Raw genomic sequence first — 57,671 nt, 5'->3', positions numbered from 1 at the left:
CTGTCCTGCCCGCGGGTGCCAGCGTGGTAGTAACCACCGGCCCGGCCTTCACCGGCACTGCCCTGACGCGCAAAGTAATTGCCCGGGACGATATCCGGGATGCTGCCGGCAGCGGCAAGCAGCTGTTTACCCTCACGGCCTCGCCTTACGTCGCCCTGTACGGTCGTACGAACAATGGCAAAGCCTGGCGTGACGTATACAACCAGGCCAAGCCGTCGCTGCCCCCAACCATCGACCTGCGTACTTTCCTCCTGTTGAGCGGTATTGACACGACCAAGGCTTTCGGCGCCAGCAACGAGAACCCCATGCCCAGCACCATCGTGCTCGACGACCTGGAGCAGCCCGGCATCCTGGCCCGGACCACGGCGTTCAACGACGCTCTGAAAAGCAAGGCTAACGCGAAGAACCTGGCTATTTTCGACGCCAACGCCTTCTTCCGCGGTATTGCTGCCAATGGCTTCTCCATCAACGGCACCAACAACTCGGCAGGCTTTATTTCCGGCAACCTGTTCTCCCTGGACGGCGTGCACCCCACGCCCCGCGGCTACGCCGTAATTGCCAACGAGATGATCAAGGTGATTAACACCAAGTATGGTTCGACCCTGCAGACGGTAAACCCTAACGCTTACCGGGCAATTATCTTCCCGTAAGCTACTGCACTGGGCTACACCAGTAAGAAAAGCCTCTTCCGTTCGGGAGAGGCTTTTTGCTTTTTCAGCCCGTCTGGTATCAACCAGTAGCGGGCTCTGGGGCGACGGTACTGTTGGCTTCCTCCCGCTGAAGCGCTGCGAAGGGCAATTCCAGAGTACATGTTAATGTGATGCAGAAAAATAAAGGAATAATTACAGGAGGGTTACTGCTTCGGGCCATAGTCGCTAAATCATGTGACGCGGGCTTTTTGCAGGCTGGGGAGGGGCGGTTATACCTTTGTTTTACGCTGAAGGACAAGTAATTGTCCTGGCTGAAACCGAGTGATTTTCCAACCCAACCCCCAATCTGCGCGCTATGAAAACGCACTTCCGCTTCCCCCTGCTGGCCCTGTTTGCCACCACTGTCCTGGTGTCGTCATGTAAGAAAGAGAACGACAGTGAGCCCGGCCCCAAGGCTCAGACCAAAACCGAACTGCTGTCGGGTAAAGACTGGGTAATGACCGCCCAAACCGTGGACCCGGGCCTGGTGGACGATAACGGCAAGGTCGTTACCGACCTGTTTCCCTACCTGAACGCCTGCGACAAGGACGATTTGATGCGCTTCGAAACCAACGGCAGCTGTACCCTGAACGAAGGCCCTTCGCGCTGCGACCCCAGCAGCCCGCAGCAGTACACCGGCTCCTGGTCGTTCGACAGCAACGAAACCGTGCTGAAAACGACCCTGCAGGGCATGGGCAGCAGCAGCTACAACATCGTCGAGCTGAGCGACAAAACGCTGAAGGTGAGCGGCACCCGAAACCTGGATGGCGACAACTACCGCTTCACCTACACGTACGCCAAAAAGTAGCGGCTGGTCGAGGACTCCGCATCACCAAAAAAGGTGCTTCTGCCAGCAGAAGCACCTTTTTTTATTGGCCGGCAACGCTTTGCTTTATCCTTGGGACGCCGCAATGCGGGCGGCAATGACGGCGGCGTGGTGGCGCCCGTTTTCGATAAACCAGCGGCTGGTATTCAGGCCGCCGCACACGGTGCCGGCCACGTACACGCCCGGGCGGTTGGTTTCGAAGGTTTCGGCATCGTGGGTGGGGGTGCGGGCCGCGTCTTCTTGGCAGGCCACGCCCAGCGCCGCCAGCAGGGAATAGTCGGGGCGGTAGCCGGTCAGGGCGTAGATGAAGTCGGCGGGCAGGGTTTCGGGGCCGTCGGGCGTGAGGACCTCCACGCCGGCCGGGCCGATGCGCTGAATGGTGGTGTGAAACAGCGCCCGGATGCGGCCCTCGGCAATCCGGTTGAGCAGGTCGGGCCGAATCCAGTATTTCACCGACTCGGACACGGCCGCGCCGCGCACCACGAGCGTGACCTGCGCCCCGGCCCGCACGAGCTGCAGGGCGGCTTTGGCGGCCGAGTTTTTGGCCCCGACCACCACCACATGCTGGCCCACGTGGGCGTAGGGCTCCTTGTAATAATAGCTCAGGTGGGCCGCCTCTTCGCCCGGCACCCCGAGGCGGTTGGGCACGTCGAAAAAGCCGGTGGCAATGATAACGAAGCGCGTGGCCAGCCGGCCTTTGTCCGTCACGACCTCGTAGGCGCCGGGCTCCCCTTCCAGGCGGAGCACCCGCTCGTAGAGACGCAGCGTGAGTTTTTCGGACTGCGCGACGCGGCGGTAGTAGTCGAGGGCGTCTTCGCGCAGGGGCTTGTAGTGGGCGGTGGGGAAGGGGTAGCCCCCGATTTCGAGCAGCTCAGGCGTCGAGAAGAACTCCATGTTGGTGGGGTAGCCGACCAGGGAGTTTACCAGCGCCCCCTTATCGACGACGGCCACGCGCAGGCCGCGGCGCTGCACCTCCAGGGCGCAGGCCAGCCCCACGGGGCCCGCCCCGATAACGACTACATCGACGGGGGCGGCAGCGGCAGCAGCAGAATTGGTGTGTTCACTCATAGTGGCTACTATACCATCGGGCACGACTTATGGTTTGGAAGAAACCGGGCGCCTTCGGGCCGAAACACTTGGTTGCTAGGTAGAAAACGCCTTAACTTGCTCCACACTTTTTCAACCCCATTACTTGCATGCAACGTTCTTCCCTTATTGCATTATCTCTATTACTGGCCGGCGCGCTGGGCGCCTGCAAAAAAGACAACACCGAAACCAAGCAGGATATGCTGGTCGGTAAGAACTGGCAGATCAGCGCGGCTACCACCACGTATTCGGGCTCCCAGTCCGGAACGGAGGACGTATACGCCGAAATGCTGGCCTGCGAGAAGGATAACTACATCCGGTTCGAGTCGAACAAGACGCTACAGGTAAACGAGGGCAAAAACGTGTGCCCCGACAGTGAGCCCATGGCGATGGGCAGCTGGGACATCAATGCCGACCAAACCAAGCTCTACATCAACGCGCCGGAGCTGGGCAACAGCGCCGCCGCCCAGTCCGACATCGTGGAGCTGTCGTCGTCGAAGCTGGTGCTGAAAAACGTCATCGTGCAGCCCGACGTCATGGCCGTTACGACGACCACCTTCACGGCCCAGTAAACTGCTTTGCCGCCCTAAAAAAAGGCCGGAACCCGCTCAGGGTTCCGGCCTTTTTAGTTTTAGTGGGCCTGCAGCCAGTTCTGGCCGGTGCCCACTTCCACTTCCATCGGCACGCTCAGGGGCAGGGCCCCAATCATGAGCTCCTTGATGCGGGGAATGATGTAGTCAACCTCCTCTTTGGGCGCGTCGAACACCAGTTCGTCGTGCACCTGCAGAATCATCCGGGTGCCCAGGTTTTCCTTGTCCAGCCAGTCGTGGATGCGGATCATGGCAATCTTGATGATGTCGGCGGCGGTGCCCTGAATGGGGGCGTTGATGGCGTTGCGCTCGGTGAAACCCCGCAGCGTGGCGTTGCGGGAGTTGATGTCGCGCAGGTAGCGGCGGCGGCCCAGCAGCGTCTCGGCGTATTCCAGCTCCCGGGCCTTGTTGATGCTGGCGTCCATGAACTGCTTCACGGCCGGAAACTCCTCGAAGTAGGCGTCGATGATTTCCACGGCTTCCTTGCGGCCAATGCCCAGGCGCTGGGCCAGGCCGAAGGCCGAAATACCGTAGATGATGCCGAAGTTGACGGTCTTGGCCTTGCGGCGCATTTCCGAGTCGACCTCGCTCAGCGGCACCTTGAACACCTTGCTGGCCGTGCTGCTGTGAATGTCGATGCCCTGGCGGAAGGCTTCAATCATGGTGGCGTCCTGCGAGAAGTCGGCCATGATACGCAGCTCGATTTGGGAGTAGTCGGCCGCTACCAGCACGTGGTCGGCGTCGCGGGGCACGAAGGCCTTGCGGATTTCCCGGCCCTTCTCGGTCCGAATCGGAATGTTCTGCAGGTTGGGGTTGGTGCTGCTCAGGCGGCCGGTGGCCGTCACGGCCTGGTTGAAAGAGGTATGCACGCGGCCGTCGGCCTCGCACACGAGTTGGGGCAGGGCTTCCACGTAGGTGCTGCGGAGCTTGGTGAGCTGGCGGTGCTCCAGAATCAGGGCGGCCACGGGGTTTTCGGCGGCCAGCACGCTGAGCACTTCCTCGCCGGTGGCGTACTGCCCGGTCTTGGTTTTCTTGATTTTGCCGCCCCCGAGCTGGAGCTTGTCGAACAGGATTTCGCCCAGCTGCTTGGGCGAGCCAATGTTGAACTCCTGCCCGGCCGCCGCGAAAATCTGCTTTTCGATATCGGTGATGTAGCCTTGCAGTTCGGCCGAGTACTCACCCATGGCGGCGGAGTCAATCCGGACGCCTTCGTATTCGACATCGGCCAGCACCGGCACCAGCGGGTTTTCGACCTCGTTGAGCAGCTTGAGCAAGCCCAGGGCCGCCAGCTTGGGCTCGAAAACGTGCTTGAGCTGCAGGGTCACGTCGGCATCCTCGCAGGCGTAGTCCGAGACTTCGGCGGGCGGAATGTCGGCCATCGTCTTCTGCTTTTTGCCCTTGGGCCCGATCAGCTCGATGATGGAGATGGGCGTGTAGTGCAGGTAGGTTTCGGCCAGCACGTCCATGTTGTGGCGCATGTCGGGCTCCAGCAGGTAGTGGGCCAGCATGGTGTCGAACAGGGGCCCGCCGATGCGGATGCCGTAGTGCTTCAGAATGGTCAGGTCGTACTTGATGTTCTGGCCAATCTTAAGGATGCCCTCGTGCTCCAGAAACGGCCGAAACTCGTCGACCAGCGCCTGGGCCGCCTCGGGGTCGTCGTGGGGCACGGGTACGTAGTAGGCCTCGCCGGGCAGCCAGCAGAACGAGAGACCCACCAGGCGGGAGGTCATCGTGTCGAGGCCGGTGGTTTCGGTGTCGAAGCTGACTTCCTTTTGCAGCAGCAGGAACTTGAGCAGGTCCTGGCGCAGGGCGGGCGTGTCGATAAGGTGATACTGGTGGGGCATGTCGGCCAGGGTGCGGCGGGTGGTGGGCAGCGCGTCGGCTTCGTTGTCATCCTCGATAAACTCGGTGATGCCCACGGGCGCGGCAAACAGCGACGCCTGGTGGCCAGCCCCGGTCGGCACCAGGCTTTTCTTGCCCTTGGCCGGACTGATGGGCGTAGCGGAGGTGCGGGCCGGACTGGTTTTGAGCACCCGGGCCGCCAGCTGCCGGAACTCCAGCTCGTCGAACAGCGCGGTGAGCTTCTCCTCGTCGGGCGCGGAGCAGCAGAGCTGCTCGGGCTCGAAGGGAATGGGCACGTTGACGTGAATGGTAGCCAGCTCCTTGCTCATGAGGCCCTGCTCGGCGAAGTTGCGCACGTTTTCCTGCTGCTTGCCCTTGAGCTGGTCCACGTTGGCAATCAGGTTTTCGACCGAGCCGTACTGCTTGATCAGGGCCTTGGCGGTCTTCTCGCCGATGCCGGGAATGCCGGGAATGTTGTCCGAAGCGTCGCCCTGCAAGCCCAGGATGTCGGTCACCTGCTCCACCCGCTCAATTTCGAAGCGCTGGAGCACGTGGGCCAGGTCCAGCACCTCGGCCGAGTTGCCCATGAAGGCCGGCCGGTAGATTTTCACCTTCTCGGTGACGAGCTGACAGTAGTCCTTGTCGGGCGTCATCATGTACACCTCCTCGAAGCCGTGCTCCTCGGCCCGCTGGGCCAGGGTGCCGATGACGTCGTCGGCCTCGAAGCCGTCCATAATCAGAATCGGGATGTTGAAGGCCTCGATGATCTTCTTGATGTAGGGAATGGCCGTGCCGATGTCTTCGGGCATGGCCTGGCGCTGAGCCTTGTACTCGGCAAACTGCTCGTGGCGGAAGGTCTTTTTGGCCGCGTCGAAGGCCACGCCGATGTGGGTGGGCTTTTCCTTTTGCAGCACTTCCACCAGCGTGTTGGTAAAGCCCAGCACGGCCCCGGTGTTCATGCCCTTGGAGTTGATGCGCGGGTTTTTGCTAAAGGCAAAGTGGGCCCGGTAAATCAGGGCAAAGGCGTCGAGCAGGAAGAGCTTTTTGCGGGATTGGGCAGTGTCGGTCATAGGCTACGAAGGTACGCAAGGCGGCCTGAATGGGATGCTGAAGCCGACAAAATACGCCGCGCCAGCGGCGGCAGACCAGCTCCCGGTTTGCAAAAAGATGGTGCGTGCCCGCTTGGTTTTGAAGCTGGATAATACCTATATTGTATTAGTTATTTCTGTTAAGCATCCCGGTCTGCCCGGCTGCCGATTTACGGTGGTTGGGTTGTGTGTCCTATCGTTATGTATCCCGTGGAAGTATTGCTCCACCCGCGCCGCCACGCCGCGCCCGTCTCTTGTTTCTATCCCCGGCTACTCGCGTCGCCGCCCCGTGTTGAATGCGCCCTGCCAGGTGCTGACGAGCGTTTCCAATACGTTGGAAACGTCCGCCAACGTATTGGAGAAGGCTTCCAACGCATTGGAAACACCTTCCAACGTATTGGAAACGTCCGCCAACGCATTGGAAACGCCTTCCGATGCGTTGGAAACGCCCGACAACGCATTGGAAACGTCTTCCAATGCATTGGAAACACCCGCCAACGTATTGGACACGCTCTGCTACGCGTGGGCAGCTCCCGCCACTACGTGGGAGCTGCCGGCCTACGCGGTGGGCCGGCACTTCCGGGCGTGGTGGCCCGGTACCGTGGGCGGCGGGGGGCCGTATGGCGACGAAGAAACCGGGTGCTTCGCGGCCAACTGGCCTTTCTTTCTCGTGCGTACTTCTTTGCTCATTTTTATCATGCCATCCCGTAAGCTTATCATCAACTTCGACAACGTTCCGAAAATGGACGTGGGGGCGCTAGCCCAAAACTGCCTGACCAACATGAGCGGCAATGCCCGCTTTCCCGAGGCCAAGGCGCAGACCGACGCCTTGCAGGCGGCCCTTACGCCGTATGTGGCGGCGGCCAGTATCCTGCACCCCACGCCCACCCAGACGGCCCAGCTTCAGCAGCTGCGCACCACCCTGAACCGCGCCCTGGCCGGGGTGGCCCAGCTGGCCAACGCGCAATACCCCGATGACGAGGCGGCGCTGCTCTCGACCGGCCTGGCCCTGGGCAAGGAGCGGGAGCGGCATACCACGCTGGAGGCCCCCTCGCGCTTCCAGCTCGTCGATGGGCCGCAGCCGGGCACGCTGTGCGCCAAGGCCAAGCGCCCGCCCCACGCGGTAGCCCTCAAGTACCTCTACACCCTGGACGCGGCCAAGCCCGACAACCAGTGGCTGACGGTGGTCGTGCGCGACGGCGACGCGCTGCTCACGGCCTGCAAAACCGGCGAACGGGTGCACTGCAAGGTGGCCGCCGTGGGCGGCGACACCGATCAGCAGCCTTTCACGGACGTGCTGAGCCGCATCGTGCAGTAAGCCTGAGCTGACCCTGGCCGGCCCAGGGTAGCGTTGGAAGCCGCCGGCCCGCCTGGGTCGGCGGCTTTTTTGGGTGCGCCGGGCCGCCCGGCCGCCGCGAAACCCGACCGGCGCGGCCGGCGCAAGAAAGGGGGCAGGGCTCGGGCCACCGCTAGCCCGCCGAAAACGGCCTGCCCACCGCTGGAAATTGCCCGAAAACCGCCGCTGCAAACAGGAATATCGCCGGCTGGTCAGTAGCTTTGTTGTAGATACACCCAGAAATATATGAAAAAACTAATACGCTTGCTGGTCGCGCTGTCCGTCGGACTGACCCATTATCCGGCCGCCCTGGCCCAGACCCTGGACCCCAGCTTTGCCCCCGTGAACGTGCAGCGCCCGGGCGTGGTGACGGACGCCCTGGAGCAGCCCGACGGCAAATACCTGGTGAGTGGCACCTTCAGCCAGATAAATGGCACGGCGGCCACCGGCCTGGCCCGCCTCAACGCCGACGGCACCCTGGACGCGGCCTTTACGGCCGCCGCCGCCGGCCGGGCCCGCATTGAAAAGGTGCGGCTGCTGCCCAACGGGCAGGTGCTGGCCTTTGCCTACGCGGTGCTGGTGGGCGGGCGCACCTTCAACACGGTAGCCAAGCTGAATGCCGACGGAACCGTGGCGGCCGACTTCAACGTGGGTACCGGTGCCTCAGCCTTCATCAGGAGCGTGGCCGTGCAGCCCGATGGCAAGTTCCTGCTGGCCGGCGACTTCTACCAGTTCAACGGGGTGAAGTCGCCGGGGCTGGTGCGGCTGAACGCCAACGGCTCGGTGGATCAGGCGTTTTCTACGGCGTTGGGCAACGGCTTCGTGTCGGGCCCGGCGGGTCTCAGCGTGAACATGGGGGCCGTAGTCGTGCAGCCCGATGGCAAGATCGTGGTGGGCGGACGCTTCGAAAACTACCAGGGCACGGGCCGCGCGGGCCTGGTGCGGCTGCTGGCCGACGGCTCCCTGGATACGTCGTTTAATCCGGTGCTGCGCACGAATACTACGTTTCCCAACCCGATTATCTACGCCCTGGCCCTGGACCCGCGCACCAATAACATTGTGGTGCGCGGCAACCGCTACGCGCTGAATACCCGCGAGTTTGTGCGCCTCCTGCCCTCGGGGCAGCTCGACAATACCTTTACGTCCAACATCTTGCCCGAGTGCAGCACCTCCGAAAACGAGACGCTGGTGGTCGACGGCCAGGGCCGCATCACGTACCAGAGCTGCTTTGCGGGCACTGCGGCCGTGTCCGGCAACGACTACCTGTTTCGGATGCTGCCCTCGGGCCAGCTCGATACCCAGTTTGCCGTGCAGCGCCAGCTTGATGGCCGCGTTGCCAGCCTGCGGGCCCTGGCCGACGGCAACATCCTGATTGGGGGCGAGTTTCAGCGCTACGGCACCCTGCGCAACGTGTGCCTGGTGCGCCTCAACGACCAGGCCCAGGCATCGGCCACGTTCCGCCCCGTCATTACTCAGCCCGGCACGATTAACGCCCTGAAAGTGCAGCCGGACGGGAAAATACTGGCCGGGGGCAACTTTTCGCTGATCAATGGCCAGAGCATGGGCAACCTGGCCCGCTTCAACGCCGACGGCACCCTGGACGCGGGTTTCCGCGGCACTGGGGCCAATGCGGAAGTAACGCAGGTGCTGCTGCAGGCCGACGGCCGGATCGTGGTGGGTGGCCCGTTCACCGCCGTCGACGACCGGGCCTGCGCCCTGGTGGGCCGGCTGCTGCCCGATGGCAGCGCCGATGCCTCCTTTACCACGACGGCCAGCGCTACCACCAATGAGCCCGTGCTGGCCCTGGCCCAGCTCCCCGACGGCAGCCTGCTGGTGGGCGGCGGTCCGGCCACGTTCAACAACATCACGGGCCCGCTGCACCGGCTCTCGACGGCGGGCGTTGCCTTTTCCTCCTACAACACGGCGCTGGCGGGCGGCCCCACTTTCCCCGGCTCCAGCCCCATCGTCTACGATCTGGCCGTGCTGGCCGATGGCCGGCACTACGTAGCCGGCTCGTTCCGGCAGTTTGCCGGCGTGACCACCTCGGCCCTGGTGCGGCTCAACGCCACCGGCAGCCGCGACAATACCTTCTCTGCCACCCTTGGCGAGATTCCCGTGCCCCGCGTGGAGCCGCTGCCCCAGGGCCAGGTGCTGATCGGCGACGTGCAGATTAACGGTGAGGGGGGCCGGGTGGCGCGCCTGGGCAACAGCGGCGCCCTGGACCCCTTCTTTGCCCTGACCCTGAGCAACACCGCCATCAAGGCCCTGCATCTGCTGCCCAACGGCCGCATCCTGCTGGGCGGCAGCCGCATCGGGCGCGGCGCGCTGGGCCCGGTGGCGATGCTCGAAGCCACTGGCTCGCCCGTGGCCGGCTTCAGCACCCAGAACCTGCTGACTCCCTACGAAACCTACGTGAATACGCTGGCCGTGCAGCCCGACGGAGCCTTGCTGGTGGCCGGTACCTTCACCCAGGTTGGCGGCACGGCGCGCTCCGGCCTGGCCCGCCTGACTTCGCCCGCCATTCTGGCGGTGGGCAGCCAGCAGCTGGCGGCCACTACCCAGGCCTGGCCCGTGCCCGCCCACGGCACCTTGCACCTAAGCCTGGATGCGGCGGCCCAGCCCCGCACCGTGCAGCTGCTCGATGCCCTGGGCCGCGCCGTGCTGACCCAGCCCGTGACCAGGCCGCAGATGCTGCTGCCCCTCGCCGGATTGCGGGCCGGCGTTTACTTGCTACGCGTGGAGTATGACGCCGGCCCCGTGACGCGCCGGGTGGTGGTGGAGTAGGGGTCGGGTAGTGCGGTCGGCAACGGCTTGTCTTACAAACTGTTTATGTTGAACTTGCCGCATAGCGTATCATCGAGGAGCAGCCAAGAGCAGCAGGTGCTATTGGCTGCTCCTTGAATCCTTAACCCTCTTTTCTCTATTTCTTATTCCATGAAACACCTTTTACCTAGCCTTTTCCTGTGGCTGCTGTCGTGGTGCATCGTGCCCCAGGGCCGCGCCCAGAGTCTCGACCCGACCTTCCTGGCCCCGAGTCTGTACCAGACCGCCATTATTACGGCGGCGGCCCAGCAGCCCGACGGTAAGTACATTGTCAGCGGCAACATCGTGCGCGTGAACGGGGCGGCCACGGCGGCCATCGTACGCCTGAACAACGACGGAACGCTGGACCCCAGCTTCGCGACCAGCAGCAGTACCTCGGCGGCCCGGCTGGAAGTGCTGCCCGGCGGCCAGGTGCTGGCTTTCTCCATCGGGCCGTTTCTGATCAACGGGCGCGTTTATCCAAATCTGGTGAAGCTGAACCCGGATGGCTCGGTGGCCAGCGGCTTCAGCGCGGGCAGTGGCATTGCGGGCGGGGCCCTGCGCTCTATGCTGCTGCAGCCCGACGGCAAGATCGTGCTGGCCGGCGGCTTCACCAGCTTCAACGGCACCCCCACGCCGGGCCTGGTGCGCCTGAATCCGGACGGCAGCATCGACCAGGCATTTGCTGCGGCCATTGGCACGGGCATCAACGGGGGCGAGGCGTTTGTCGTGGCCCGCGAACCGGCCGGCACCCTGCTGGTTGGGGGCAGTTTCACCGGCTTCAACGACCGCGCCACGGGCAAGATCGTGCGCCTGCTCAGCACCGGAGCCCACGACGCCAGCTACGTGCCCCCGGTTTCGTCGTCCGCCATCTATGCCCTGGGCATCGACCCCGTAACCGGGCAGGCGCTGGTGCAGGGCCTGCAGAGCGAGCTGACGCGCCTGAACCTCGACGGCTCCCTCGACACCTCGTTCCGGACCACAACCTCTTCGTACTGCTTCACTACTTCCATTTATAGCAACACCCGAATTTTTGTGGACGAGAGCCGCCGCGTGCTGCTGGCCCGCAGCTGCGTCAGTGGCAACATTCCGCCCGGTAACTACTACCTGACCCGCTTTCTGCCCAACGGCGACGTGGACCCGCAGGTAAACGGCAATGGCTTGCTCAACAATACCGTCAACGTGCTGCTGCCGCAAGCCAACGGGGAGCTGCTGGTTGGCGGCAACTTCACCCGCTTCGGCACCGCTGCCAATAAGTCGCTGGTGCGTCTCACTTCGGCTTTCCAGGTTTCAGCCGGCTTTCAGTCGGCGCTGGACGGCTACGGCACCATCACGAAGCTGGCACCGCAGCCGGATGGCAAGCTGGTGGTGGCCGGCAGCTTCCGGGAGATAAACGGGCAGGCCGCCACCAACCTGGCGCGCCTGAACCCGGACGGCACCCCGGATGCTACCTTCCGCCTGCCGGTGGTCGATGCCGCTATCAACACCCTGGATCTGCAGCCTAGTGGCCGTATCGTCATTGGCGGTCTTTTCACCACCGTCAACGGCAACTCCTCGCCCAGCATCGCGCGCCTGCTAACTGACGGCAGCTTCGACGGGTCGTTTATCAACCAGGTTTCCGGCACGCCATTCATCAGCGTCATCGCCGCCCAGGCTGACGGCGGCCTGCTGATTGGGTCCACTGGCGCGGGGGCTACGTTGGGTGGCCGGACCTCCTACCTGCACCGTCTGCTGCCCAATGGCCAGCTCGACGGCACCTACATGCAGGCCATTGGCTCGGGGCCATCCAGCGCCGTATCCACCATTTCCACGCTGCCCGATGGCCGCCACTACGTCGGTGGAGGGTTTTCGCGGTTCAACAATACGCCTACCGAAAGCGTGGTGCGGCTGCTGCCGGCCGGCGGCTTCGACCCCAGCTTCGCGCTGTTCGTCCCGGTCGGGGGCAACCGCTCAATTACCAAGCTGGTGCCCCTGGCGAATGACGCCCTGCTGGTTGGCGGCATCTTCAGCAGCTACGGCGGCGTGGCCCGCAATAACCTGGTGTGGCTGAACGCCAACGGTAGCGTGAATACCACGCTGACTACCGGCCTGGGCAGCGGGGCCATTGCCGAGCTGGCGGTGCAGCCCAATGGTCGTATTCTGGTGGGAGCCTCCGGCGGACAGCTGGTCGGCGGCGTCAACCAGGGCTCGTTGTTCCGCCTGCTGGCCGATGGCACCCTCGACAACAGCTTTGTGGCTGGCCCGGAACTGGTAACGGGTACCATTCGCTCCATCGTGGTGCAGCCCGACGGCAAGTTTGTAATTGGGGGCAGCTTCGCGCAGGTTGGCCCGCAGGTGCGGCCGGCCATAGCCCGCCTGACGGCCTCCAACGTGCTGGCCGTGAGCAGCCAGCAGCTGGCGGCCACTACCCAGGCCTGGCCCGTGCCCGCCCACGGCACCCTGCACCTAAGCCTGGATGCGGCGGCCCAGCCCCGCACCGTGCAGCTGCTCGATGCCTTGGGCCGCGCCGTGCTGACCCAGCCCGTGAGCAGCCAGCAGCTGGCGCTGCCCCTGGCCGGGCTGCCCGCCGGGCTGTACGTGCTGCGCGTCGATTACGCAGAAGGCACTGTGACGCGCCGCGTGGTGGTCGAGTAACCCAAGCATGTCGGCTAAGCTCCGTAGGTTTGCCGCCGCACCCTTCCGGTGCGGCGGCTTTCTTTTTTCGAGTGTTCTATGGCTAAGAAATACGGATTGACTTTGATGGTTATGGTCGTGCTGACCGCCGCCGGCTTTGCCCAAAGCCCGGTGCGCCTCACGCCGGCGGCCCATGCCGAGGCTGTGCTGGCCTTTCAGCAGGAGCTGAATGCCGAGTACCGCGACCCGGCCCGCACGCCGCTGCCGGCCGAAGCCCGCGGCGCCTTCCAAGGCCTGCCGTTCTTTGCGGCCGACTACCGCTACTACGTGGAGGCCACCTTCGTGCGCGACTCGACGTCGGCCCCGTTCAAGATGAAAACCACCGGCCTGCGGGAGCCCGAATACCGCAAATACGGCGAGCTGCACTTCACCCTGAATGGTAAAAAGCTCCAGCTGAACGTGTACCAGGGCCTGGACCTGATGCGCAAGCCCGGCTACGAGGATTACCTGTTCGTGCCCTTCACCGACCCCACCAACGGCCACGACACCTACGGCGGGGGCCGCTACCTCGACTTCCGCATTCCGAAAACCCGCACCGTGTGGCTCGATTTCAACCGGGCCTACAACCCCTACTGCGCCTACAATACCAGTGGTAAGTACTCGTGCCCGGTGCCGCCGCCCGAAAACCGGCTGTCGGTGCCCGTGCGGGCCGGGGTGCGCGCCGACCACTAAGCCGCCAGGCAGCGGCCCGGGCTCCGGCCTCGTATAGCAGGCCACTATGCGCTACGTTTCCCTCGACCTAGAAACCACCGGCGGCAACCCCGACCGGCATCAGATTATTGAACTCGCCGCCGTGGTGGAAGATACCAGGCGCGTGCTGCCCCTGGCCGAGCTGCCGGCGTTCCGGCGCTGCGTGCGCCACCCCGAGTACGTGGGCACGGCTGGCGCCCTGGCCCTGAATGCCGGGTTGCTGGAGGAGCTGGCCCGCAAGGATGCCAACCCCGAGCGGTGCACGCCCGCCGAGCTGGTGCCCCAGCTGCGCGAGTTTCTGCAGCAGCAAGGCTTTCGGGCCGACAAGCACGACTGCGTGGTGGTGACGCTGGCCGGCAAGAACATCGGGCCCTTCGACGTGCCGTTTCTGCGCCTGCTGCCGGGCTGGGGCACGCTGGTGCGCCACGAGCCGGCCCTGCTCGACCCCGCCGCCTTCTACCTGAACTGGCGCAAGGATACCCGCCTGCCCACCATGAGCATCTGCAAGGCCCGCGCCCACTTCGCGGACGATACCGTGGCCCACCAGGCCCTGGCCGACGCCCTGGATGTAGTGGTGCTGCTGCGGCCGTTTTATGAGCTGCCGGTTTATAAGCAGGTGGGTCAGATGTGAGTTGAACGGGGGCAATCCTTGGTTAACAAGCCTCTATGAGCAGGAATGGGTGGTATATTGCATCCTTTTTTACCCAACCTATACTTCATGAAAGTACGTTTACACCGGTTGCTGGCCTGCTGGCTCATGACCTTTGCGGCGCACGCAACCCAGGCCCAGGCCTTGGACCCCAGCTTTCAGCCTATTACCCTCTATACGCCGGCAGCAGTAACTGCAGCCGTGCCTCAGCCTGATGGAAAAAGGCTTGTAGTCGGCAACTTCGGCCGAACGGACGCTGGTGGCAGCACATTTTTGGTGCGCTACAATGCTAATAACACCGTCGACCAGGCTTTCGCAACCACTGTCGCCGGCTTGCAGGTCACTTCCTCTACTACCATCTCCAACGTGCGGGTGTTACCCTCGGGCAAGCTGCTGCTTGTCGGTGACGGAACCATTACGTTTAATGGCGTAACGCGCCAGGACCTGATGCTACTCAATGCCGACGGTACGCTCGACGCTAGCTTCGATGCAGGTATGGCCAGCGGTACCGGGCTGGCCCGCGCGTCGGCGGTGCAGGCAGATGGCAAAATTCTGCTGGGAGGCACGTTTGCCAGTTACAATGGGGTCGTACGCCGCAACTTGGTTCGGCTGCTGGCTAGTGGTGCCGTAGATACATCCTTCGATCCGGGTACTGTATTCAATACCACCGTCGCCGACATTACCCTGCAGCCCGATGGTCGTATCCTGGTAGGAGGTAGCTTCGATGCGCCGGCGGGTGTGGCGCGGCTGCTAGCTACCGGGGCCCTCGACGCATCTTTCGCCTCGCCCTTTACAACCAGTGCCGCCGTAACGATGGTGGGGCTGCAGCCCGATGGCAAAATCTTGCTGGGGGGCGAGCTAAAGTTTCTGAATAACACCAATTTGTCTATTGGCCGTCTATTGACCAACGGTGCCCAGGACCCGTCGTTTTCTGATAACGCCGGGTACCGCCTTTCCATCACCAATCGGAACGATGTCACGGATTTTGTGGTGCAGCCTTCCGGGAAAATTGTGGTGCCCCTTACCTATAGCCTCTACCAGACAAAAGAACTAGTGGCGCGCTTCAACCCCGACGGTACCCCCGACGCTACTTTTAGCGCGCCTAGATCTTTGGGATCCGTAAATTCGCTCCAGCAACAGCCCAACGGCCAACTGCTGGTAGGCGGTTCCTCTTTTATGCTGCCCAACCGCCGCGGTTCGGTCGTGTTGTTAGCCCCTGATGGAGCTATTGATGCGGATTTCAATCCGTTATTACTCAGGAGTGGTTCCCTGCAAAGCATCGTGCAGCAGCCCGATGGCAAGGTGCTGGCAGCTGGTGTGTTCGATGAGGTAAACGGAGTTCGGGCCAACAACATAGCCCGGTTCAATACCGATGGAAGCCTGGATGTCAGCTTCGCGGCAACGACTAACCCGCTGTTGAGTACGCAAAAGATAGTCCTGCAGCCTGATGGTAAAGTGCTGGCTGTGGGCCAGGCAGCTGGCACAAACAACAGCTTGGTCCGGTTGCTACCCAACGGTTCCCTCGACAACACATGGGTAGGACCGCAGGGTGTTTATGTGCGCAGCTATGTAACTCAATTTGCACTGCGAAGCGACGGAAGGATCTACGTAACAGATGGGTTTGGGGTGGATTTATTGCTGGCTACTGGACAGACCAGCCCCGATTTCTATCCTTTTGAGGGTGGCGGTCATATCGTAGCCTTGCTGCCCCTGCCCGATGGTAAACTCCTGATAGGAGGAGCTGGCCAGCTAGGTCCTGGTCCGATAAAGCATAATGCTTTGATGCGTTTGCAGGCCAATGGCCTGTTGGACCCGACTTTCTCTTCGCCTATCCAATCCGTGCCCGATGCGTATGTGGAGGAGTTGCGGCTGCAGCCCGACGGTAAAATCGTGGTAGGCGGCCTCACCAATACAGGTTACCCAAGCTCTTTGCCCTATGGCCTGTTTCGCTTGCTGCCCACCGGTGCAGCCGACAATACATTTACTCCCAACCTGCCAACCAACGGCGCCTTTGGCTGGGTAGAAGCCCTAGCCTTGCAGCCGAATGGTCGCATACTCGTTGGAGCGTACGGTAATGGCCTGCTGCGCAAAATGCCTGACGGCTCGGCTGATGCTACCTTTGGTAATGCTGGGGTCAATTCGGACATAGAGGACATCATATTGCAGCCGGATGGGAAAATTCTCATTGCAGGCTATTTCAATATGGTCAGTGGCCAGGCAACTACGGGCCTGGCGCGCCTGACCGCCCCCAACGTGCTGCACGTGCGCAACTCCCAGCTCGAAGCCCGCACCCAGGCCTGGCCCGTGCCCGCCCACGAAGCGCTGAACCTCACCCTGGATGCAGCCGCCCAGCCCGAATCCGTGCAGCTGCTCGACAACCTGGGCCGCGCTGTGCTACGGCAGGAAGTCACGCAAGCCGAATTGACCTTGCCCCTGCGGAAAGTAAAAGCCGGGGTGTATCTGTTGCGCGTAAACTACGCCGCGGGCCCCGTCACGCGGCGCGTGGTAGTTGAGTAACAACTCAGATATAAACCAAAAGGCCTGAACCGCTCCGGTTCAGGCCTTTTTTATTTGGGAATGGAAAAGCTGCTTACCAGCTGCCGCTGGCCCCGCCGCCGCCCGAAGAGCCGCCGCCGAAGCCACCGAAACCACCACCGCCGCCACCGCCAAAGCCGCCCCCGCCGCCGCCGAAGATGCCGCGGCCGCCGCTGAAGTCGCCGAAGATGATGGGGGGCAGCATGCCGCCCCGGAACCCGCCGCCCCGGCCGCCGCCCCCGCCGCGGCTGCGCATCAGGATGAACAGCACGATGACGCCAATGATCAACCAGAACATCCAGCCCGAGCCGCTCGTGTCCCGGCGGCCGCGCTGGGACGGTGGGGCCTGGTCGGCCTGGTACTCGCCTTTGGCCAGGGCAATCAGCTGGCTGGTGGCCCGGTCGAGGCCCTCGTAGTAGCGGTCCTCGCGGAAGGCGGGCACGATGGTATTGGAAATGATGCGCTTGGCCAGGGCATCCGGAATGGCACCTTCCAGGCCGTAGCCGGTCTGGATGCGGGCCAGGTGCTCCTGCTGCGCCACCAGCACCAGCACGCCGTTGTTTTTGCCTTTCTGCCCGATGCCCCAGCTTTCGTACAGCTGCTGGGCGTAGTTGGCAATTTCGTCGTCGCCGAGGGTAGGCACCGTGACGATGGCAATCTGGGAGGAAGTCGAGTCGTTGTAGCTCACCAGCTTCCGCTCCAGGGCCTGCTCCTCGTCGGGGCGCAGCATGTCGGCCAGGTCATTGACGAGGCGGGGCGGATTGGGGCGGGGTGGAAGCTGCTGGGCGTAGCTCAGGCCACTGAGGGCCAGCCCAACCAGCAGCAGAAAAACGCGGAGCCAGTGCCGCAGCACCAGCACGGGGGAGAGGTTGCTCATACGCGAGGCGGCGCAGGGTCGCCAAATGAGATAGAGTCGTCGAGCTCGTTTTTGTCGGTCTTGGCGTCGTAGGGGAAGTAGCGCTTGAGCTGCTCGCCCACCATGCGCACGCCCCGCTCCAGGCCCACCACGTACTTGCCGGCCCGAAACTGGTCGAGCACGGTTTCCTTCGTGACTTCCCAGAAATCGTCGGACACGGCCGCGTTGATGCCCGAGTCGCCGATGACGGCGAACTGCCGGGTTTGCCAGGCCAGGTAAAACAGCACGCCGTTGCGCTGGGCGGTGTTGTGCATGCCCAGATCGGCAAACACCTGGGCCGCCCGGTCCAGGGGCTCGGGCGTGGGGCAGGTATCTTCCAAATGCACCCGAATTTCACCGGAAGTGGTGATTTCGGCCTGCCGGATGGCCGCAACCAGCACGGCTTCCTGCTCCGGGGTAATAGGATTGGTCATGGTAGTGCTTAGTGCGTGGTGCTTGGTGCTTAGGTGGATGGGCGGGTTCAGGAAGAAATTCCTAAGCACCAAGGACTAGGCACCAAGCACTAAAAGCATTAAAACTGAACCGTAGGCGCTTTCTGAGCCGAGGCGTCGGCTTCGAAGTAAGGCTTCTCCTTGAAGCCGAACATTCCGGCAAACAGGTTGTTAGGAAACGACTTGATGTAGCCGTTGTAGTCGTTGGTGACGGCGTTAAACTTGCCGCGCTCCACGTTGATGCGGTTTTCGGTGCCCTCAATCTGGGCCTGTAGCTCCTGGAAGTTGGCGTTGGCCTTCAGCTCGGGGTAATTCTCGGACACGGCCAGCAACCGGCCCAGCCCGGCGCTTACCTGGCTCTGGGCTTCCTGAAACTGCTTGATGTTTTCGGGCGTCAGGTTGTCGCCGGACAGTTGCACGCTGGTGGCCTTGGCCCGGGCATTGATAACGTCGGTCAGCGTTGACTTCTCAAAGTTGGCGGCGCCCTTCACGGTGTTCACCAGGTTCGGAATCAGGTCGGAGCGGCGCTGGTAGCTGTTTTGCACGTTGGCCCACTGGGCTTTCACGGCCTGGTCTTTCGACACCATGCTGTTGTAGCCGCAGGAAGATTGAGACAACAGCACTATCAGGCCGACCAGGTAGAGAAAAAGACGTTTCATGAGCAAAAGGGTAGGGGAGTGAAAGGAAAAGGGGAAGAATGGGGGAAATGTAGCAGTTCAGATTGGAAACTAACTGCCCGGGCAACGGTTGCCGCCGGGTTGCAAGTACGAATTCAACTCATTGCGGTTGTTCTATGGTCCGCTCCCGCAATGATTCACTATTTTGCGGACTTACGCTTGTTTCATACTGCATGAAAGCTGTTATCCCTGTCGCCGGTATCGGGTCCCGTTTGCGCCCGCACACCCACACTCAGCCCAAGTCGCTGGTGCCCGTGGCCGGCAACACGATTCTGGGGCATATCATCGACCGGCTGCAAGATGCCGGCATTGAGGAGTTTGTGTTCATTATCGGCTACCTGGGCGAGAAAATCGAAAGCTACGTGCGCCGCTACTACCCGCAGCTGCGGTCCACCTTCGTGGTGCAGGAGCCGCGCGAAGGAATCGGGCACGCGCTGTGGCTAGCCCGCGACACCTTCCGTCACGACCAGGACGGCGTGCTCATCATGCTCGGCGACACCATCGTGGACGTGGACCTGCGCGAAATGCTGGGCCGCGAAGGCAACGTGCTGGCCGTGAAGGAAGTAAAGACGCCCTCTATCTTCGGGGTGGTCGAAACCAATAATAGTGGCCGCGTCACCAAAGTAATTGAGAAGCCCCGCATTCCGAAGTCGAACTACGCGCTGGTGGGCCTCTACAAGATTGCCGACCCGGCCTGGCTGGCTTCGGCCCTGGAGCGCATCATCGAGCAGGATCTGCGTACCCACAACGAGTTCCAGCTCACCGACGCGCTGATGCTCATGATTCAGGACGGGGCCCAGATGACCACCGCGCCCGTCGACCACTGGTTTGACTGCGGCCGCAAAGATTCGTTGCTCGAAGCCAACGCCAAGCTGCTGAACCGGCCCGAGTTTCTGGGCAACAAGTACCCCGAGTTTCCCGACACCATCATCATTCCGCCGGTCAGCATCGGCAAGGACTGCCAGATTTCGCACTCCATCATCGGCCCCAACGTGGCCATCGGCGACCGGACCATCGTGAAAAACACCATCCTGAGCGACTCCATCATCGGCTCCTATTCCGAGTTGCGCCAGGCCGTGATGCACGACTGCATCGTGGGCTCGGACGCCTCGTTCCGGGGCCTGAACCACAGCCTGAACATCGGCGACAATACCGAAATCGACTATAGCTAAGCCATTTTAGACCGTAAAAAATCAGAAGCCCCGGCGCCGCAGTTGTAGTGGCGCCGGGGCTTTTTGTCTGTAGGCCACGTGGGCCAGACTAGCCCTGCGGGTACTTCGGGGTAAACAGCCGGTAGCGCAAGGCACCGCTTTGCGTATCGACGTATAGCGTGAGCCGCTTGCCTAAATCCGTGTTGAGGTGGAGTTGAACCTCGGTGGGCCGTTGCGGAGCGGCAAACTTAGGTAGCTGGCGTAGGCGGATAAGCCGGTGCCCGAGCGGCTTGTCGCGCGGAATCAGGCGGAGGGTGTTGTCATTCTCATCGAACAGATAGTACGTGCCGGTTGACGCCAAGTAGCGGTAATTCAGCTCATAGCCCATTTCGGCGGAGGTGCCGTGGAAGCGGAAACGGCCTATTTCCTGACCGTTGAGGGTAAGCAAATGAGCGTTGACGCCAATTTTGCGGTTCGTTATGCCGCCATCGGCCGCAACGTACTGGGCTCCTTCGTACACGGCCAGAATAGTATTGTCGTTGAGCAGCAGCGTGCCGGCTACTTCTTCGTCTTTGCGCGCCAAGCTCACGGGGCGACCGTTGGCGGGTATTATTTCATAGCTGGTGAGCAGCGTGCGGCCGTTGGTAGTAGAAGTCACTTTATCGGAGGCCCCAAAGGCCCAGCTCTGTGGCCCCACGTGGCGCAGCTTGCCAGTAGTAGCATCCAGCAGTAGGAGGGCTTCGCCACCGTCATCAGAGTCGTGTACATACAGCGGCACTTGAAACGCTAAGGCGTTGAACCCAGGCAGGTAGCCATAGAATTCGGGGTCATCGGCAAAGGACTCGTTGACATGTTCCTGGCCCATAGCGGCGGCAAAGTCGGCCTTGTGCAGGGTGGTCGTAAACTTGGGCGTACCGTTGGCCGCTACCAGGCGCACGGTATACGTCACGTCGTAGCCATAACTGCCCGCTAAGGCTATGGCCTGATCTTCGGCCGTGGTTACCTGGGTCGAGTCGAGCGGATCGTGGGGCACGGACAGGCGGCGGGTTGGGTCGGTGGTGGCACTAATCAGCACCCGGTACTGCTGGCTACCGAGCGTGACAGTCGGAATCTTGCCCGCAGAATCAGTGGCCAGGCGTAGCGTAGCAAAGGGCGCGACGGTATCGGCTACGATGGGGGCGGGAGCAACTGCTGGGGCGGAGCTGGCGGCGGGGCGCGCACTCGAAGCGGCCGGCTCAGCCGGTGCCGCCGCCGTAGTGGGCCGGCGCGACTCACAACTGAGCAGTGCAGTACTCAACAAGGTAATCCAGAGTAGGGAGTTAGGCATGGCAAACCGTAGCGTAGCCCACCGATGAGCTAGTGCAAGATGCGTAACCGTCGGCAAACGGCCCGCCGCTATACTTGTACTTTACCGCTTTGTGTGCGGCCTAACGCAGTTTTAAGCCGCTGAGGCGCATGGTCTTGGTCGAGGGACCGGGTGTATATGCGGTTTTTGCCGTAAAATTTTATAGCCTTACGTACGTTCCACCCACAACCTGCCGGCCGTGCCGGCAGTACGCAGAGGGCGGCGCACCGTCGACGGCTCTTAATTTGTTCGAATGCATTTGACCAGTTCTTTCCGTCTGCTTCCGGCTCTGGCCCTGGGGCTGCTGCTCTTGCCCGGCTGCTACTCCCGCAAGGATATCAAGGAGGAGGCCGGGGCCGAAACACCCACCGAGGTACCGTCTGCGGAAGCTCCCGCAGCTGCCGCGCCCCAAGAAACTACGGCTTCGCCCGCCGGTGTGTCTGCTGCGGTGGCTGGCCCCTTAGCTCAGGTCAACGTATTTCTGGAGGTGTCGGGCTCGATGGAGGGCTTCATGCCCAAAACCGGCACCAGCGGCACCAATACCCGCTTCCAGCAGCACGTGGCGCAGTTTCTGTCAGAAGTAAACCGCAGCTCGGCGGCCCGCAAAAATTTCCTGCGCATCAAGGAGAAGCCCTACCGCGACTCGTACCAGCAACTGTCCCAGACCGTGCGCGGCGGGATTCAGCAGCCGGCCAGCAGCACCGATATTCCTACGGTGCTTGACACGCTGGTGGCCAATTACTACGCGCCCAACTCGGTCAGCGTACTGATTTCGGACTTCATCTATTCCCCGAAAAACGCCGGGGCCATTCCCTACATCAGCACCGATATTACCGACGCCCTCAACCGAGCCCAGCAGCCGGACCTGGCCGTGTCGGTGTACGGCTACACCTCCGACTTCCGCGGTACCTACTACCCGGCCCTGACCTCGAGCGTGAAGCGCATCAACAGCTGCTGCGACACCGATATTCCGTACTATTTCTGGGTGATTGGCCCGGCCGACGCCGTGCGCCGCTTTGATAACGCGCTGCTCGAAAAGCAGTCCGCCCAGCAGGCTCACTTTGGCGTGAAGTACCCGGTGCCGGCTTCGTCGTTGCTCAGCCGCTTCCAGAACGTGGGCTCCTGGTACTACGGCGAGAAAGATGCCAGCAAGCGGACCGCCGGGGCTTCCTACCATACGGTGGCCGTCAGCAGCGTGTCGGCCAAGGAGCCGGTGGAGTTCGTGGTGGGCCTGGATTTGAAGCAACTGCCGGGCCTGTTTCGGGACGTGAAGTACCTCAAGCCCAACATGAAACTGCAAGCTCAAGACACCGACGCGAAGATCATCGACGTATTTGCGGCCACCGACCAAACTAAAAACAGCAGCGGAGCCGAAAACCAGTACACGCATTTCGTCAAAGTGCGCGTTACCAAGCTCGGTAAGGCCGCCCGCCCGCTCCAGCTCGTGCTCCAAAATCAGCGCCCGGCCTGGGTCGGGCAGTGGACCACCAAAAACGACAGCAACATCAACCAGGCCGGCGCCAAGACTTTTGCCCTCAGTTCCCTGCTCGACGGCGTGGAAGCCGTAACGACTGCCGGGCCGGGTAAGGCCCCGATTTTCACCATTCCACTCACCCTGCAGCCGGCAGATTAATTTAAAAGCTGATTGCTGATTGCGAGTTGTTAATTGTTGAGGTTTTAACAATCAACAACCAACAATCAACCGCCTGACAACCAGCATTCAACTCTCAACAATCCCCCATGAAAGGCTTCTTCCGCTTTATCTACGAACTCATTGGCACGCCCCAGCCCCCGTCCGAAACGCCGGTGTACCGGGAGGTGATTTTCCCCAACGTGGGTCTGCTCACCATCGGCCTGTCGTTGGCTATGGTGCTGATTTTCTACTACCTCATCAACCGGGCCATGGGCGTGGCCACATTTAATAAGGTGCGGCACTGGGTGATTTTCCTGGTCATCAACGCCCTGTTGGCCTTCATCATCGGTATCTGGCAGGCCAATTCCCAGGAAGTGGCCTCGCACTCGTATATCTACTGGATGTCGACCTGGAACGCCATTCTGGGCTTGTTCTGGTTTTTCCTGTTCTCCGTCATCCTCAAGCGCGGCTCCACCAACGCCAGCACGACTCCTTTTTAAGCGTTAAGTCAGGGTATGCAACCTGCTTTTCCCATGCTAGTCTTCGGCCAGACACCTCAGGAGTCCCTGTGGATTGCTAAGGTCCCGGAGAAAATGCAGACGGTTTCATTACTTGTTCTGCAACGGTCGAAACCGGGAAAAGAAGTGTTTTTTGATTCGGCCAATCGGGTCTGGCACCGGCAAGTGGAGGCGGTGAAGCCATTGGGAGTTGTCACGAAGCTGTTGGCGTACACCTTCTACAATCCGAAAAGCATAGTTGTCAGAAGCGAATGGCTGTTGCAAAGGAATTTCACTTTACCCGAACTCAAGAACCGCGTGAAGGCGTGCGTTGAGGCAGATGATGACGTTCTCACGCAATTCAGCGACGCAGAAGCACTAAATACTCTGCTTGACAAGGCTTCCTCATTTGAGGAAGTGGTCAGAATACTCACTAAGCCGTTTGATGAGGAATACCACTAGTCAAACTCTGCTTCCTACATCTCAAAGCAGCCGCGCCAGTAGCGGCCCAACCATACCAGCAGCCTCAAACTGCATCATCCCCGCATCATCTACCCCGGGGAGATTCGCCAAACTTTAACTCCAACATGGCTAAACTGTTCATTTTCGGCATTGGCGGCACCGGCTCCCGCGTGATTCGGTCCCTGACCATGCTGCTGGCTTCGGGCGTGAAGCTGGCCAACTGCGACCGGGTGGTGCCCATCATCATCGACCCCGACGCCCACAACGGCGACATGAACCGCACGGTAGATATGCTCAAAAGCTACCAGCAGATCTACCAGCGCCTGGGCCCCCGCGAGGACGGCTTCTTCCAGACGGATATGAGCACGCTCAGCAGCATCTCGTCGGATACCAACGGCGGGGTGAAGGATACGTTCGTGTTCGACTTCGGCGGCATCAACCAGAGCTTCCGCCAGTATCTGAGCTACGACCAGCTGTCGGTGGACTCCAAGGGTCTCGTGGAGCTGCTCTTCACCCAGGACAACCTGGAAAGCCCGCTCACTATCGGCTTCCGGGGTTCGCCCAACGTGGGCAGCATCGTGCTGAACAAGGTGGTGGAGTCGCCGGAAATCCGGTTTTTCGCCGACAACTTCCAGGCCGGCGACCGGGTGTTCTTCATCTCCAGCATCTTCGGCGGTACGGGCGCGGCGGGCTTCCCCCTGCTGCTCAAAAACCTGAAGGACCCCAACACCCGCCTCAGCAACGCCGGCTACCTGCGTAGCGCCCTGACGGGTGCCGTCACGGTGATGCCCTACTTCGCCCTGCAATCGGAAGATAACTCGGTTATCGACTCCAACTCCTTTCTGACCAAGACCAAGGCCGCGCTCAGCTACTACGAGCACAACCTGCAGGGCCTCGACGCGCTGTACTACCTGGCCGACACGCCCGACACGCCCTACGAAAACCAGCCCGGCGGCACGGCCCAGCGCAATAAGGCCCACCTCATTGAGCTGCTGGCCGCCCTGAGCGTGGTCGACTTCATGCAGTACTCCGACGCCGAGCTGCGCAACGGCGCGCCGCACTTCCACGAGTACGGCCTCGGCACCGACACCCAAGACCTCAACTTCAGCCACCTGCCCGACGAAAGCCGGGAGCTGATTGCCAAGCACCTAACCCAGCTGCTCTACTTCTCGCGCTACCACAAGCAGCACCTGCCTACCGATAAGGCACCCTACCACGACAACCTGAACCTGACCCACGCCCTGCGCAACGAGCCCATCTTCAAGGAGCTCAATAACTTCCTCCACAGCCCCGAGTACGGCGTCGACGAGTGGCTCAAGGAGCTCAGCCAAAACCGCCGCAGCTTCCGCCCCTTCGACCTAACCACCGACGACTTCAACGCCATGATTGCGGGCAAGCCGGTGGAAAAGAAGTGGAACGACTTCTTCAACAAGGGCCTCAGCCAGAACTACTTCCTCAACCAGCTCAACGACGCGGCCAAGTCCATCCATGAGCCCGACAGCTTCCGCAAGCTCGTCGCCCTGTTCGATAGAGTGACGGATAAAGCCTTTGAGGAAAAGGTGAAGGTGGTGTAGCGGACCCCTCCCCAATCCCCTCTCCTTCATGCGGAGAATCCTCCGGGAGAGGGGCTCTAGTTGTAGCTCCTAGATTTCAATCTAAAAACAAACTCCCCAAAAAATCGTCTGGCTCCCCCTCTCCCGGAGGGGAGGGGGCCGGGGGGTGGGGTCCACGATATGCCCAAAGTCCTTCGTCTTCATAACAACGGCTCCCAGCAGGTGCAGGGCTGGCAGAAAACCGCCCCCATCACCAGCACCGAAATCAATACCGTCACCGACCCCACGGGCGGGCGGGCCAAGAACGTGGCGGTGAGCATCCCGACGCCGTTTGCGCGGATGCACCTGTTTGAAACCGCCTTTGATTTCCTCGCCCGGGAAGGGCAGCGCAACCCCGGCTCGGTGTATCACGAGCTGGTGTCGCACTTCTGGGACCTGTTCGAAATCCTCTACAACTACAACCTCTACACCCAGGCCGGCCGCAAAATCACCCTGCGCCGCTGGAACGTGGAGGCCGAGCTGCGGCGGATGCAAGGCGACGAAGGCACCCGCCTGCTGGGCGAAACCCTGCGCCTGTTTCTGCAGGACGAGCGGTTCCGGGACTTCTCGGATATGTACCTCGTGTTCTACGAGTCGCCGAATATGCCCGGCGGGCCTCAGCTGCTCGGTGGCACTTCCCCGTTGACGCTGCTGTTCACCGCCCCGGCCGTGCGCCAGCTGGATCTGGAGCGCGCTCAGGCCCGCGGCCACTACTTCGACAACCAGGTGGTGCTGCTCGAAGACCGTTCCCCGGCCTTCCGCGACTTCGTCTACGAGTTGTTCCTGGCCTATCCGCAGCTGCAGCGCCGGGAGTTTGCCGGCAGCGTGTTTGCCGGCCTCGACCGTAACCGCATCAACCAGATGCAGATGCAGGGCGACCACACGGCCCAGCAGTTTGCCACCAAGTACCCCGCCATTGCCGACTTCCAGGGCAACCTGGCCAGCGTGAAGCACGTGCCCCTGCCCAGCCGCGCCGACCAGTCGGCCGTGACCAGCTCGGATTTGTTCATCGCGCCGACCCGGCAGACCAACCAGAGCCGGCCCACCCCGCTGGTGCTGCGCCCCAACCTGACCATGCAGGGCGCCAATTATCTCAACGGCCAGCCCTGGGACGACCGCACCCCGGTGCCCTACGCCGACGAGCTGGCCCTGGAAAACCGCGTGCTGCCCGGCAAAGGCTTCAAGTACCCGTACCTGACCGTCGGCGACTTCCTGGAAGATGCCCTGGTGGAGCTGCCCTACGAGTTGAACGCCCAGCGCTTCCACACCGGCAAGGTCACGTTCCAGTACGGGGCCGACACCCAGGGCCGGGCGCGCTTCCCCTACCTGTTGCCCCTGCGTCAGACGTTCTTCGAGTACTTCTCCGACCACGACTTGGCCGAGCTGCTCACCTTTACCATTGACCTGAACCACGTGCGCATCGCGCTGCGGATTCCGGTGCAGGGCGGCCGCTTCATCACCTTCGAGCGCAGCTACTACCAGAACCCCCAGAATCCGAAAGACGCGCAGGGCCGGGAGATTCCCGAGAAGGGCCGCATCGTGAAGGCCAACATCGGCCTGGGCGTGTTCCCGTTCTACAAGATGCGCGCCCAGCCCGAGTACAACGACTTCTACAAGGTCATGCTCGTGGACGCCGACAACTCGCCTACGATGCTGCAACGCCGCTACGACCTGACCTTCTTCGTGGGCGGCGAGCGGCTGACGGACCAGGGCGCGTCGAAGCGGGCCACCAAGTTTGAGCGGACCCAGAAAAGCGTGTCTACGGCCGGCAGCACCTACTACGAAATCACCGGCACCCACTTCGACCTGGCCGAGCTGACCTGCCCGCCGGCCTTCCACGGCGCGCCCCCGGCCCGGGGCCTCATCGTGCCGCGCTGGCGGGAGCTGGACCGCGGCACCCGCCGCTTCACCTTCGCGGTGGACTTCGGCACCAGCAACACCCACATGGCCTACGCGGACGGTCCGTCGGCCCACCCGCGCCCGTTCACCATCGGCGAAAGTGACCTGCAGATGGAGCTGCTCAACGCCCCGCTGCCCGACACCGGCTACTCGGCCTACCAGCGCTACATGCGCGGCCCCGGCCAGCTGTTCGACATTCCGCTGATTCAGAACCGCGAGTTTGTGCCCAGCATCATCGGCGAGGCCGGCTCGGTGTATGAGTTTCCGATTCGGACCGCCGTGTGCGAGACGAACTCCTACGCCAACGAGCCCAGCAAGGTGCTCAGCAACATCAACATCGGCTTCAGCATCAACACCGAAACCGGGCAGCCGCCCCAGAACCGCTTCGTGACCAACCTGAAGTGGAGCGCCGAGCTGGACCCCCAGGGCGTGAACCGCATTGCGGCCTTCTTCAAGGAGATTCTGCTGCTGATGAAGCACAAGGCAGCCATGCAGGGCGGCATCCTGGAAGACACCCGCGTGGTGTGGTTTGCCCCGCTGAGCTTCGATATGTTTCTGCGCAACCAGTTCCAGCAGGTCTGGGACGAGGCCTTCCAGCAGATTTTCCGGGCCCGCCGCCCCACCCAGTGCATTTCGGAGTCGGTGGCGCCGTACTACTACCTCACGGCCACGAACCAGGTAGTGCCCAACCGCGACGAAAACGTCATCAACATCGACATCGGCGGCGGCACCACCGACCTGCTGATCTTCGCCGACCAGAAGCCCGCCTTCAGCTCGTCCTTCCGCTTCGCCGGCGACGACCTCTGGGGTGACGGCTACGCCCGCGTCCAGGGGGCGCCCAAGCAGAACGGCCTGCTCCGCCTCGGCGTGCAGTACGTGGAAAGCCTGCCCGACTCGGAGGAAAACCAGGAGTACAAGGGCTACCTGCGCGCCGCCCTGCAAAACCCCGACTTCGGCTCGGCCGACGTGACCAGCCTGTTGTTCACCTACAATGACGCGCTGCGCTTCACCCAGAGCCTCGGCCTGGGCAAGGGGCGGCAGCTGCGGGTGCTGTTCTACCTGCACTACACGGCCATCGTCTACCACGTGGCGCAGCTCGTGCAGCACCTCGGCCTCAAGCCCCCGCGCTACCTATGCTTCTCGGGCAAGGGCAGCCTCTACCTGCGCCTGCTCAGCGGCGGCGCCAGCATGGCCGCCATTGAGAAGATCAGCAAAGCCGTGTTCAAGGCCGCCACGGGCCAGGAAGCGCCCCAGAACTTCCGCGTCATCCTGGCCGACAACCCCAAGGAGGCGACGACCAACGGGGGCGTCCTGTTTGAGGAAAGCGCCACCAGCGCCGCCGACTTCGACCAGATTCGCACCGTAAAGCTCAACGGCGCCGCCGAGGGTCAGGACATTGACACCAGCCGCCTCAAGCTTCCACAGGTGGATGCCGACCTCAAGCAGAGCGTCATCGACAACACCAAGCGCTTCCTGGAAATCGTGCTCGACAACGACGACGTGGCCCCGCTCATGCGCGAGGTCGGTGTGGACGTGGACCGCACCCGCATCAAGGAAATGCTGCTGCGCGAAATCGAGGATAGCCTCAACCTGGGCCTGCACCAGATTGGCCGCAACCTCGGCCAGGGCGAAACCCTGCCCGAAACGCTGTTCTTCTACCCGCTCAAGCAGGCCCTGTATAACCTGAGCCGGGAGCTGATGACGAACGGGTAATGATAGATCAGGAAGCAACCTTCTTGGCGGAAGTTCTGGAGTTAATACCGCAGGACTCGGTATTCGGCTTTTTTGCCAGCTACGATGAGTTGCTTCCTGACCTGGAAGCTGCTGGAGTTTCTCCAACTGAGCCCCGGACGTATAAGATACCGCTGACCGAAAAGCTGATGCTACTGGAGTTAATCCAACTCAAGCGGCTTCACAGACGAATTGACCATTTCGATATCATGCTCGGTCAAGACTATCTACTCCAGGCTTACGACCACATGATGTCTACGTGGCTTTCCAAGAAGGTCAACGTAAGCCAGGCTTTCATTGAGCAATACAGTTTAGAGTCTGAGCCAAAAGGTGAATTTTGGTCGGTTGGGGAGTTTCCCGAACTAGACGAATAGAAAGGCTTCTGCCTCGCTGTTAGAATAATTTCTCATCCTCAATACCCCACCTTCATGAGGATTTTCCTTTCCTGCGCCTTGCTGCTTGCCGGGCTGTTGTCTTCGACGGCCACCCACGCCCAAACGCCCCTGGGCCAGCCCACGCTCGATGAGCAGAAGGTGCAGATCTGGTGCGCCACGGTGCGCTACGTGTACGATGACAACAACCGCCCCAACCTGAAAAGTAGCCTGAACTGCGGCGGGTCGTTGCCGGACTTCGTGACCAGCATCAAGGCTGACAGCCAGAAGGTGTACAGCATGCTCTACCAGCCGCTTGAAGGCAAGGGCACGATGTATAAGGGCCTGGGCACTGATAAGTCGCGCTTGCAGAAGCTGACTACAGAAATCATCAATAAGCTCAGCGCTTCCCCAACCCGCAAGGCTGACGCGGAGCGTATGGCCCGCCTCAAAACGCTTAAGGGCCAGCTCGACGCTTACGTGACCAACGGCACCCCGCCCGCCGACCCCAACGGTGACGTAACCGCCGGCGCGGCCGATACCGAAGACACTGCCGTAGCGGACGAAGCAGCCTTGGCTGGCTCGGATGCCGGGGTAGGGCAGGGCGCTTTAGCCGCCGATGCTGCGGTTCCTCGCCAAGCCGCGGGCAGCGAGAGCCTGATGAGCAAGCTGTTTGCCCCGCTGGCCTTGATTCTGTCGTTGCTCAGCATCTTCCTCTACGTGATGCTGCGCCGCAGCATCAGCGCCCTGGGCACCCGCGCCGACCGCCACCGCAGCGAATTGGAATCGGTGAAGGCGGCGGCGCTGACCAGCAGTGCTCCGTCGGCCGGCGTGGTGGCCGCCGCTGCCGCGCCCAAGCGCCTGACGCCGGAGTTACAGCGCGAGATTGAGCGCATCGTGCAGCAGCGCGTAGCCGAGGAACTGGCTAAACGCCAGACATCAGCCCCGCCTGCCAGGATGGAGAAGCCCGCTCCGCAACCAACCGCCGCCGCGCAACCCCGGGCCACCAATAGTCCGGCCCGGCCGGCTTCGCCCACTCCGCCCCAAGCTCCCGCGCCGGTTCGTCCGGTAGCGCAAGCTCCGGCTCCAGCTGCTCCTGCTCCCCCCGCGGCCCCGGTTCCGAACCAGTTTCAGAACATCGAATCGGCTCCTACAACTTTTTCGCCGCCGGCGCCGCTGCACGAAACGGCTCAGCCGCCGATGCCCATTCCGTCCGGCTCCCCGGCCTCAGCCCCGCGCGACGACTTCGACAGCCTCGTGCCGCCGGTGCAGCTGCCTGGTCCCGAAACCTGGGAGACGCCAGCCGCTCCCGTAGCCGCCGCGCCGGCGCCACCCGCCCCGACGCGCTACTATGTAAAGGTGCCCGTCAATGGCGGCTTCAGCGACTACGACCTGCAGGAACAGCCCCAGCACGATAGCATCTACGAAATAACGCCCGACCCGCGGGTGCCCGAGCGGGCCACGTTCCGGGTGACTTCCAACGTCGGCGTCCACGCCTACGCCATTCAGAGCGCCCAGTATTCTTTGCGCGAAGCCTGCGCCTACCAGCAGCCCAATGGCCCCGTGTCGCGCATCGTGACGGATAAGGCCGGCACGCTAATTAAAGGCAATGGGGCTTGGCAGATCGAGCACAAGGCGGCTATTCATTTTGAGTAGGAGGGAGGCCCAACTATTTAGAACGTCATGCTGAGCCTGGCGAAGCATCTTTACCGCCAAACTAATTTTAATTAGCGTTGCAGTAGAGATGCTTCGGCAGGCTCAGCATGACGTTCTTACTAATAGCAGGATTTGTGGAGAGCAGATCGTCTTAAAGCAGCATCGTGCGCTTTTTTGCATATTGAGTGGCAGGTCAGCGGTTTTGCGCTGACCTTTGTGCTTTCTTCCCGTTGAAGTTTTCATGCTCGAAATAATCCTCGAAGTCGTTGTTGTTGCCATTGTGGTGGGCCTGCAGATTCGCACGTTTCTGCAAACCCGCAGCCAGGCCCGCCGGCTCAGCCAGTTCTACCCCGACAAGAACGCCCTGCGCGTGGAGCGCCGCCTGGTAACGCCCGAGGGCCTCGACCTGCCCGACTACGCGGCCAACGCCCCGGAAGGCTCTTTTCCGGTCGACATCATCAAGGGCGACGCGGTGACGCCGGAGTTTCAGGAAATCATTGCCGACACCAACGGCTACCTGCGCTACAACAAGGGCGCGGCCGATTTCAGCATCCTCAAGGACATTTCCGAGCGCCAGAGCCAGGTGCTGGAAAACGCGGTGCAGGCCAACGTGGCCACCCCGCTCTACCTGGGTTTGCTGGGAACGTTTCTGGGCGTAATTCTGGGCTTGGTGGGCATTGCCCGCAACGGCGTATCGGACGACCAGGCCCTGACGCCCTTCCTGACCGGCGTCCTCATTGCCATGACCGGCTCCTTCGTGGGCCTCTTGCTGACGTTGCTCGGCAACGGCCTCGTGCGCAACGCCCACCAGCAGCTCGACCAGGCCCAAAACAACTACTACACCTTCCTGCAGGCCCGCCTGCTGCCCATCCTGCACTCGGATATGGCCGGCAGCTTGTCGAACCTGAAGGCGGTGCTCGATGCTTTCAACCAGGATTTCGTCAGCAAGGTCACCATCTTCGAGCCCGTCATTGGTACGCTCACCGAGAACGTGAAGGTGCAGCGCGACTTTTTGATGCGCCTCAACGAAATCGGGTTCGACAAGATGGCCTCGGCCAACGTGGCCGTATTTGAGAAGGTGAGCCAGTCGGCCGAAATGTTCCAGCAGTTTGTGGGCTACCAGGAGCGGCTCAACCGGATGCTGGAAGACGGCACCGCCACCGCCCGGGCCGTGAGCAGCATCCTGGACCGGCTCGTGGGCTTCGAGCGGGGTATTAATAACGTGGGCCAGTACATCGGCCAGCACGACAACCTGATTCAGCACCAGCTCGACTTCTTCCAGCGCCACCAGAAGGAGATGGGCAACGTGGCGGCCCGCACCGAGCAGTACTTCGACGAGGCCACCGGCCGCCTCACCGATTTGATGCAGCAGCGCCTGAGCTTCCACGAGCGGGATGCCCAGCAAGCCTACGAAAAGTGGAGCCAGCACTTCCAGAAGCTCAACGAGGATAACGTCTTTGACCGGATCCGGCAGTATCTGGAGCCGTTCAAGAACCTCAACGCCCAGCAGGACGTGCTCGGCCGGGAAGTGTCGGCTACCCAGCGCGAGCTGCTGCGCAAAATCGAGCTGGACTCTCAGATTCAGGCCAAGCTGCTTTCCGAGCTGTCGAACCTGAACACGGTGCTGGTCAAGGCGACTTCCAAGAACCGGTTTCAGCGGTTTATGGACAGCTTATTCGGCGGGGTAAAGCCGGTGTAAAACTCGCCATCCAGAACGTCATGCTGAGCGAAGCGTAGCGTAGTCGAAGCATCTCTACCGCTTCGTTGCCAAACTAAACTGTCATCCTGAGCAGAGCGAAGGATCTTCTGCCAGCTGAAAGGCATAGCCGCAGCAACTATAATACATTCTCAAACTTCTCTTCCACATTTGCTAGCACCTCACAGTCACAATAGCCGCCATACGTGTCTAGCCAAGCTGTAATGGGAGCCACCGGAATATTCCGGGATTCCAGAAACTGCTGCGTCAGCCGTAACGTGTCGTCGCAATCTGTTTCGCCAAGCTGCTCATCAAGGTAATCGAACAGGGCTTTCAACTCAGTAAGCGGTAACGGTAGGTTGGCTACCTTTTCCGCTTTATGCTTTGCAGAAAGCCCCGCCAGAATTTCCTTCCGCTTCTGTTTGTCTTCTTTGGATGGCATAAGTTTCTTGAATTAAGTCGGCTGCAAAGTAACAACGTCAGTGCAACGAAGCGGTAGAGATGCTTCGGCTTCGCGTTGCTTCGCTCAGCATGACGTTCTATAACGACTGATACCCCACCCCATGAACGACCCGCAAAACCGCTCTTCCAACGACTTCTTCTGGCCCAGCTACGTGGACCTGATGACCTCGCTTTTCGTGGTGATGCTGGTGTTGTTCGTGTACAGCTTCAAGCTCTTCAAAGACCGGGAGCACGACCTCAAGCAGGCCAACGGGGAGCTGAAAGCCAAGGCCGAGGAGCTGGAGCAGATTACCAAAATCCGCCGCTCGCTGCAGCGGCTGGAAGGTAAATACTTCCGCTACGACCCAACGCTGGAGCGGCACGAGCTGCTGGTGCCGGTGCAGTTCAAGGCGGGGCGTGACGAAATCCAGGATGCCTACAAACCCGCCTTGCTGCAGGCCGGCCAAACCCTACGCTCCGTGCTCAAAACCATCAAAACCGAGCAGCCCGTGCGCTACCTGGTCATTGTGGAGGGCATGGCCGCCCGCTACGCCGGCAACGACGCGCGCAACCGTTCCGAAGAGCAGCTCACCTACCAGCTCAGCTACCGCCGCGCCCTAAATTTGCTCAACTTCTGGAAGCAAAACGGCCTCGATTTCAGCCAGGACAGTGGCATTGAGCTTATCATCGGCGGCAGCGGCTTCTTCGGCACCGGCCGCTACCGGGGGAGCCAGGAAGGCCAGAACAAGCGGTTTTTGATTCAGGTAATTCCCAAAATCGGGCGCATGACCAGCATCAACTTACGCTAATGCAATCATGCATTTCAGCACTCGCATACGCCAGGCAGTAGCCCGCCTGGAAAGCATAGCAACCATGCCAGCCGAACAGGAACGGGCAATGCTGGTAGAATTGCAGCACTGTGCAGCTACGGAAGTACAGAGCCTGATTGACCATCACAGCACGAAGGCGCTTCGGGAATATTTAGGAGTTCGCCTTTTTATCGAAGCGCAAGTAGATGAGCTGCCGGTTTCAGCCTACTCTGTGGCTGAATTCAGGCGACGCATCAACTATATGGTTTTGGTTTGGAACGCCAGCAAAGACCTGCCGCCATTTGCCGGACGGGATTTGCGTCCATTCTTGGAAACCGTAAATGGTGCCTTGTATCAATTGGCCGTTTACACCACGGGCTGGTCGGAGAAAATTCAACTTGAGGCCTTGGAAGCCTGGTATTCAGAGACAGATGCTGAAATCATTATCTGTGACGTGGGGCAGTGCTGGTACCTGAGTGGCGAAGGCTATTTCGGCGACTCCGAGCTGCGGCCTGCCACCAAGTCGGAGCTCATTGCTCGTAATTTCTACGACTATTATCAGGACCTGGACTAACGACTGGCTGGTTTCGAAAGCGTGTTTTTCCGCGCGTTAAAACCAAACAAAACCCGCAATCCGCGCAGTTTGCGGCAGATGGGTTTATATTCGGCCCCCATCCTCCTTTCTCCGCTCCGTATCGTATGCGCAAACTATCCTATCCGCTACTGGCGCTGACGGCCCTGGCCGCCTGCAAATCGACCCAGCCCGCCAACGACGTGGCGGCCCGCCGGCCCCTGACGGAAATGCCTACTGCTGAAACCACTGGCCCTAGTCGTCGCGGCGCGGCGGCCCTGGCCACCCTGCCCCAACTGACCGTGGAATACCCCAAGACCCGCAAAATCGACCATACCGACGACTACCACGGCACGCCCGTAACCGACCCCTACCGCTGGCTCGAAGACCTCGACTCGCCCGAAACTAAGGAGTGGGTGACGGCGCAGAATAAGGTTACGTTCGGCTACCTGGAGAAAATTCCGTTCCGGGAGCAGATCAAGAACCGCCTGACCAAGATGTGGAACTACGAGCGGTTTGGCGTGCCCCAGATTGAAGGCGACAACCTGTACTTCTCCAAAAACGACGGTCTGCAAAACCAGGCCGTGATGTACGTGCAGCAAAACGGGCAGGAAGGCCAGCCCGACGTGCTGCTCGACCCCAACAAGTTTTCTACTGACGGCACCACGGCCCTGGCCGGCACCTACTTCTCCAACGACCACCGCTACCTGGCCTACGCCACCTCGGGCGGCGGCTCCGACTGGCAGAAAATGAAGGTGCTCGACCTCAAAACCCGGCAGCCGCTGAAAGATGAGCTGCAGTGGGTGAAGGTGTCGGGGGCGGCCTGGACCAAGGACGGCTTCTACTACAGCCGCTACGATGCGCCCAAGGCGGGCCAGAACCAACTGTCGGGCAAAAACGAGTTTCACAAGGTGTACTTCCACAAGCTGGGCACCGCGCAGAGCGCCGACAAGCTCGTGTACGAGGACAAAACCATGCCCCTGGGCTTCCGCACGGTGGGTACGACCGAGGACGAGCGGTTTCTGGTGCTCTACACCACCGATGGCAAGGCCGACGGCAACCGCCTGGCCGTGCGCGACCTAACCGACCCCAAGCAGGCTGCCAAGTTTACCACCCTCATCGGCAGCTACGAGCACAACAACTCGGTGATTGGCAACGTGGGCGGGCAGCTGCTGGTGCTCACCAACTACAAGGCCCCGCGCTACCGCATCGTGCTGATTGACCCCAAAAAGCCGCAGGAGGCCAACTGGCAGGAGATACTAAAGCAGGGCGAAAACAAGCTGGAAGACGTGGCCCACGTCGGCGGCCGCCTCATCGTGACTTACCTCAAGGATGCCAGCAGCCTGGTGAAGGTGTACTCGGAGAAGGGCGAGTTCCAGAACGACATCGAGCTGCCGGCCATTGGCACGGCCGCCGGTTTCGGGGGGCGCCGCGACGCGAAGAGCGTATATTACGCCTTCACTTCCTTTGCCTACCCCACCACCATCTACCGCTACGACCTGGAATCGAAGCAAAGCACCGTGTTCCGGGCCCCGAAAGTGGAGGTGAACCCCCAGGACTACGTGACCACGCAGGTGTTCTACGCCAGCAAGGACGGCACCAAGATTCCGATGTTCATCGTGCACAAGAAGGGCATCAAGCTCAACGGCCAGAACCCGACGTACCTGTACGCCTACGGCGGGTTCAACATTTCCCTGACGCCGGGCTTTAGCGTGGCCCGCATGCTGTGGCTCGAAAACGGCGGCATTCTGGCTATTCCCAACCTGCGCGGGGGCGGCGAATACGGCGAAGCCTGGCACCAGGCCGGCATGACGCCCAACAAGCAGAACGTGTTTGACGACTTCATTGCCGCCGCCGAGTACCTGACGGTGCAGAACTACACCGACTCCCACCACTTGGCCATTGCCGGCGGCTCCAACGGCGGCCTGCTGGTGGGCGCCATCATGACGCAGCGGCCCGAGCTGGCCCACGTGGCTTTCCCGGCGGTGGGCGTGATGGACATGCTGCGCTACCAGAAGTTCACCATCGGCTGGAACTGGGCCCCCGAGTACGGCACTTCCGACAACTACGAGCAGTTCAAGAACCTCTACAAATTCTCGCCCCTGCACAACCTGCGGGCCGGCACCACCTACCCGGCCACGATGATTACCACCGCCGACCACGACGACCGGGTGGTGCCCGCGCACTCGTTTAAATTTGCGGCCACGCTCCAGGAACTGAATGCCGGCCATAATCCCCAGCTGATCCGGGTGGACGTGAATGCCGGGCACGGGGCGGGCAAGAGCACGGCCCTGCAGATTCAGGAGTGGGCCGACGTGTGGTCGTTTGCCTTCCAGAACATGGGCGTCAATCCGTATCCAATGGGGCGCTGAGCCGTAGGTAGGTTTCGCGGGCGTCGCTTCGTATCTTGCGGCCCCAAAGTCCCAAACGCCTGTCTTATTTCGGCTTACTATGAACAAAAAGTTCCTGCTCGGTCTGCTGACCGGCGCTTCGCTGCTGTCGTTGACCGTTACCTCGTGCAAAAACCCTGATTACGAAACCAACGATGATGTAGCCACCCAGGCGCTGCCCCCCATTCCGGCCGCTCCCGACACCACCGGCGGCAAAACGGCAGCCCCCAACCCGGCTACGCGCGAAATCAACGCGGCTAATGCCACCGAGGATATCAAAAAGATGCAGCCCCAGATGTAATGTCCGCCTTCGGGCTTTTTATTCCAGTGCCCATCTGCCCGGTTGTGAGCAGGTGGGCGCTGGTGTTTTTAGTGGGGCTTCTGGTCTCGAACGTCATGTCGAGCAACGCGAGACATCTCGCGTGCAGTAGTAATCAGATTACCATTGCACGCGAGATGTCTCGCGTTGCTCGACATGACGTTCTCTTCTAAGTCGGCTCCTCTCTACTCCAAATCAACCCTTACCTTCCCATGGCAAACATTACCATCCGGCGCGGCCGGCCCGACGACCTGGCCCGCGTGCACGAGCTGATTGTGGAGCTGGCTATTTATGAGCGGGCCCCCGAGGAAGTGACTAATACGCTGGCCGACATGCACCGCGACGGGTTTGGGTCCGAGCCTATCTTCGGCTTTTTCGTGGCCGAAACGCCCGAGCAGGGCATTCTGGGCATTGCGCTGTTTTATACCGCCTACTCCACCTGGAAGGGCCGGATGCTGTACCTGGAAGACCTGGTGGTGACCGAGGCGGCCCGGGGCACAGGCATCGGCAAGAAGCTGTTCGACGCCGTGGTGGCCGAGGCCCGCCGCACGGGCGCCTACCGCCTGAAGTGGCAGGTGCTGGAGTGGAATGAGCCCGCCATCGGCTTCTACAAGCGCATCGGGGCCAACCTCGACCCGGAGTGGTTCAACGGCAACATGACCGCCGACCAGCTTCAGGCGTATGCGTGCGACGCGGCCGTGGTGGCCGCCGTGGAGGCAAATACTTTCCGGAACGAGTAAGCCCACAGCAGCGAAACGGCCAGCCACGCGGTGCCGCCGGCCGCGGCGGGCCCAAACAGGGTAGAGCCGCGCAGGGCAAACAGCAGCAAAGCCACCGAAGCCACCAGGCGCAACGGCTCCAGCAGGTAGCCGGGGCGCTTGGCTTCGAACAAAGCCCCGCAGGCTACGGCCGTCCACATGCACCAGGCGGCTACGGCGTAGCGCACGGCGGGCGCCATGTCTTTCTGGGTGAACATAAACACGGCGGCCACGCCCAGCAGCACCACGTACTGCAGCAGCACGTAGAAATTGACGGTGCGCGGTGCGCTGGTGGTGTACTTCTGCACGGTTTCGGCACTGACGTCGGGAATCGGGTGGGGGCCGCCCAGGGCCGCGGGCCGCCAGCCGGGCCGGCCGAACATAACGCGCAGCTTGTTCCAGAGGCCGGGCGTTTCGCGCAGCTGCTCCCGCATCTGGAAGTAGTGGTTGACGTTCACCCACAGCGGGTTCCAGGACCGGGCCGGGGTGGTGATGCCGTAGACCGGCGTTTCCTCTTCCACCTGGAAAGTGCCGAACAGCCGGTCCCAGATGATGAAGGTGCCCGCGTAGTTTTTGTCGATGTACTTGGGGTTGCGGCCGTGGTGTACGCGGTGGTGAGACGGGGTGTTCAGCACCCATTCCAGCGGGCCCAGCTTGCCGATAAACTCGGTGTGAATCCAGAACTGGTAGAGCGTGACCAGGGCCGAAACGTAGACGAAAAACTCGGTTTCGAAGCCCAGCACGGCCAGGGGCAGGTAAAACAGGAAGGTGAAAAAGCCCTGCAACGAACTTTGGCGCAGGGCCACCGACAGGTTGTAGTCTTCGCTCTGGTGGTGCACCACGTGGCCGCCCCAGAAAAAGTTGATTTCGTGGGAGTAGCGGTGGGCGAAGTAGTAGCAAAGGTCGGCCAGGATGAACAGCACAACGCCCCAGGCCCAGGTTTGGGGAATGTGAAACAGAGCAAAGTGGGTGTAGAGCAGCTCGTACACGCCAATGACGCCGACCTTGAGCAGCACGCCCGTAATCTGGGACGTCATGCCGCAGCTGATGTTGGTAATGGCGTCGTGAAACCGGTACCGCTCGGTGTGCTGCAGCCGCTCGACCAGCAGCTCCACCCCAATCAGGGTGAAGTAGATGGGAATGGACAAGACAATCGGGTTCAGACTCATTTTGCTAATGTGGGAATGTGGGAAATGTGCTCAAGTGCTAATGTGATAAATGTGCCGCTGAACGACGGCAACTTTCACTTAGACCAGAGGAGGGCGCGGCAGGCATGGATCGCAGAAGTTGAATATAAAAAGAAAGGGCCTCTTCTTTCGAAAAGACCCTTCCAATTCACGCGCAACGTACCACGTCGGCGGCTGAAAAATTAACTGCCGCGCATTTTTAGCACATCAGCACATTAATCAACGACTTCCAGCATGGTGCGGAAGGAGGCGTAGCGGCCTCCGAAGTGCTTTTCCATTTCCCGAATCAGGGCCGGGGCGGCTACCTGCTGGTATTCTTCCAGCTGCTCGAGGCTCACGCAGTAGTACTGCGAGGCGTAGGTAATGCCATTGTCTTCCTCGTTGAGCATGCGGCAGAGCTGGCTTTTCAGGAAAAAGCCGGTGGCCATGACGTCGGGCATGTGCGTGTCGCGCATGTAGGCAACCCACTGCTCGGCAATTTCCGGGTCGAGGCTGGTGGTAACGTTGTAGAGAATCATACGAAATTAGGAGCCGCAGCTCCCGCTTGGTTGAGGTTCGGGGAACAGGCCGGCCGAGGGCCGGGCTTAGGGTAACACAAAAGTCGGCGGAAAAATCCATGCCCCGGCATTTCCTGTCCCGGCCACCCAGATCAGACCCGCAGATAGTCGAACTGGAAGTCCTGAATCCGGGCCTGAATATCCTTGGAGCTGAGCTTTTCCTTCGCCGCCGTTTCGACCAGGGCCGGCAGCTCGGCGTCGCCGGCAAAGCGCAGGGCCAGAATCTGGCTCATTTGCAGCTGGGGCTCCCAGGCGCGCAGGCTTTTGCCGGTCAGCTCGAAGTAGCGCTGCCGCACTTCCAGCCGGATGAGGCGGTCCTGCAGGGCCAGGGCGTAGTGCTGGCGCAGCATCACGAGCACGCCCAGGCCCACCACGGCCAGCAGCATCACGGTAAACCACAGGCGCGAAATCTCGTCGTCGTTGCCGGCCACGTTCAGGTAGCGCCGGATGCCGTAGCCGGCCAGCACCAGGGCCGCGGGCAGCAGCACAAAGTGGTGCCAGGGGTAATACATGGGCTTGTTTTTCGTCGGTTGGTCGGCCATACTGCAGAAAAGTGAAGGTGTGGAAAAGGGGAAGGGGGAACATAAAAAACACTCCGACCTACCGGCCGGAGTGTACTATTCTAATGGGCAGCAGAGTGCAGCTAGGCACCTTTGGCGGCTTTTTTGGCCGCGCGGGTACGCTTCTTTTCCTCGCTGAGGGTGGCTTTGGCTAATTTTTCCTGGCGGCGGGCTTCCTTGGCGGCTACCTGCTGCTCCTTCAGCTGGGCTTTCTGCTGGCGGAGCTGGGCCTTGGTATCAGCCACGGCGCTGCTGCTGCTGTTGGCCTGCTCTTTCTGCGCCGACAGCACGGCTTTGGCGTCGGCGGTGCGCTGCTGCTGCATCTGCAGGCGGGCCTGGGCGGTGTCGGTGGGCATGGTTTGGGCGTGGGCGGCGCTATTGAGGAAAAGCACGGCACCAGCAACTATGACAAGAATCTTTTTCATGACTTGGGAAGAGTTACTATTTACCCTGTAACGTACCGGGCTTGCCATAGTTGGTAATTGGGCGGCTTATTCCTCCAGGTAGTCCAGGTCTTTGCCGTAGCTTTCGGGCAGGGTGCTCACGGCCCAGAAGGCCACCAGCAACGACACCAACCCGATAATGGCCGCGCTGCCGATGATGCCCAGCGGCTGCCCGCCCACCTGCAGCCCGGCCAGCCCCTTGAACAACGGCACCAGCAGCACCACCGAGCCGCGGGCGAAGTTGGGCGCCGTGGTAGCCACCGTGGCCCGCAGGTTGGTGCCAAACTGCTCAGCGGCTACCGTCACAAACAAGGCCCAGAAGCCCACGGTGAAGCCCAGCACGAAGCACACGGTGTAGAAAGCCGTGGGCGAAGCACCCCGGAGGACGAACAGATACACCGCGCAGAGCAGCCCGCACAGCACCAGAAACAGCTGCAACGCCCGGTTGCGGCTGCGCAACACCTGGCTGAGCGTGCCGCTGGCAAAGTCGCCGAACACGAGGCCGAAGTAGCACCAGAACACGCCCAGACCGGCCGTTACCTCGCCGGTAATGCCCAGCTCCCGGCCAAACTCGGGGGCCAGCGTAATCAGGATGCCGACCACGAACCACAGCGGTACCCCGATGAGCAGGCACTTGAGGTAGCGGGCCAGGCGGGGGGCGTTGGTAAAAAGGCTCAGGAAGTTGCCCCGCTCGGTTTCGGCCTGCTTGGCCTGCTCAAACATGCCCGACTCGTACACGCCCACGCGCAGGGCCAGCAGGGCCAGCCCGAGGCCGCCGCCCACGAAATAGGCGTTGCGCCAGCCCAGCGCCTCGCCCACCCAGTAGGCCAGCATCGCCCCCGACACGCCCACGGTGGCCACAATCATGGTGCCGTAGCCGCGCTTCTCCTTGGGCAGGGTTTCGGAAACCAGGGTGATGCCCGCGCCCAGCTCGCCGGCTAGGCCCACGCCGGCAATCAGCCGCAGCCAGGCGTATTGGTCGATGGTTTGCACGAAGCCGTTAGCCAGGTTGGCCAGGGAGTAGAGCAGAATCGAGCCGAAGAGCACCGAGAGCCGGCCCCGCTTATCCCCCAGAATGCCCCACAGGATGCCGCCCAGCAGCATGCCGCCCATCTGCATGTTGATCAGGAACAAGCCCTGGTCGGTGACGGCCGCCGCGTCGGTGATGCCCAGCTCGTTGAGGCTCTTGACCCGCACGATGCTAAACAGAATCAGGTCGTAGATGTCGACGAAGTAGCCCAGCGAGGCCACGATGACGATGGCGCTGAACAGAGAAGCGGTTTTGGGCGGGGAATCAGGACGGGACGTGAGGGCCATGCGGGGAGGAGCGGAGTAAGACTTAGGCCCGCATATTACTTAAGATTTCCCTGATGTGGCCACCAACGAGTCTTCCACGTTTTCCGCGTCGCAGCAGCCGTGGTGGCCCGCCACGGCGGTATCCTGCTCAATCTGGATGGTGCAGTGGCCGATGTTGAACTCGTGCACTAAGTCGTGCTGCAGGCTTTGCAGAAACTGGTTGGCGTCGGGGGAACTGCCGGGGCGCACCACGTGAGCCGTCAGGGCGGTGTCCCTGGTGCTCAGCGGCCACACGTGCAAATCGTGAACTTCCACCACGCCGGGCCGGGCCAGCAGAAAGCGGCGCACGGCCTCCAGGTCGATGCTGGCGGGCACGGCTTGCAGGCTAAGCTGCACGGTTTCGCGCAGCAAGCCCCAGGAGCCATAGGCCACCAGGGCCAGAATGGCAAAGCTGATAGTCGGGTCGAGCCAGAGCCAGCCCGTGTAATACACTAGGCCACCCCCGACGACCACGCCCACCGATACCAGGGCGTCGGTGAGCATGTGCAGGTAAGCCCCGCGCACGTTCACGTCGCCTTTCTGCCCGCTGCTGAACAGCCAGGCCGTGAAGCCGTTTACTACGATGCCCAGGCCGGCCAGCAGCATCACCATCTGGCCGTTTACCGGCTCGGGGTGGCGCAGGTGGTCGATGGTTTCCCACAGAATAGCGCCCAGCGCCGCATACAGCAGGGCCGCATTAAGCAAAGCCGCCTGAATGGTGATGCCCTTGTAGCCGTAAGTGTAGCGGGCCGAGGAGCGGCGCTTGGCTACCAGCGTCGCGCCCCAGGCCAGGGCCAGGCTCAGCACGTCGCTCAGGTTGTGGCCCGCGTCGGAGAGCAGGGCCGAGGAGTTGGCCCACAACCCGCCGGCGGCTTCGGCGGCCACAAACAGCAGGTTCAAAACGATGCCCCAGCCGAAGGCGCGGCTGAAGTTGCCATCGGCGGGTGGGCCGTGGTGATGACCGGCGTGGTCGTGGCCGGAATGGTCGTGGGAGTGAGCCATACAGTGCGAAGGGTCTTAAAAAGCGGTTGGCAGCAAGTTATCGACTTGCTGCCAACCGCAGTTATACGAGAAAGTGCCCGCCTCCGGTAGGCTCGCACGGCACTCCTGTCTCCCCGGCCGGCTACCGGCCAGCAGGTCATACGCCCTACTCAAAAGCTCAGCGGTACCACCAGCTTCACGCTCACGTTGCGGCCCATGTTATACACGCCGGTGCGGCCGTTGCTCACGTTGTAGGCCGCGTACTTCAGGCGGCTCAGGTGGCTCTGGTAGCCCACGTCGAAGAGGTTGTTGGCCGTCAGGTAGAGCGAAAACAGCGGCTTGGCCTGGGTATTCACCACGTCGGTGCCCACGCCCAGGTTCACGAGGGTGTAGCCGGGCGTGCCGGTTTCGGTGTCGAAAGCTGAGAAAAAGCGGTCCTGCTCGAAGGTGTGCTCCACCCCGGCCCGGGCGTAGAGGTTGCTCAGGCGCGAGTTGCCGACCTTACGAAAGTTCACCCGCACCGTCGACTGCAGCCGGTCGGCGGGAATGAAGGGCAGGTACTGCTGGCCCTCGGGCTGGTTGAACTGGAGGGCGCGCACCATCGAAAACGAGTTTTCGAAGTGCAGCCAGTCGAGCGGGTGGGGGTGAATGTCGAGCGTGGCCTCGCCGCCGGTCAGGCGGGCGTCGCCCTGGCTGTAGCGGAAGATCGGGTCGCCGTCCTCACTCACGGCATCGGCTACCCGCTCGGGGAAGATGTAGTTCTGAATCTGGTTGCGGAAGGCGTCGAGGCTGAGGCTGATGTGGTCGGTGGTGTAGCTCACCCCGCCATCGAGCTGCAAACTGGTTTCGGCTTTGAGGCCGGCGTCCCCAAGTTCGTAGCGAATGGTGCCCTCGTGAATGCCGTTGGAGCCCAGCTCGGCAATGTTGGGCGCCCGGAACCCGCGCGACACGTTGGCCTTCAGCAGCAGCTTTTCCGTCACGTTGAACGCACCGCCCAGGCTACCCGACACGTTGCGGAAGGTGCTGGTAAAGCCGCCGAACTTCTCCTCGCCCTCCCCGCCGGTAGTCGGCTGTTCGGTTTCGGGGTCCAGGTACAGGGCGTCGGCCGTAATGCGGCGCAGGTCGTAGCGCAGGCCGCCGCTGAGGTCCAGGCTGCCGAAGGTTTTCTTGGTCACGGCAAACACGCCGCCGTCGAGCAGGCGGTAAGCCGGAATCAGGAATTCCACGCCTTTGTTCACGTTTTCCTGGCGCATGCCGCTCAGGCCAATCGTGGTGTTCCAGCCGCTGGCCTCGGGCAGAAAGTAGCGGGCCGCGTAGTCGAAGGTGCGCAGCTGGAAGTACAGCGACGGGTCGGTGGGGGCCAGCACGTCGCCAAACTCGCGGCGCAGGTTCTGCTGCCAGCCCACGTTCAGCGTCAGGCGGCCCGCGCCCAGAATAAAGTTGTTGTCGGAGCCGATACGCAGGTGGTTGATCTGCTGCTGGGGCACGTCCAGGTCGTAGCCGCGCAGGTCCTGGTCACGTACGGGCAGCTCCACGGCCTCGCCGCCCGCGTTCAGGGGGCGCAGAAAGCGGCCGGTTTCCTCGTCCCGCTCTCCTTCCACCAGGCCCACTTGCTGGTTGAAGGAGTTGAAGGTCAGGTGGGTATAGCCCCAGCTTTTGTTCAGGCCCACGTAGCCGTTGCCATCCAGCTCCCGGAAGCCGGAGTTGTAGACCGGGCCGTCGTAGCGGTTGCGGTAGGGGCCGGCTACTTTGCCGCTGCCCCGCACCAGCCAGTTGAAGCCGTTTTTGTTGCCGGCGTTCATCAGGGAGTAGCCTTGCAGGCGGTTGTTGGTTTGGTAGTTGGCGGCCACCGAGCCCAGCACTTTGCCTTCCTCCACCGGGTCGGGCGCCAGAAAGTTGACGACCCCGGCCATGCCGTCGGAGCCGTAGAGCAGGCTGCCCGGTCCCTTGATAATCTCGGCCCGGTCGATGGCGTACTCGTCGATTTCGATGCCGTGCTCGTCGCCCCACTGCTGACCTTCCTGCTTGGCCCCGTTGTTCAGGGTAATTACCCGGTTCGAGCCCAGCCCCCGAATCACGGGCTTGCTGATGGCCGCGCCGGTGGTAATCTGCGAAAGGCCCGGCGTGTGGGCAATGGCGTCAATGGCGTTGGTCGAAGCCGCCTGGTTGAGCTGGGTGCGGTCCACCACCGTGGTGGGCACCGGCGAGCGGCGCATCTCCGTGGAGGCCGATACGCCCGTCACGACTACCTGCCCGATTTCGGTAGCCGCCGCCAGCAGCGCTACGTCGACGGGCTGCTCAGCACCGGTATCTACCGTTTTGACAAACGTATTGTAGCCCACAAACCGCACCTGCATCAGAAACCGGCCCCGGGGCAGGTTGCTCAGGCGAAAGGACCCGTCGGGCGCGGTGCTGGTCGCCAGGCGCAGATCCGGGAATACGACCGTGGCTCCCGGCAGCGGCTCGCGCGTGGTGCCGTCGAGGACGCGGCCAGTGAACGAGGCCGTGGCCGGCGCTACGCGGGTTGGGCGCGGGGCGGGCGCAATAGGAGCCGCGCCTGGCGTTTGGGCCAGCAGTTGGCCGGAAAAGGCGAAAAACAACAGGCCGGGGGCCCAGGAAAAACGAGACATAAAAAACTGCTACAAGCGCCGTAGCGCATGAACGGAAAATCGGTGGGGAAGATGCAGCCCGCAAACAAGAAAACACCGGCCAGGGGCCGATGCCTTCATTCATTTCTCCAAAACCAAACCAATTTGGAGACACAAAGCTCCGGGCCAGCCGGGCTTTACTATGGGGTAAGCCCTAGCGGACGGCCGTCGGGAAGTTGACTTCCACATCGGTGTCGCCGGGGGCAAACGTGCCGTTTTTCGCGCCGGGCTGGTGCCGCAACGTGATTTTGAGGTTGCCCGTCGAGCTGGCCGTGTTGGCCGCGCCAGCCTCAACGCGCGTTTCAAGTCCCACTGCCAGCCCTTTCGAATCCTTATCGGTGGGGGTGACGGTGACGTTAGTGTTGCTGGACTCGAAGAAGAAGATGTGCTCGTCGGCCTCCTCTTTGATTTCGTCGGAGGTATTGACCACCGGGTTCTTGGTTTCGTCCAGCAGCACCAGCTTACCCGTGTAGGTCGTGCCGACCGCCAGCGTCAGGGTGCCGACAACCGCGGCTGCTCCCCCGTCCCCGTCCGGGTCGCGGTACTGCACCGTTACGGGCGTGCCCCCACCCACCGGGGTCAGTTCGTAGCGCACCGTCGTGATTTGCTCGTTGTCGTCGTCGGGCGTGGGCTCGTCATTGTCTTTTTTGCAGGCACTGAACAGGGGGGCGGCCACCAGCAGGGCCAGCAACGACTTGTTGATCAAAGCGTTTTTCATGAGTTAGAAAGGAATTGTGGTAAAGACAGGAGAAAAAATCAACGCCTAGCGCGGGTCAGCTCCAATGGAATGTGCACCCGAAGCGTCAGGTTACGGCCCATTTCATCGGTGAAATAGCGGTAGCGGTTTAGGTAGTCGCGGTAGCGCTGGTTGAACAGGTTCGCAACGGCCACACTCACGTTCAGTGGCCGGCGGCCCCAGTGCAGGGTAGTGCCGGTTTCCAGATTTAGCAGCGTGTAACCCGCCGGAGGGGCCAGCAGGTCGCGGTCCTCGTAGTGGTCGGGCACGCGGGTCTGCCGGGCCACGGCGTACGCGCCCAGCTGGATATAGCTGCCGCGCAACCGCCCGGTGGGCTTGTTCCGGTTGTAGCGCAAAGACGCTTCGGCGCGGTCGGCCGGCATCAAAATCTGCCACTCGTCGGCCCGCGTGTCCCGCGTCCGTACCACCGAGCCCTTCAGGGCGAGCAGCCAGGCCAGGGCCAGCTGGTAGCTGCCGGTCAGGTCCAGGCCCCGGAAGGTGGCATCGGTCTGCAAGTACTGCCAGCTGATGTGGCTGCCCCGCACGGTTTGCACGGGCTCGGTCAGGGGCACTTGGTAGATGAAGTCCAGAATTCGGTTCTGGTAAATAGTCACCTCCCCGTTAAAGCGCGGGTTGTCGTGCCAGCCCACGGTCAGGCCGGTATTGAGGGCCGTTTCGGGCATCAGAGGCGCGGCTCCTGGCACCAGATCGTTGCCCAGCTCATACATGCCGTTGTGTACTCCCTCGCTAAACCGCTCGTTGGCCGCCGGGGCCCGGCGCGTCAGGCCGGCATTCAAACTTACCGTCAGGTGGGCCGAGGGGTCGTAAGTGGCCCCCAGTGACGCGGCCGGAGTCGTGTACTGAAAGCGGGTGCGGTCCACGAAGAAGGCCCCGGTGGTGTTCCGGTCCCCGCGCCTCACGTCCAGGTCGCGCCGTTCTACCCGCAGCCCGCCTTCCAGCAGCCAGGCTCCCTGCTGCCACTTCTCAATCCAGAAGGCTCCGCCCGTCAGGTTGGTGTAGTAGGGAATAAACTGCCGGCTCCCATTGGCATAGCGGTTGAACTGATAAGTGCCGGCCAAACCCACGCTGCCGGTAAAGCCGTGCCAGGCAGCATGCTCCCAGAGTAGCTCGCCGGTGCTGGTGCGGTTGGTGTAGCTCAGTTCAGGTCGGTCCAGCGAAGCCAGGTTATTGTTGCGGGGCCGGAACTTGTCGTACTCATCCCGAAAGTCGCTTTGCTGGGCCAGGGTAAGCTGAAGCCGGCCGGCCGTGCCAGTTTGCCGAAAGCCCGCAAGCTTAGCCACATCGTGGCGCACCTGCTGGTAGGCGCGGTCAATGTCGTAGCTGAAGCCGGTTGTTTCCAGGGGCTCGGGCCGCCCAACAGCCAGCAGCAAGTCCGTCTTGCTGCCCGCGTGCGAAGCCGGCAGAATCCCGATTCGGGTGTTGAACTGGCTGTAGAAAACCTCCAGACCATAGGTCGGGGTGCGCCAGCCCACGGCGGCGGAAAAGTTCTGCTCGCCAAAGCCGGAGTTTTTCAGGTAGTAATCCGGGGTGCGCATGGTGCCGGCGCGCCGCAGCGTGCCCTGGGCACGCCAGCTCAAGGCTGGCAGCTTCCGCAGGTTGCCGTTCAGTGTCGCTGAGGCGGCGCCCAGGCCGTTGTTGCTCATGCCCACCAGGGTCAGGTCAGCGTCTGTGCCAGCCGAATCGCGCAGGGGCTGGGGCTCAATCAGCACCACCCCGCCAACGGCATCGGAGCCGTAGCGCACACTGGCCGCCCCTTTCACTACCGTAAGGCGAGAGGCAATGAACGGGTCAATTTCGGGGCCGTGCTCCACACCCCACTGCTGACCTTCCTGCCGCACCCCGTTGTTCAGGAGCGTGACGCGGTTGGAATGTAGCCCGTGGACCATGGGCTTGAAAATGCCGGGACCGGTTTGAATGGCCGTTACGCCCGAAATCTTTTGCAGCGCCTCGCCCAGGACCTGGCCGCGGGTTTGCTGCAGCGCCTGCCCATCCAGCACGGCGGTAGGCTGGGTGGTGGGAGCCAGCACGCGTCGCCCCTGCACCAAGGCGCTATTCAGCAGAATAGCATCGGGATGGAGGCGAAAGTCGCGGATAACGGCGCCGGTGAGGCGCACTTCGGTCGTCTCGGCGCTGTAGCCCAGGTAGGAAACCTGCAGGTGATACACACCCGCGCAAACGTGGAAGTGGTAGTTGCCGAGGGCATCGGTCTGGGTAGCCTGCTGGGTTTCCAGCACCACTACCGTCGCGCCCGGCAGCCCCTCCCGCGACTCATGGTCGATGATGCGGCCGCTCAACGAGAGCGTGCACTCGGGCTGCGCTTGGCCAGCCCGCGCTACCGTTACCGATACAAACAGCATCAGCCACAACGCGCACGCCGACCTAGCCGCAACCAGGAAGCGAAAAGCCATAAAAAAAAGGAAACCGGTGATATACCCGCTGCTGCTCCTCATGTTGCTAAGCAAGAGGACGCGCAACGCCTGACGCCCGCCGAACCCACCGGTATAAAAATTACCGGTGATGGGTCAGCAAAAGCGCGGGACGGGAGTATTATCCCCGGCTGGGAGGGCCGCGCAGGTCGGCCGTGGGCCGGACGCCAGCCAGCCAGCCCGAGAAGCGCGGACTGGCTTTCGGGGCTTCGTAACTCGTGAATAGCGTAAATTCCAGCGGCAGCGCGGCCTGGAACGGCACGTCGTAGAAGTGGTCGACGGCGCAGTGCTGGTGTTTGGCCGAGAGCAGGGCGTTGGCCTTCTGCGCGCCCGGTCGTGGGGTAGCTTCCTCCGTGGTGTGCTCGTGCGAGTGCAACGCCAGAATCCACGCGTCCGGCAGCAGCACCCGCGTAAAGCAGAGCAGCAACAGGATGGCTAAACGGGACCGGAGGGCGTGCATTTGCAACAATGTTTCAGAAGACCGGCTCAAAGGTAAAACAAATTATGAGTCGGCAAAACCGCGAGGAGTCAAACTGACGAGCCGCCGTAGTAAATACGTAACCGGCTGATAACATGCAGTCAATAATCAGTATTGACCTTTGTGGCAGTCGAATTACCGCCAACAAAAGCCCCATGAAAAAGCTGCCTACTGCCTTTGTTTTACGTTTGGTTAAGCTACTACGACCCTCCGGTAAGAAGGTTAAGCTACATGCATCAGAAGCATTGTTTGTATAATATAAGGTACTGATGTTTCGTGGTATAATTCAAATTTAAACAGGGCTATAGTTGATTTTTGAACGCTCGTACATTGATCTTATTCATTCTATTATTCAATTCGCTTAGTATTTAAAATAGCTTGCGAAAGTCTGTAGCTCTCGGCAATGAACGGCTTTGACTGCTTGGGCGTTACCTAGTCAGTCTTAAGCGGGCAATAGGAGGTTGTAGTCGAAAAGTTATAAAAATAGCTTTTGTAGGAAGTACCTTTGTTCGGTAGGCTCTCATTACGCTCTAGGGCTTACGAACACATGATTGCATCAAATTCTTTGTTTTTGCACCACGATAAGGGGCTGCGTCTGCTGCGCTGGCAGTGGAAGGGAGCCATGCACCCGAGTCAGTTTCGGTCGGCATTCTTTTTTCTGATAGAATTATCAGAAAAACAGGATATTAGGCGTTGGTTGGTGGATACGTCGGATATGCCGATGGTGGGCATCGACGAACAGGCTTGGCTTAGTGAAGAGTGGCTGCCCCGGTTCGCCGAATTGAAGGTCACGGACATTGCCATTATTCTGCCGGCCAGTATGCACAACCAGCTGGTGGTTGAAACGGTACTGTCTGATGGGCAACGGTATGAGTGTGGAGAAATTCAATTCTTCTCGGATTCAACTTCTGCCCTGGACTGGCTGACCAATTCTTCTGGCCGGGGTGAGGAGCTGGAAGCGGAGTGGGCGTATCAGCATCAGGCTGAGATAGAAAAGTATAAACGCGGGCTTCCGTCGGGTAGCTTGCAAGAAGCTGAGCGCTTCCCGTATACGTTCTAAAACGTAGTTGGTAGGCTGAGGGTTGGGTCTGCGGCGAAGCGCCGGATAAGAGCCGGGGCGAGGATAATGTTGTGCGGCAGCAAGGGTCAGATTAGGCAGGAATGGGGGATAGGGCTGTCAAACTGACAGTTGAGCAGTCGTGGAACAGGTTTTGAAGCAGCAGCGGGTACGATGAGCCGGCCGTACAGGCTGGCGTTTCGTCCGGATTCTTATTTCAAACCCTTTTGCCAACGCGCTATGCAAGAGAAAGGTAGCATCTCGATTCATACCGAGAATATCTTCCCCATCATCAAGAAGTTTCTCTACTCCGACCACGAAATCTTCCTGCGGGAGCTGGTTTCCAACGCCGTAGACGCCACCCAGAAGCTGAAAAGCCTGGGGCAGCTGGGCGAGTTCAAGGGGGAACTGGGCGAGCTGAAAGTGAAGGTAAGCGTGGACAAGGAAGCCCGTACCATCACCATTTCGGACCGCGGCCTGGGCATGACGGCCGAGGAAATCAAGAAGTACATCAACCAGATTGCCTTCTCCGGCGCCACTGAGTTTGTGGAGAAGTATAAGGAGAAGGACGCCGCGGCTAAAGACCAGATTATCGGGCAGTTTGGCCTGGGCTTCTACTCGGCCTTCATGGTGGCCGACAACGTGGAAATCTTCTCCAAGAGCTACAAGGACGACACCGAAGGCGCCCACTGGGTGTGCGACGGCAGCACCGAATTCACGCTCGAAACCACCGATAAGGCCGACCGGGGCACCGACGTGGTGCTGCACGTAGCCGCCGACTCGGACGAGTTTCTGGAGCCGGCCCGCCTGCGCACCATCCTGACCAAGTACTGCAAGTTCCTGCCCATCGAAATCGAGTTTGAGGGCGAGGTTATCAACCAGACCCAGCCGATCTGGGCCAAGCAGCCTTCCGAGCTAACCGACGAGGACTACACCAAGTTCTACCAGGAGCTGTACCCCTTCTCCGAGCCCCCGCTGTTCTGGATTCACCTCAACGTGGACTATCCGTTCAACCTGACCGGGATTCTGTACTTCCCCAAGGTGAAGGACGAGCTGCAGTTCTCGCGCAACAAAATCCAGCTTTACTCGCGCCAGGTGTTCATCACCGACGAGGTGAAGGACGTGGTGCCCGAGTTCCTGATGCTGCTCCACGGCGTGATTGACTCGCCCGATATTCCCCTGAACGTGTCGCGCAGCTTCCTGCAGGCTGATGCCGCGGTGAAGAAAATCAACACATACATTACCAAGAAGGTAGCGGACAAGCTGGCTGAGCTGTACCGTAAGGACCGGGCCGGTTTCGAGGAAAAATGGTCCGACATCGGGCTGTTCGTGAAGTACGGCATGCTCTCCGACGAGAAGTTCTACGAGAAAGCCAAAGACTTCGTGCTGCTGCAAAATACGGCTGGTAAGTTCTTTACCCTGAGCGAGTATCAGGAGTTCGTGCAGGCCAACCAGAAAGACAAGAATGAGCAAACCGTGGTGCTCTACACCACCGACGCTGAGGCGCAGCACGGCTTCGTGCAGGCCGCCCAGGACCGGGGCTACGACGTGCTCAAGCTGGACACCGTACTCGACTCCCACTTCATCGGGCAGCTCGAGCAGAAACTGGAGAAAGTCACCTTCAAGCGCGTGGACGCCGACACCATCGGCAAGCTCATTGAGAAGGACGAGGCTACCGAGAGCGTACTCAGCGACGACGACAAGACCAAGTTGCAGGAGCTCTTCACCACGGCCATCAGCAACCCACAGATGCACGTGCAGATCGAGGCCCTGTCGCCCCAGGATGCGCCGGTTATCATCACCGTGCCCGAGTTTATGCGCCGCATGAAGGACATGCAGCGCGCCGGTGGGGGCGGAGGCATGCAGATGTTCGGCTCGTTGCCCGACAGCTACACCGTGAGCGTGAATGCCAACCACCCCGTGGCCCAGCGTGTACTCAGCGCCGACGACGAAGCCAGCCAGAAGCTGGCCCGCCAGGCCTTCGACCTGGCGCTGCTGGCCCAGGGCCTGCTGAAGGGCGAGGCCCTGACGGCCTTCGTGAAGCGCAGCGCCGACCTGCTGACGGCTTAGCAGTGAATGAGTGAATGAGTGAAATGGTGAGTTTTTTGTTCTGACTTCACCACTGCTCATGCACGTCAATAGGAGTGCATAAACGGCTCCGGTGGCATTTGCTGCCGGAGCCGTTTTGTGTTTTGCGGGCTGCCAGAACGATAAACTCACCATTTCACTACTTCACCATCTCACCGCCCGGCACTAAATCCCTTTATATTTACGTTCGACCCTACGAATTCTGTCCGCTTCGTTGATGCGCCCACTCCGCTTTTCCTTCTGGCCTCTTTTGGTTGTGCTGCTCCTGCTGGTAGCGGCTTGCAGCAAAAAGACGATATCCTTTAACAGCAAGCCCGAGCAGCCGGGCTTGGCCGTGTTGCTCACCGATTCGCTGACCAACAGCCGCGACACGACCAAGGCCCCGTCGTTGGAAACCAAGCGGCTGGCCATGACCAAAGAGCAGGAGCGGGCCGCCAAGGAAAAGGAGAAGGCCGACCAGCGCAAGCCCAAGAAAAAGAAGAATGTCTTCCTGGGCGAGAAAATCAAAAAGAGCTTCACCAAATCGGGGCCCAAGGGGCGCAACCAGGTAATCGAGGTGTTCTACTACCTCAAAGCCTTCCGGCAGCCCAGCGAGTACGCCCCGGCCCTGTACTACTTCAATCCCAAGAAGCGCAAGATCTTCAAGGCCACGACCGAACTGAACCCGGCAACCGACAAGGTGCTGCACGGCCCCTACAAGAAGATGCAGGGCGGTAAAGTAGTGGAAACCGGCTATTTCGCCCTAGGTACGCGCCACCTGCGCTGGGAGAAGTACAACAAGGACAACGTGCTGCTCAACAAGACCCACTACGAAATGGGCTTCCCCCGCGACGCGGCCGTGAGCTACTATGATGCCGAGCGGAAAAAAATCAAGGAGGTAATTCCCTACGTGGCCGGCAAAATCGAGGGCGACTACGTGCGCTACCTCGAAAACGGGCAGCGCGACTGGGACGGGCAATTCGAGAACGGCAAGAAAGTCGGCACCTGGACCAAGTACTGGGGCTTCCGCAACCGCCGCCACTACGAATACCTGTACGGCGAGTCGGGCTACGACCCGGAAATTGCCGAGCCCGAGCTGGTCAAAGAATACAACCGCAATGCCGTGCTGGTGTACGACAAGGAGAAAGGCCTCGACAAGCGCGACGCCGTGACCGACCGGCCCGGCGCGAAAAAGAACTGAGATATACCTATATATATAGGAGTAACGCAAAAAGCCCGGCCGGAATTGGTTGGGCTTTTTGCTGGGGTCTAGTAAAAGGCATCCTCGAAATGTTCGATGCGGAAGCCGGTACTGGTGGGGCTTAGCGCCAGAATGTCGAACCGAATGTCGCCGGGCCAGTCGGTTTCGAGCTGGTAGTTTTCGGCCGCCAGCCGGAACAGCTGCCGCTTGCGTTCCGTCACGAACTCCTCGGGAAACCCAAACTGGGCGGAGGAGCGCGTTTTCACTTCCACGAACACCAGCAGCTCCAGGCCCCGCTGCGCAATCAGGTCGACCTCGGCCCGGCGGTAGCGGTAGCCCCGCGCCACGATGGTGTAGCCCAGGCCGGTCAGAAAAGCGGCAGCAGCTTGTTCACCAGCGTGTCCGAGGTCGTGGGCGGCGGAGGCCATAGGCAGTGGGGGAGAGGTCAGCAGGTTGGGGTTGGGACTAAATCTAGTACCTTTGCGGGCTTTCTGTGGTAATTTCACTTCTCCCGAAGCGGGCAGCCGTAAGCATTCGTCCGCAACTTCAGTGCTCTGCCGGGGTTTATCTACTCGGGTAGCCGCGGGCAATGGCCTGCAACGTGCTGGCCCGCCCGGATAGCTACTGCGGGCGGTGTTATTGAGCCTGGTCTTTTACTCTCGTTTGCTATGTCGTCTTCCAGCTCCCTGCCTTTGCCGCCTTCCGCCAGTGCCGCTCCCGTGGCTGCTCCCAACCGGGTGGTTGTGGTCAAGAACCTGGGGTTGGCGGCCTACGAGGAAACCTGGGCTTACCAGGAAGAGCTGCTGGCGGCTACGCTGGCCATTAAAGTCCGCAACCGGCCGGCTGCCGAGGAAGGCCGTGCCCCCGAGCCGACGCCCAACTACCTCTTGCTCTGCCAGCACCCGCACGTCTACACCCTGGGGAAAAGCGGTAAGCCCGAGCACCTGCTGCTCGATGAGGAAGGCCTGGCCCGGCACGGAGCCACCTTTCACCGCATCAACCGGGGCGGCGACATCACCTACCACGGCCCCGGCCAGCTGGTGGGCTACCCCATTCTGGACCTCGACAACTTTTTCACCGACATTCACCGCTACCTGCGGCTGCTGGAAGAAGCCGTTATCCACACCCTGGCCGATTACGGCTTGGCTGCCGGCCGCATTGCCGGGCTCACCGGCGTCTGGCTCGACTTCGAGGAAGGAGCCGCTAACCCGCGCAAAATCTGCGCGCTGGGCGTCAAATGCAGCCGCTGGGTGACGATGCACGGCTTTGCCTTCAACATCAACGCCGACCTTTCGTATTTCGGCCATATCGTGCCCTGTGGCATCACCGACAAAGCCGTGACTTCCCTGCAACAGGAGCTCGGCCGGGCGGTGCCGCTGGCCGAAGTCGAGCAGTACCTGCTGGGCCACCTGGCAGCGTTGTTTGAGGCCGACTTTATTACCGCGTAACTATGAAAGAAGACATTACTTTCGACCCGGTGGAGGGTGTTTCCATTGCCATTGTACCCGATGCTGCGGCGGCCACCGACGACAGTGCCACCGGGTGGCAGGTGTATCTGCTCAACCACAACGACTACCCGCTCAGCAACGTCATCGTCAGCTCGAACGGCTACGGCATCCAGGAAGACGGGGAAAGTGTCCGGACTTCCACCCTGCGGCACGTGCTGCTCGAAGTGGCGCCCCAGTCGGCCGTGCCCATCGAGCCCATCGACCCCGCCCTGTTCCACCTCAACAATCAGTACTGGGTCAGCTACTACCGCGGCACGCAGATCTTCGACAAGAAGTTCATCTTCGTCCCCGATTCGATTGTCGATGCCAACCTGATTCACATTGCCCTGCTAGACCGCCAAGGCGTGTTACATAGCTAATCACTTAGTCGCAAACCAGCTCGGCGGCATACTACTTCCGAGCTATTTGCTTAATTTTGAGCCGATACGTGATGAATGCACTCGGAATTCAGTTGGGATTGTCCTTTCTCTGGGCATTTTTGGTGGCGCTCTTTGCCGTGCCGTCTATTATCTATATTGCCCACCTGAAAAACATGCTGGATACGCCCAACGTGCGTACCGTGCATGAGTCGCTCACGCCCCGACTCGGAGGCGTTGCCGTTTTTGCGGGCTTCATGTCGGCGCTTACCATCTTTGCCGACCTCAGCAACGGCATCCAGCAGCTGCTGGCTGGCTGCATCGTGTTGTTCTTCGTGGGGCTGAAAGACGACCTGGTCAGCATTTCAGTTTCCAAAAAATTTGTGGGCCAACTGCTGGCCACCGGAGTCGTCATGATTATGGCCGACATCCGCGTCACGAGCTTCCAGGGCATCTTGGGCATTCACGAGCTGCCCATCGGCATCAGCTACGCTTTCACCTTCCTGGCCATCGTGGGCATCACCAACGCCATCAACCTGATTGACGGTCTGGATGGCCTGGCGGGCACCATCGTCCTGATTATCACCAGCACCTACGGCTATTACTTTGCCCGCTACGGTGGCACCGGCTACGGCAACTACGTCTTCGTATCGGTCTGCCTGATTGGGGGCATGCTCGGTTTCCTGCGCTACAACTTCCACCGGGCCAGCATCTTCATGGGCGACACCGGCTCCTTGGTCTGCGGCTTTATCGTGTCCATCCTGACCATCCAGTTTATTGAGATGGGCCTGCGGGTCGGTGACCCGTTTGGAGCTTCTTCCCCGGCCGTAGCCGTTGGCATCTTGTTCGTGCCCCTCTTCGACACGCTACGCGTGTTCATCGTGCGCATGATGGCCGGCCGCTCGCCCTTTTCGCCCGATAAAAATCACGTGCACCACCGCATTCTGGCTATGGGCTTCCAGCAGATCAGCACCGTGATGCTGCTGGGGCTGCTGAATCTGGTGGTTATCCTTTTCGTCATCAACTTCTCCGCCCTCGGCAATACGCTGCTCCTTGGCGCATTGGTCGCCTTTTCCGTCCTGATCAGCGTTTTCCTGGGCGTGTATCAGAGCCGTAGCGCTCAGCAGCGCGTCGCCTCGTAAGGGTATCACTCCCGTGGGTCAGGTCAAACGAAGCATCTATCGGCGTCTAGGGTGGCTGCTGGGCTTTCTGTGGCTGTTGCAGGTGCCCGGTACCTTCGCGGCCGAGTACCGCCCGTTACCCCCCACGACCAAGCGCGGGTTATCTACCGACTGGCTGATCCACGATGCCGGGCGTAACCGGCTGGTGCTTTATCTGCCCGACTATCACGCGCCGGCGCTGGCCTATTACCAATGGGTTGCCATTCGCCCCAGTCGGCCGTTTACCATCAAGTTTGCTGCCCCCAAGGGCTTAAGTCTGTTTCTGGACAACCGGCTGGTTTTTACGGCGGCTACCACTGCTTCCTATACCCTCGATCTGGCTACGTTGCTGCCCGACGGCGCAGCTGCCGGGCCCCATCTGCTCTGCGTCTGGCATCCCGAAACAGCCCCAAACCTGACCTCTTTTACCAATGCCGTACCAGTCGTCAAGACCAACGAAAGCCCGGTCTCGGCGGCCGCCGCTATGCCGTTACCTAGGGGGCACCAGGGGCAAAATGTGTTCTTGTGCTTCCTGCTGCTGATTGGTTTGTTCTACGGTAGTATTCGCTCGGCTTACCAGTCCGGCTTTGCCCGTATCTATCATTTCGAGGGGCTTTGGAGCAAGACGTCCAACGACCAGGATTTCCTGACGAAGCCCACCGTTACGTGGCTTAATCTGCTGCTGGTTGCCGTTTTCTCCCTTTCCTTTGCGCTGCTGCTGGTCGCTATCCATACCAATATTCAGAGCATCATTATCCTGCGCCGGCTGTTCGACGTCCCCGAGTCGGCCATCATTGTG

Annotated in this window: 49 protein-coding genes (2 of these 49 only partly in view); 30 read left to right on the top strand and 19 right to left on the bottom strand. The window is 61.2% G+C overall.

Features of this window, described 5'->3' with window-relative positions:
- Positions 1 to 650 carry the 3' end of an SGNH/GDSL hydrolase family protein gene (locus E5K00_RS21025; protein ID WP_135465280.1) on the top strand. It extends 820 nt beyond the left edge of the window, so 650 of the gene's 1,470 nt are visible here — the last part of the coding sequence; its start codon lies beyond the left edge, outside the window; it ends in the stop codon at positions 648 to 650.
- A 355-nt stretch (positions 651 to 1,005) separates the two neighbouring features.
- On the top strand, positions 1,006 to 1,497 hold the full coding sequence (locus E5K00_RS21020) for a DUF5004 domain-containing protein (RefSeq protein ID WP_135465279.1): 492 nt from the start codon (positions 1,006 to 1,008) through the stop codon (positions 1,495 to 1,497).
- Between the two features lie 84 nt (positions 1,498 to 1,581).
- Here the strand turns inward: E5K00_RS21020 and E5K00_RS21015 are convergent, their stop codons facing one another.
- Complete coding sequence (locus E5K00_RS21015) at positions 1,582 to 2,583, bottom strand: YpdA family putative bacillithiol disulfide reductase (RefSeq protein ID WP_135465278.1); 1,002 nt, start codon at positions 2,581 to 2,583, stop codon at positions 1,582 to 1,584.
- Positions 2,584 to 2,711: 128 nt separating this feature from the next.
- On the opposite strand from E5K00_RS21015, the gene E5K00_RS21010 reads away from it, so the two are divergent.
- The gene (locus E5K00_RS21010; protein WP_135465277.1) at positions 2,712 to 3,173 is read left to right on the top strand and encodes a lipocalin family protein; all 462 of its coding nucleotides are present in this window, start codon (positions 2,712 to 2,714) and stop codon (positions 3,171 to 3,173) included.
- Between the two features lie 59 nt (positions 3,174 to 3,232).
- Here the strand turns inward: E5K00_RS21010 and polA are convergent, their stop codons facing one another.
- Positions 3,233 to 6,103, bottom strand: coding sequence for a DNA polymerase I (gene polA, locus E5K00_RS21005; protein ID WP_135465276.1), 2,871 nt, complete (start codon positions 6,101 to 6,103; stop codon positions 3,233 to 3,235).
- A gap of 288 nt (positions 6,104 to 6,391) precedes the next feature.
- Entirely contained in the window at positions 6,392 to 6,631 is a 240-nt protein-coding gene (locus E5K00_RS21000) for a hypothetical protein (RefSeq protein WP_135465275.1), read from the bottom strand.
- 187 nt (positions 6,632 to 6,818) lie between these two features.
- Here E5K00_RS21000 and E5K00_RS20995 point away from each other — a divergent pair, with 187 nt between their 5' ends.
- The 6 genes from E5K00_RS20995 (at position 6,819) to E5K00_RS20970 (ending at position 16,788) form a co-directional block, all read left to right on the top strand.
- Positions 6,819 to 7,439: a hypothetical protein gene (locus tag E5K00_RS20995; RefSeq protein ID WP_135465274.1), complete on the top strand. Its 621-nt coding sequence runs from the start codon at positions 6,819 to 6,821 to the stop codon at positions 7,437 to 7,439.
- A 264-nt stretch (positions 7,440 to 7,703) separates the two neighbouring features.
- Positions 7,704 to 10,241: a T9SS type A sorting domain-containing protein gene (locus E5K00_RS20990; RefSeq protein ID WP_135465273.1), complete on the top strand. Its 2,538-nt coding sequence runs from the start codon at positions 7,704 to 7,706 to the stop codon at positions 10,239 to 10,241.
- A 150-nt stretch (positions 10,242 to 10,391) separates the two neighbouring features.
- On the top strand, positions 10,392 to 12,893 hold the full coding sequence (locus E5K00_RS20985) for a T9SS type A sorting domain-containing protein (RefSeq protein ID WP_135465272.1): 2,502 nt from the start codon (positions 10,392 to 10,394) through the stop codon (positions 12,891 to 12,893).
- A 78-nt stretch (positions 12,894 to 12,971) separates the two neighbouring features.
- Entirely contained in the window at positions 12,972 to 13,604 is a 633-nt protein-coding gene (locus E5K00_RS20980) for a DUF1684 domain-containing protein (RefSeq protein WP_135465271.1), read from the top strand.
- A gap of 46 nt (positions 13,605 to 13,650) precedes the next feature.
- On the top strand, positions 13,651 to 14,253 hold the full coding sequence (locus E5K00_RS20975) for a 3'-5' exonuclease family protein (RefSeq protein WP_135465270.1): 603 nt from the start codon (positions 13,651 to 13,653) through the stop codon (positions 14,251 to 14,253).
- A gap of 87 nt (positions 14,254 to 14,340) precedes the next feature.
- Positions 14,341 to 16,788, top strand: coding sequence for a T9SS type A sorting domain-containing protein (locus tag E5K00_RS20970; RefSeq protein ID WP_167856981.1), 2,448 nt, complete (start codon positions 14,341 to 14,343; stop codon positions 16,786 to 16,788).
- 73 nt (positions 16,789 to 16,861) lie between these two features.
- On the opposite strand, the gene E5K00_RS20965 is transcribed toward E5K00_RS20970, so the two are convergent.
- The 3 genes from E5K00_RS20965 to E5K00_RS20955 form a co-directional block, all read right to left on the bottom strand.
- Positions 16,862 to 17,683, bottom strand: coding sequence for a TPM domain-containing protein (locus E5K00_RS20965; RefSeq protein WP_135465268.1), 822 nt, complete (start codon positions 17,681 to 17,683; stop codon positions 16,862 to 16,864).
- Positions 17,680 to 18,135, bottom strand: a complete 456-nt coding sequence (locus E5K00_RS20960) for a TPM domain-containing protein (RefSeq protein WP_135465267.1) — start codon at positions 18,133 to 18,135, stop codon at positions 17,680 to 17,682. The genes E5K00_RS20965 and E5K00_RS20960 overlap by 4 nt, the downstream gene beginning before the upstream one ends.
- A 98-nt stretch (positions 18,136 to 18,233) precedes the next feature.
- Positions 18,234 to 18,812, bottom strand: a complete 579-nt coding sequence (locus E5K00_RS20955; RefSeq protein WP_135465266.1) for a LemA family protein — start codon at positions 18,810 to 18,812, stop codon at positions 18,234 to 18,236.
- Between the two features lie 191 nt (positions 18,813 to 19,003).
- Between E5K00_RS20955 and E5K00_RS20950 the strand changes: the two genes are divergently transcribed.
- The gene (locus E5K00_RS20950; RefSeq protein ID WP_135465265.1) at positions 19,004 to 20,002 is read left to right on the top strand and encodes a sugar phosphate nucleotidyltransferase; all 999 of its coding nucleotides are present in this window, start codon (positions 19,004 to 19,006) and stop codon (positions 20,000 to 20,002) included.
- An 88-nt stretch (positions 20,003 to 20,090) separates the two neighbouring features.
- Here the strand turns inward: E5K00_RS20950 and E5K00_RS20945 are convergent, their stop codons facing one another.
- A complete protein-coding gene (locus E5K00_RS20945) occupies positions 20,091 to 21,308 on the bottom strand; it encodes a hypothetical protein (RefSeq protein WP_135465264.1) in 1,218 nt (405 codons plus the stop codon).
- Between the two features lie 277 nt (positions 21,309 to 21,585).
- Between E5K00_RS20945 and E5K00_RS22990 the strand changes: the two genes are divergently transcribed.
- The 8 genes from E5K00_RS22990 (at position 21,586) to E5K00_RS20905 (ending at position 32,866) form a co-directional block, all read left to right on the top strand.
- The gene (locus E5K00_RS22990; protein ID WP_210114350.1) at positions 21,586 to 22,959 is read left to right on the top strand and encodes a hypothetical protein; all 1,374 of its coding nucleotides are present in this window, start codon (positions 21,586 to 21,588) and stop codon (positions 22,957 to 22,959) included.
- A gap of 107 nt (positions 22,960 to 23,066) precedes the next feature.
- Positions 23,067 to 23,459: a hypothetical protein gene (locus E5K00_RS20935; RefSeq protein ID WP_135465263.1), complete on the top strand. Its 393-nt coding sequence runs from the start codon at positions 23,067 to 23,069 to the stop codon at positions 23,457 to 23,459.
- Positions 23,460 to 23,474: 15 nt separating this feature from the next.
- On the top strand, positions 23,475 to 23,918 hold the full coding sequence (locus E5K00_RS20930; protein ID WP_135465262.1) for a hypothetical protein: 444 nt from the start codon (positions 23,475 to 23,477) through the stop codon (positions 23,916 to 23,918).
- 125 nt (positions 23,919 to 24,043) lie between these two features.
- Positions 24,044 to 25,492 carry a hypothetical protein gene (locus tag E5K00_RS20925; protein ID WP_135465261.1) on the top strand — a complete coding sequence of 483 codons (1,449 nt, stop codon included), beginning with the start codon at positions 24,044 to 24,046 and terminating at the stop codon, positions 25,490 to 25,492.
- 159 nt (positions 25,493 to 25,651) lie between these two features.
- The gene (locus E5K00_RS20920) at positions 25,652 to 29,122 is read left to right on the top strand and encodes a hypothetical protein (RefSeq protein WP_135465260.1); all 3,471 of its coding nucleotides are present in this window, start codon (positions 25,652 to 25,654) and stop codon (positions 29,120 to 29,122) included.
- Positions 29,122 to 29,514, top strand: coding sequence for a hypothetical protein (locus tag E5K00_RS20915; RefSeq protein WP_135465259.1), 393 nt, complete (start codon positions 29,122 to 29,124; stop codon positions 29,512 to 29,514). Before E5K00_RS20920 ends, E5K00_RS20915 begins: the two co-directional genes overlap by 1 nt.
- A gap of 54 nt (positions 29,515 to 29,568) precedes the next feature.
- Entirely contained in the window at positions 29,569 to 31,167 is a 1,599-nt protein-coding gene (locus E5K00_RS20910; protein WP_135465258.1) for a hypothetical protein, read from the top strand.
- Positions 31,168 to 31,408: 241 nt separating this feature from the next.
- Positions 31,409 to 32,866 (top strand): hypothetical protein, encoded by a 1,458-nt coding sequence (locus tag E5K00_RS20905; protein ID WP_135465257.1) that lies wholly within the window; start codon positions 31,409 to 31,411, stop codon positions 32,864 to 32,866.
- Positions 32,867 to 33,002: 136 nt separating this feature from the next.
- Here E5K00_RS20905 and E5K00_RS20900 read toward each other — a convergent pair whose 3' ends face one another.
- Complete coding sequence (locus E5K00_RS20900) at positions 33,003 to 33,305, bottom strand: DUF2695 domain-containing protein (protein ID WP_135465256.1); 303 nt, start codon at positions 33,303 to 33,305, stop codon at positions 33,003 to 33,005.
- A 121-nt stretch (positions 33,306 to 33,426) separates the two neighbouring features.
- Here E5K00_RS20900 and E5K00_RS20895 point away from each other — a divergent pair, with 121 nt between their 5' ends.
- The 5 genes from E5K00_RS20895 to E5K00_RS20875 all read left to right on the top strand — a co-directional run bounded on the left by E5K00_RS20895 (position 33,427) and on the right by E5K00_RS20875 (position 38,133).
- Entirely contained in the window at positions 33,427 to 34,113 is a 687-nt protein-coding gene (locus E5K00_RS20895; protein WP_135465255.1) for an OmpA family protein, read from the top strand.
- Positions 34,114 to 34,120: 7 nt separating this feature from the next.
- A complete protein-coding gene (locus E5K00_RS20890) occupies positions 34,121 to 34,687 on the top strand; it encodes a hypothetical protein (protein WP_135465254.1) in 567 nt (188 codons plus the stop codon).
- 125 nt (positions 34,688 to 34,812) lie between these two features.
- The gene (locus tag E5K00_RS20885; protein WP_135465253.1) at positions 34,813 to 37,056 is read left to right on the top strand and encodes a prolyl oligopeptidase family serine peptidase; all 2,244 of its coding nucleotides are present in this window, start codon (positions 34,813 to 34,815) and stop codon (positions 37,054 to 37,056) included.
- Between the two features lie 79 nt (positions 37,057 to 37,135).
- Positions 37,136 to 37,375 carry a hypothetical protein gene (locus tag E5K00_RS20880; protein WP_135465252.1) on the top strand — a complete coding sequence of 80 codons (240 nt, stop codon included), beginning with the start codon at positions 37,136 to 37,138 and terminating at the stop codon, positions 37,373 to 37,375.
- 230 nt (positions 37,376 to 37,605) lie between these two features.
- Positions 37,606 to 38,133 carry a GNAT family N-acetyltransferase gene (locus E5K00_RS20875; RefSeq protein WP_135465251.1) on the top strand — a complete coding sequence of 176 codons (528 nt, stop codon included), beginning with the start codon at positions 37,606 to 37,608 and terminating at the stop codon, positions 38,131 to 38,133.
- Here E5K00_RS20875 and E5K00_RS20870 read toward each other — a convergent pair.
- From E5K00_RS20870 to E5K00_RS20825, 10 genes are all read right to left on the bottom strand, one after another.
- Positions 38,067 to 39,320, bottom strand: coding sequence for a sterol desaturase family protein (locus E5K00_RS20870; RefSeq protein ID WP_135465250.1), 1,254 nt, complete (start codon positions 39,318 to 39,320; stop codon positions 38,067 to 38,069). The two genes, E5K00_RS20875 and E5K00_RS20870, sit on opposite strands and share 67 nt — an antisense overlap.
- Before the next feature lie 233 nt (positions 39,321 to 39,553).
- Positions 39,554 to 39,856 (bottom strand): DUF4286 family protein, encoded by a 303-nt coding sequence (locus E5K00_RS20865; RefSeq protein WP_135465249.1) that lies wholly within the window; start codon positions 39,854 to 39,856, stop codon positions 39,554 to 39,556.
- Between the two features lie 131 nt (positions 39,857 to 39,987).
- A complete protein-coding gene (locus E5K00_RS20860) occupies positions 39,988 to 40,437 on the bottom strand; it encodes a DUF6526 family protein (protein ID WP_245328381.1) in 450 nt (149 codons plus the stop codon).
- Positions 40,438 to 40,538: 101 nt separating this feature from the next.
- The gene (locus E5K00_RS20855; protein ID WP_135465248.1) at positions 40,539 to 40,880 is read right to left on the bottom strand and encodes a hypothetical protein; all 342 of its coding nucleotides are present in this window, start codon (positions 40,878 to 40,880) and stop codon (positions 40,539 to 40,541) included.
- 66 nt (positions 40,881 to 40,946) lie between these two features.
- Positions 40,947 to 42,215, bottom strand: coding sequence for an MFS transporter (locus E5K00_RS20850; protein ID WP_135465247.1), 1,269 nt, complete (start codon positions 42,213 to 42,215; stop codon positions 40,947 to 40,949).
- Positions 42,216 to 42,254: 39 nt separating this feature from the next.
- Positions 42,255 to 43,235 carry a cation diffusion facilitator family transporter gene (locus E5K00_RS20845; RefSeq protein WP_135465246.1) on the bottom strand — a complete coding sequence of 327 codons (981 nt, stop codon included), beginning with the start codon at positions 43,233 to 43,235 and terminating at the stop codon, positions 42,255 to 42,257.
- A 149-nt stretch (positions 43,236 to 43,384) separates the two neighbouring features.
- Positions 43,385 to 45,844: a TonB-dependent receptor gene (locus E5K00_RS20840; protein WP_135465245.1), complete on the bottom strand. Its 2,460-nt coding sequence runs from the start codon at positions 45,842 to 45,844 to the stop codon at positions 43,385 to 43,387.
- A 172-nt stretch (positions 45,845 to 46,016) separates the two neighbouring features.
- On the bottom strand, positions 46,017 to 46,580 hold the full coding sequence (locus E5K00_RS20835; RefSeq protein WP_135465244.1) for a hypothetical protein: 564 nt from the start codon (positions 46,578 to 46,580) through the stop codon (positions 46,017 to 46,019).
- A 38-nt stretch (positions 46,581 to 46,618) separates the two neighbouring features.
- Complete coding sequence (locus tag E5K00_RS20830) at positions 46,619 to 49,027, bottom strand: TonB-dependent receptor (RefSeq protein WP_167856980.1); 2,409 nt, start codon at positions 49,025 to 49,027, stop codon at positions 46,619 to 46,621.
- Between the two features lie 139 nt (positions 49,028 to 49,166).
- On the bottom strand, positions 49,167 to 49,505 hold the full coding sequence (locus tag E5K00_RS20825; RefSeq protein WP_135465242.1) for a hypothetical protein: 339 nt from the start codon (positions 49,503 to 49,505) through the stop codon (positions 49,167 to 49,169).
- Between the two features lie 565 nt (positions 49,506 to 50,070).
- On the opposite strand from E5K00_RS20825, the gene E5K00_RS20820 reads away from it, so the two are divergent.
- The 3 genes from E5K00_RS20820 (at position 50,071) to E5K00_RS20810 (ending at position 53,848) form a co-directional block, all read left to right on the top strand.
- On the top strand, positions 50,071 to 50,583 hold the full coding sequence (locus E5K00_RS20820) for a hypothetical protein (protein ID WP_135465241.1): 513 nt from the start codon (positions 50,071 to 50,073) through the stop codon (positions 50,581 to 50,583).
- 237 nt (positions 50,584 to 50,820) lie between these two features.
- Positions 50,821 to 52,650, top strand: coding sequence for a molecular chaperone HtpG (gene htpG / locus E5K00_RS20815; protein ID WP_135465240.1), 1,830 nt, complete (start codon positions 50,821 to 50,823; stop codon positions 52,648 to 52,650).
- Positions 52,651 to 52,924: 274 nt separating this feature from the next.
- A complete protein-coding gene (locus E5K00_RS20810) occupies positions 52,925 to 53,848 on the top strand; it encodes a toxin-antitoxin system YwqK family antitoxin (protein WP_245328405.1) in 924 nt (307 codons plus the stop codon).
- Between the two features lie 68 nt (positions 53,849 to 53,916).
- On the opposite strand, the gene E5K00_RS20805 is transcribed toward E5K00_RS20810, so the two are convergent.
- On the bottom strand, positions 53,917 to 54,276 hold the full coding sequence (locus E5K00_RS20805; protein WP_135465238.1) for a YraN family protein: 360 nt from the start codon (positions 54,274 to 54,276) through the stop codon (positions 53,917 to 53,919).
- A gap of 240 nt (positions 54,277 to 54,516) precedes the next feature.
- Here E5K00_RS20805 and lipB point away from each other — a divergent pair, with 240 nt between their 5' ends.
- The 4 genes from lipB to E5K00_RS20785 all read left to right on the top strand — a co-directional run.
- The gene (gene lipB, locus E5K00_RS20800; RefSeq protein ID WP_135465237.1) at positions 54,517 to 55,296 is read left to right on the top strand and encodes a lipoyl(octanoyl) transferase LipB; all 780 of its coding nucleotides are present in this window, start codon (positions 54,517 to 54,519) and stop codon (positions 55,294 to 55,296) included.
- A gap of 2 nt (positions 55,297 to 55,298) precedes the next feature.
- Positions 55,299 to 55,715, top strand: a complete 417-nt coding sequence (locus E5K00_RS20795) for a hypothetical protein (protein ID WP_135465236.1) — start codon at positions 55,299 to 55,301, stop codon at positions 55,713 to 55,715.
- A gap of 137 nt (positions 55,716 to 55,852) precedes the next feature.
- Positions 55,853 to 56,854, top strand: a complete 1,002-nt coding sequence (locus tag E5K00_RS20790; RefSeq protein ID WP_245328380.1) for an MraY family glycosyltransferase — start codon at positions 55,853 to 55,855, stop codon at positions 56,852 to 56,854.
- 13 nt (positions 56,855 to 56,867) lie between these two features.
- On the top strand, positions 56,868 to 57,671 hold the 5' portion of the coding sequence (locus tag E5K00_RS20785; protein WP_135465234.1) for a DUF4271 domain-containing protein. The gene runs 381 nt beyond the window's last position; the window shows 804 of its 1,185 coding nt (coding positions 1-804); it begins with the start codon at positions 56,868 to 56,870; its stop codon lies beyond the right edge, outside the window.

This window comes from Hymenobacter aquaticus (assembly GCF_004765605.1).
GTDB classification, from domain to species: domain Bacteria; phylum Bacteroidota; class Bacteroidia; order Cytophagales; family Hymenobacteraceae; genus Hymenobacter; species Hymenobacter aquaticus.
Note: the sequence above shows the minus strand (reverse complement) of the source record. Positions and strands in the feature narration are given on the sequence as shown.

Bases quoted from the DNA above. Each gene is read 5' to 3' on its own strand.
- E5K00_RS21020 (WP_135465279.1), top strand. From the start codon at position 1,006: ATGAAAACGCACTTCCGCTTCCCCCTGCTGGCCCTGTTTGCCACCACT.
- E5K00_RS21015 (WP_135465278.1), bottom strand. From the start codon at position 2,583: ATGAGTGAACACACCAATTCTGCTGCTGCCGCTGCCGCCCCCGTCGAT.
- E5K00_RS21010 (WP_135465277.1), top strand. From the start codon at position 2,712: ATGCAACGTTCTTCCCTTATTGCATTATCTCTATTACTGGCCGGCGCG.
- polA (WP_135465276.1), bottom strand. From the start codon at position 6,103: ATGACCGACACTGCCCAATCCCGCAAAAAGCTCTTCCTGCTCGACGCC.
- E5K00_RS20995 (WP_135465274.1), top strand. From the start codon at position 6,819: ATGCCATCCCGTAAGCTTATCATCAACTTCGACAACGTTCCGAAAATG.
- E5K00_RS20990 (WP_135465273.1), top strand. From the start codon at position 7,704: ATGAAAAAACTAATACGCTTGCTGGTCGCGCTGTCCGTCGGACTGACC.
- E5K00_RS20985 (WP_135465272.1), top strand. From the start codon at position 10,392: ATGAAACACCTTTTACCTAGCCTTTTCCTGTGGCTGCTGTCGTGGTGC.
- E5K00_RS20980 (WP_135465271.1), top strand. From the start codon at position 12,972: ATGGCTAAGAAATACGGATTGACTTTGATGGTTATGGTCGTGCTGACC.
- E5K00_RS20975 (WP_135465270.1), top strand. From the start codon at position 13,651: ATGCGCTACGTTTCCCTCGACCTAGAAACCACCGGCGGCAACCCCGAC.
- E5K00_RS20970 (WP_167856981.1), top strand. From the start codon at position 14,341: ATGAAAGTACGTTTACACCGGTTGCTGGCCTGCTGGCTCATGACCTTT.
- E5K00_RS20965 (WP_135465268.1), bottom strand. From the start codon at position 17,683: ATGAGCAACCTCTCCCCCGTGCTGGTGCTGCGGCACTGGCTCCGCGTT.
- E5K00_RS20960 (WP_135465267.1), bottom strand. From the start codon at position 18,135: ATGACCAATCCTATTACCCCGGAGCAGGAAGCCGTGCTGGTTGCGGCC.
- E5K00_RS20955 (WP_135465266.1), bottom strand. From the start codon at position 18,812: ATGAAACGTCTTTTTCTCTACCTGGTCGGCCTGATAGTGCTGTTGTCT.
- E5K00_RS20950 (WP_135465265.1), top strand. From the start codon at position 19,004: ATGAAAGCTGTTATCCCTGTCGCCGGTATCGGGTCCCGTTTGCGCCCG.
- E5K00_RS20945 (WP_135465264.1), bottom strand. From the start codon at position 21,308: ATGCCTAACTCCCTACTCTGGATTACCTTGTTGAGTACTGCACTGCTC.
- E5K00_RS20935 (WP_135465263.1), top strand. From the start codon at position 23,067: ATGAAAGGCTTCTTCCGCTTTATCTACGAACTCATTGGCACGCCCCAG.
- E5K00_RS20930 (WP_135465262.1), top strand. From the start codon at position 23,475: ATGCAACCTGCTTTTCCCATGCTAGTCTTCGGCCAGACACCTCAGGAG.
- E5K00_RS20925 (WP_135465261.1), top strand. From the start codon at position 24,044: ATGGCTAAACTGTTCATTTTCGGCATTGGCGGCACCGGCTCCCGCGTG.
- E5K00_RS20920 (WP_135465260.1), top strand. From the start codon at position 25,652: ATGCCCAAAGTCCTTCGTCTTCATAACAACGGCTCCCAGCAGGTGCAG.
- E5K00_RS20915 (WP_135465259.1), top strand. From the start codon at position 29,122: ATGATAGATCAGGAAGCAACCTTCTTGGCGGAAGTTCTGGAGTTAATA.
- E5K00_RS20910 (WP_135465258.1), top strand. From the start codon at position 29,569: ATGAGGATTTTCCTTTCCTGCGCCTTGCTGCTTGCCGGGCTGTTGTCT.
- E5K00_RS20905 (WP_135465257.1), top strand. From the start codon at position 31,409: ATGCTCGAAATAATCCTCGAAGTCGTTGTTGTTGCCATTGTGGTGGGC.
- E5K00_RS20900 (WP_135465256.1), bottom strand. From the start codon at position 33,305: ATGCCATCCAAAGAAGACAAACAGAAGCGGAAGGAAATTCTGGCGGGG.
- E5K00_RS20895 (WP_135465255.1), top strand. From the start codon at position 33,427: ATGAACGACCCGCAAAACCGCTCTTCCAACGACTTCTTCTGGCCCAGC.
- E5K00_RS20890 (WP_135465254.1), top strand. From the start codon at position 34,121: ATGCATTTCAGCACTCGCATACGCCAGGCAGTAGCCCGCCTGGAAAGC.
- E5K00_RS20885 (WP_135465253.1), top strand. From the start codon at position 34,813: ATGCGCAAACTATCCTATCCGCTACTGGCGCTGACGGCCCTGGCCGCC.
- E5K00_RS20880 (WP_135465252.1), top strand. From the start codon at position 37,136: ATGAACAAAAAGTTCCTGCTCGGTCTGCTGACCGGCGCTTCGCTGCTG.
- E5K00_RS20875 (WP_135465251.1), top strand. From the start codon at position 37,606: ATGGCAAACATTACCATCCGGCGCGGCCGGCCCGACGACCTGGCCCGC.
- E5K00_RS20870 (WP_135465250.1), bottom strand. From the start codon at position 39,320: ATGAGTCTGAACCCGATTGTCTTGTCCATTCCCATCTACTTCACCCTG.
- E5K00_RS20865 (WP_135465249.1), bottom strand. From the start codon at position 39,856: ATGATTCTCTACAACGTTACCACCAGCCTCGACCCGGAAATTGCCGAG.
- E5K00_RS20860 (WP_245328381.1), bottom strand. From the start codon at position 40,437: ATGGCCGACCAACCGACGAAAAACAAGCCCATGTATTACCCCTGGCAC.
- E5K00_RS20855 (WP_135465248.1), bottom strand. From the start codon at position 40,880: ATGAAAAAGATTCTTGTCATAGTTGCTGGTGCCGTGCTTTTCCTCAAT.
- E5K00_RS20850 (WP_135465247.1), bottom strand. From the start codon at position 42,215: ATGGCCCTCACGTCCCGTCCTGATTCCCCGCCCAAAACCGCTTCTCTG.
- E5K00_RS20845 (WP_135465246.1), bottom strand. From the start codon at position 43,235: ATGGCTCACTCCCACGACCATTCCGGCCACGACCACGCCGGTCATCAC.
- E5K00_RS20840 (WP_135465245.1), bottom strand. From the start codon at position 45,844: ATGTCTCGTTTTTCCTGGGCCCCCGGCCTGTTGTTTTTCGCCTTTTCC.
- E5K00_RS20835 (WP_135465244.1), bottom strand. From the start codon at position 46,580: ATGAAAAACGCTTTGATCAACAAGTCGTTGCTGGCCCTGCTGGTGGCC.
- E5K00_RS20830 (WP_167856980.1), bottom strand. From the start codon at position 49,027: ATGGCTTTTCGCTTCCTGGTTGCGGCTAGGTCGGCGTGCGCGTTGTGG.
- E5K00_RS20825 (WP_135465242.1), bottom strand. From the start codon at position 49,505: ATGCACGCCCTCCGGTCCCGTTTAGCCATCCTGTTGCTGCTCTGCTTT.
- E5K00_RS20820 (WP_135465241.1), top strand. From the start codon at position 50,071: ATGATTGCATCAAATTCTTTGTTTTTGCACCACGATAAGGGGCTGCGT.
- htpG (WP_135465240.1), top strand. From the start codon at position 50,821: ATGCAAGAGAAAGGTAGCATCTCGATTCATACCGAGAATATCTTCCCC.
- E5K00_RS20805 (WP_135465238.1), bottom strand. From the start codon at position 54,276: ATGGCCTCCGCCGCCCACGACCTCGGACACGCTGGTGAACAAGCTGCT.
- lipB (WP_135465237.1), top strand. From the start codon at position 54,517: ATGTCGTCTTCCAGCTCCCTGCCTTTGCCGCCTTCCGCCAGTGCCGCT.
- E5K00_RS20795 (WP_135465236.1), top strand. From the start codon at position 55,299: ATGAAAGAAGACATTACTTTCGACCCGGTGGAGGGTGTTTCCATTGCC.